Source organism: Haloferax gibbonsii ATCC 33959 (genome assembly GCF_000336775.1).
Taxonomy (GTDB): Archaea; Halobacteriota; Halobacteria; order Halobacteriales; family Haloferacaceae; genus Haloferax; species Haloferax gibbonsii.
This window is the reverse complement of sequence record NZ_AOLJ01000027.1, coordinates 57,672-115,342: the sequence shown is the minus strand read 5'-3', so window position 1 is coordinate 115,342 and position 57,671 is coordinate 57,672. Positions and strand designations below refer to the sequence as shown.

Genomic DNA, 57,671 nt, shown 5'->3' with positions numbered 1-57,671 from the left:
CCGATGAAACTCCGGCCGATGCCGCCGGTCCCATCGTTCTTCGCCTGGGCTTCTGAGACGCCCGAGGGGATGGGCATCACGCCGAGGTCCGTCCCGTAGTTTTCCTCCGAGCCCGACGTTTGCCACGCCTGCGGCCACGCGCGAAGTGCGACGCTATTGCCGTTGGCGAATACCGTTCGAGACTCGGGTTCGGTGAACTGGAGCACCTGTCTCGGCGAGATGCCGCCCGTGTAGCCGTCCAGCGACTGTTCGTCGTCCTGTCCGTGGATGAACGTTCGAATCATCCTGAGACTATCCAGAACCGGACTCTCGTCGACCGTGATCGGCCGCTTACCGACGGGGCCAAAGAGGTTCTCACGGCCACCGAAGAACGCGCCGCCGAAACTGGTCAGCCACTCGTTGAAGTTACACGCAGAGAGACCCTCGTAGGCTTTCGCCTGAAACACGAACCCGTGTTCGGTCCCAGTCCGTTGTTGCGTGTCGGCGACGATTTCGGAAAAGCGCTTCCACGTCATCGAGTTCTGTGCCCAGTTCTCCCCCTCGGGGTCGTATCCGGCCTCGGTCACCAGGTCTTTTCGGTAGAGCAGCCCGGGAACGTCGGTGGAGAACGGAATCCCATAGAAGTCACCGTCTGACGACCGAACAGTCGGGAAGAGCTGTGAGGCGTAGTTTTCCGTGACGACGTCGAGTTTCTCCGAGGGAAGGTTCTCGCTCAGGTTCAGGAACTGCTCCTGTGCGACGAATGGAATCGTGAACGCCGTGTCCGCCGCGAGAATGTCCGGTTCGGTTCTCCCCGAGGATAACCACTGCTGATACTGAGAGCGGATATCGCCGGGGGCGGTCCCCGGCAGATCTTGATGTTCGAGGTAGATATCTTCGGAGAGACCAGCGTCCCACAGCGCCTGCCGGAGTTCTGGCATCTTGTCCGCGATCCACGGATAGACTGCCCACTTGATGACCGTCTTTCCGGACGCGTCAGTCGATGATTTCGTCGTTCCAGTCGTCGTTTCTGATTCGCCCGCACCGCCAGTACAACCGGCTAGCGCTGACGTAACCCCCGCGGTACCGACCGTGGCGAGAAACGAACGGCGCGGAATCGCGGTGTGAGTGTTCACGCTACTAGCGTTGCTGCTGTCTTCGAGCATATCCACTATGTCAATTTACAACATACATCATAAATGTTGTGGATACTGGTCACGAATGTCGATATCCGAACCGTCGAATCAATGTGAAGGCGAGAGTGTGAGCCCCGCACTCACTAATGCCTGTACTTAGTAGTGCAGCGAAAAGTAAGTCTCCACCCGTGTATGTTCTCACGACTCCAAAGAACGGCCGCTTGGGTGGGTGTGTGGTGGTCTGACTATGGCTCGACAGACGCAGGGTCGGCGGCGTTATCGGGGGATGCGTTCCTCTCGGTCGGGGAACTCGGGGAAGCTGTTGTGCGGTTCTTTCTGGTACCAGTACGAGACAGCAGACACGTCGTCGGACCGCTCGAAGTACGTGTGAGTCTGGGGATGATCTCCGATCTGCTGGACCTCAACGCGGAGGTCCTCCGTGAAACGAATCGGGTCGGGGATGTGCCATCGATACATGCCGTGACTTGGGGGTCGACCGTGGCCGTCGGGTCCGTTACCCGTGTCGTGGAAGGGGTATCCCATGAACGCCGTCGAGTAAGTCTTCGGTCCGCCGTAGTCGGAATCGTCATAGCCCCACGCGCCGCCGACGTAGTCTTCGGTTCCGGTTCCGCAAATTGTGGGGAACTCGTCGTCACCGTCGATGTAGAACTTGACCTCGCCCTCGCCGTACCAGTACCCCGAAAGCGCGGTCCACGCAAGATACGTCCCGACGTACTGCCCCGCGCCCTCGATATCGTCGACGATCGTGAAGTCAACTCCCTTGGTTGTCGGGTTCTCACGCCGCCACTGCGCGTGGAAGTAGCCCGTGTCTTTCGGGAGTTCCGGAACCAACGAATAGTCGATCTGGTAGAAGAACGGCGCGATGTCGGTCGGGTGTTCTGATTCGATGGTAATCTTCGCGTGGTCGCGAAACGGCATCGGGAAATAACAGTTGAACCCGATGTCCGGGACGCATACGACGGGCATCGATTCGATCTCACACCGTTCGGCCAGGCCGTTACAGAAGAAGTCGCCAAAGGGGACCTCAACTGACGGCTCGTCTTCGTCGTCCCAGTACATCCGCAGGACGAGGTCGCGGAACACGTACTCGCTGACGTCCGACTCGTCGAAGACGGTGAACCAGAGGTGGCGAATAACGCCCGGGCCGTCGATCTCGGCGAGCGTAACCGTCTCTCCGGGAGCGATGTTGTCGATACAGGGGCTCCCTTTTCGACCGGGGCCGAGGTTGCTCGACGCTTGTCCACCGGCACCGACCGCACCGCTCGGGTTCTCAGCGGTGATCGACCGACTCTGTTCTTCTTCTATAACCTGTGCAATGCTGTCTAGTCCGAAGCCTGTTTGCATACGGTATCCCGCTTCTCTCGTTTTAGCCAACTACATATAAACATTTCTCTCAATTCGGCTGATTGGAGGGGATCCGATAGTCGATAATTGTAGTGAGAGGCGTTTAGTAGACTGATTTCAGCACTGTAGCTGTCGAGGTCGTTGACTCCTGGTCATCTACCAACGATTGTTATATTTTAAGTCCTTACTTGGTGTGATGTTCACACATGCCGTGTTCCTTGTATTGTACGCCCGTGCAGCACCACACATAGAAGCGGGACAATGGCACGTATCAGTCCGACATGACAGAGCTAACTCTGTAATGAGGTGCTAAAATACCGCTCGTTCCACAACCTACACAGCAGGTGTGAAACCCAGATTAACCGTCTTGAGAACGATTCTGCGGGGCACAACGTTTAATACTCACTCGAAACCAGAGGGTGGTATGTCAGCACGTCCTGTAGTACTAGATGAGTCCATTGCATTTGTGACGAACGGGAGGCTCTCATCTGAACAGACACACGCACTCGATTGGCTCCGACAGACGTGTACCGCCACCTCGATTCGGCTCTCTTCGCTGGCCGAGGCCAACCTCTCGGAGTACTCGGCGCTGTGGTGGCACGCCGATACGCTCCTCGACGGAGCGCCACAATTCGAATCTGAAGCGGTTCGCTCAGCACTCGTCTCGTTCCTCGATAATGGCGGTGGGCTGTTACTCTCACTCGGGGCTGTGGAAGCCGTTTCGTGGCTCGGCATCGAACCGACGAAGCCAGATGTACTCGCTTCGACCTCACCCGATTCGGATGGGTATCTCCGTTCAGCAGTCTTCACTGACCACCCACTTTTCGATGGGTTCGATGAATCACTTCGGGTGTCTGTCAATTCCACTCCAGCGAGTGCATCAGTGAGATACGATCGATGGACACCACAGCACGCCGATGTACTTGCGGCCAGGTTCGACCCCGACACCGACACCGACCACCCGGATCAAAAGACGATATTCGAGTGGACTCGTAGCGACGATTCGGGCTCCGTCATTGGGATCGGTCAGTCATTCTCGTTTTCCACAGGTGACGACGTGACAACGCGGCTCGCGGAGAACGCACTCCGGTACGTCACTGAAGTGGATCCTCACAGTGCGGTCGGCAGACCAAAGGGCCGAACCGAGTTCACCGCGATGCGTTCCGCAGTTCCAGACGAACGACACCGCCCCGCTTACCACTTCACCCCACCTGCGAACTGGCTCAACGACCCGAACGGGCTCGTCTACTGGGAGGGTCGCTATCATCTCTTCTATCAATACAACCCCGCAGGGCCGTACCACGGCACAATTCACTGGGGACACGCTGTCAGCGATGACCTACTCTACTGGGAAGACTACCCAGTTGCACTCACCCCACAGCCCGGTCAGTCGGACGAAGACGGCTGTTGGTCCGGCTGTTTCGTCGATGACGGCGGTGTCCCACGTGTGCTGTACACTGGAGGGAGCGGGCAGGACCAGCTCCCGTGTCTCGCAACGAGTGAGGACGATGACCTTAGGAGGTGGGAACCCGACCCGAAGAACCCCGTCATCACAGGCGTACCGGCCGAAGCAGACGTCCTTTCGACGGTCGATTGGAACGCCGAGTTTCGGGACCACTGCGTCTGGCGCGAAGACGGATCGTGGCTGCAGCTGATCGGGTCTGGAATCGCTGGCATCGGGGGTGCCGCACTCCTTTTTCGGTCGGACTCCTTGCGAGAGTGGGAATACGTTGGTCCACTTGATATCGGTGACTGGAGAGTAACCGGACCAGTGTGGGAATGTCCCGAGTTCGTTCCACTCGGCGACGACTACCTGCTTCACGTCTCCGACTACTCTACGGTGGTGTACTTCGTCGGCACGTACGACGACCAGCAGTTCGACTCGCACACGCACGGGGTGCTCGATAACGGGAATTTCTACGCGCCACAGTCGTTTACCGACGACGATGGTCGACGGGTTATGTTCGGTTGGCTCCCGGAAGACCGGAATCGTGGTGCGCAGTGGGACGCCGGGTGGTCCGGTGCGATGTCGCTCCCGCGACGAATCAAGCCGGGGCCGACAGCACACCCAATCATCGAACCCGCCTCAGAGGTAACCCTGCTCCGTGGACGCCACGACGGATACGCCGATATTCGTGTGACGCCCGACGGGTCGGACTACATTGAAACAAGTGGTGACACACTGGAACTACAGGTGACTATCGACCCGTGTGACTCACACGAGTTTGGGCTTATCCTCCGGCAGTCACCCGATGGTTCCGAAGCAACGCAGATTCAGTACGACCGTCTCCACCGGACGCTGACCGTCGATCGGTCGACAGCAAGTCTCGATACTCGTGCCAATGATAGTCCACAATCGATGCCGGTGGACTTGACCGAACAAGGTATGGTCGAACTACAAGTGTTCTTAGACCGATCTGTCATCGAGATTTTCGCCAACGGGACGCAGTGTCTCACCTCACGGGTTTACCCCACGCGCGACGACAGCGTTGGTGTCGATCTCTTCGCGGACGACGGACATGTTCGCGCGTCGCTCGAAATCTGGGAGATGGCGTCGGTATGGGAGCCCAACAAACGGACAGAACGACCTTGAACCTCGGGTTAACCGACCAGATATGGCGTAGAATTTGCGGCACTGGCTAGTTAAGGCAGTTTGGCGAACGAGCAGGTCGGTGGGTTAATTGGTTAGAATGCTCGCAGACCTTGCTCAGCAGTGTTTTTCGACGGTCATAAAGAAACGTGGAAGCGTGAGCGGGCGGCGACCTCCCAAACTCGCAGAGCGAGTCTGTGGGCTCGAAAGACCCAGGTGCGTCTTTCGAACGTGACGAGACGCAGAGCGTCTCGTTCGCACTTCGTAGAATCAGAGATTCTGCGGATTCATCGGAAATCACTGGTTTCCGAGACACCAGAACGCTCTGCGTTCTAGGGACACCCGTCAGAGTGTTCGCCGTCCAGCTCCACGCGACCAGCTGTTCACTCAGAGAAACAATACTGGTTCTTCGCTATATCGGCGTTAAGAGCCGTCATCAAAAATATCGGGATTGACATTTCCCATCGCTGATGGTAGTCGCAACCGACCTGAAGCAACGCCGAAACGGGTTGCGGCCAACGAGATCGCTGTCAACATCAGTTGACAGTGGTCTTGATTGAACGATACAATTGACATCAAGACTGAGTTGATTTTCGATATCGGATTAGTTGCCAGTATGGGTCTGACTCGACTGCTGGGTTCACCCCCTGTCGTCCGAAGAAACACGATCTCTCAGAGATTCTGTTTCTCGTTGATTGCTCCGTGTATCTGGCTGCTGTCCCTCAATTAGGATTGAACGGCCGGCTCGACTATATCGAGCAAAACCCCATCGAAAATGGTTTCACACCCTCAAAAGAGAGTCAATCGCGTGGATAATTCGTAGGTGGTAAGCCATAGACGCATATGCGAATCTCATACAATTTGTACAATACTATGGCGCCCAGCGATTACATCAAGCACTCATTGGACGAATACCGATTAATGTAGTCAATAAATAGATATTGGCGTGTAGATTGACACGTGAAATATTTCGTTGGCATTGCCTGACGGGTCTGCCTGATTGCGAACCCAGACGTTGTGCTACAGCCCGATTCCCTCCAATTCCCAGACTTGCATCGCTTCGACAGTCACGCCCCCGTCTGCCCAGAGGGCCAGCCCGGTCGCGTCCGGTCGGGTGGGATATACTCGGGTAGTAACACTTTTTCGTGATTGGACGTAGCATTCGACCATCGACTTATCGAGGAACAGGCGTAGTCTCAGGGTCTCACCATCCAGTTCGAACTCCCCACTATGAACTAGCGAGCTTCGCTTCGCCAAGCCAGACCGAACGTCGACGTTACTGCTGTTCTCCTCGCGGTGGACGTAGATGTGCTCACGCTCCTCGTCGTAGTAGATGAGCGTCCGTTCTTCTCCGTCGGGACTCTTCCGAAGCTCGATTCCATACCTCGATGCACCGTCTGAGTCGATTTCGAGCAATATCTCCAGGGTATCTCCTGCAACCCCGATTAGTTCCTCGTTGGCCGACCGCAAGGTTTGATCGGAAACGTCGAGGAGTTCCGTTTGGCGCAATGAGGTGAGTTCCTCGATCGGGTCGATTCCAAGTTGGTCGTCGTCGGTTAGGTACAACTCTAGCGGGAGTCCTCCGTTGTGCGCCCACCCCGCGTCGAAGTGGTCCTGCGGTCGTCGCTGATCCTGAGCGATGGTGAACAGGATGCAACGGCCCGTCTCCGGGTCCCGCATTGCACTCGGCCCCGTGAATCCAAAGTCGCCGTAGTCAATTCGCTGGGGTTCTTCATTGTCAGGAACGAACCGGTAGTCGTCCGCATCCCATTCGCCGAGCCAGTAGTACACCTCAACGTCGGCGCCCGCTCCAACCGGACTGATGATGAAGACGTGCTTCTCGTCGCCGTCGCTATCTTCCCCGAGTGATAAGAGGATTGGGAGTTCCCAGACGGTCCCTAGCTCGGGGTACTTGTCATGGCCAATCTGGAAGAGATGACCTTTGAATTGCCACTCCTCCAGAGTCTTCGATTCGTACACAAGAGCAGTTCCGCCACCGCCTCGTACCCCTGCACCGACGAGACAGAGCCACCGTCCGTCTTCACGCCAGACGTACGGGTCGCGGAAATCATTCTCCCGAAGCCCGACTCTGCGTGGTTTCTCAATGGTGACCTCGTTTGTCTTCTCCCACTCGACGAGTTCGGAATCGGTAGGGTCTGCCGGTGTCGCAGTCGCCACGACTTGGTCCGGCGTGTTCGCCATGTTTCCTGCAGTGTAGAACAGAACCGGGTCTCCATCCTCGTTGTACGTCGCGTTCCCTGACCAGATACCATCAGGATCGAGGTCAGTCGGTCCCGGTGAGAGCGCGACGGGGAGATGACGCCAGTGAACGAGATCGTCACTGACCCAATGTCCCCAGTGGATGTTCCCCCAGTACGGTCCCTTGGGGTTGTGCTGGTAGAACAGATGATACTGCCCATCGTAGTACAGCGGTGCGTGAGGTTCGTTCATCCAGTGCCCGGGAGCGATAAGATGGTACTCGGGACGGTGGTGATCATCGCTGTACAGAGACGGGTCCAAACCAATCTCTTTGACTCCCGCTTTGGGCAGATCTCCATCGTGTTGTGAGCGAATTTCCTCGTAGTGTGAGGCTATCTGGTCCTTTGTCAACGCGTCCTCGTAGAGTGCCAGCTCGTCGATCAACCCGTTGAACATACCGACGTCGAAGACGCCACCGGCCGTGTTAGTCTGATGTGCCTTTTCGGTTGGTTTGTTGCTCTTGCCAATCAAGAGGGATACGTCCGCATAGGATATTGGTTCCGACTCACTGAGGTCGTTCGATGCAACTTTGGTACCATTTACGAACACCGAGACAGAGGAGTCGTCGCCATCGAAAACGCCGACGATGTGCGACCACTCGTATGTTGGGACACACCCAGAAGCGGTCGACGCCTCGGCGGTATTACTACCCAACCCGACACGGAACGAACACGACCCGTGTGGCCCGAGTCCGAATTCAAACCCTTGGTCGTTCCAGAGTGCGTGTTGGCTGACGACGGCCTCTAACCGGTCAGTTCCGTGACTGCCGTGTGATCGAGGTGCGACCCATGCCTCGACCGACAGTTGGTCATTGGTATCTCCAACGCTGTCGAGAGTTGTCTCGATACTGGTTGAGTATCCATCAAAGAGAAGACAGGAATTCTGAACACCGTCACGCCACTGTAGTGAACTATTGGGCTTGTCCTTCGTCTCAATGGCCACGGACGTAATCGCAGCAGTCGTTCCGGAGTTAGTTTCTGAGACTTCTGCCCCGGCTCCCTCGTTGAATGACCACCGGGCGACTGGTGTTGTCCCCGTGTGGGTGTTACTATTGCCTGGCATGTCTAGGGCTTCGCGGAGGCTCCCCTAATAGATAAGCATTAACACAGGATCGAAACTCCTAGCGATATTCGGATTCACCGGTGTGATGAAGTTGAAGATTCAAAACCGAGCCACAACCGACGTCCTCGCCTAACGTTACCTTATACTGTGAAAATCAACATTGGCATAATCCCTGTTTTGGGCGTCTCTATTGCACAGAGACAGTGTGAATTCACTCAGTAATCAATCGTTTCGTTCAATAGAAGTGGTTGATAATTTACCCAGGATGATTGTACACCAATCACCGGAAATGATGATCCAACGGACAAATACAACTGCGACTGGGGATCAGACCAATAGTTCCCCGACCTGAGCACGACGCAAACGCACTGAAGGTAAAACGTGCGAATCGGTCGTTGGGGTAGAGTTACAAAAGTAAGACTGTAATGGAAGTTGCTGTTGGTGACCGCAGTAGATATCAGATATTCAACAAATAATCACGTTGTGCGGATGCGAGTGTCCGATTTCATTGTGGGGTCTTCTCCGAGGAGCGCAGACGACTTCCTCTACTGAGTGAAATGTATTGACAGAGGTGATACACCACTCTGGTTAATCAGTTAGTGAGTGAACGTAGGGGCTCGAAGGCGTAGAACACCATTTTTGAACAGTGCTTCATAATTTTCACAGTAGCAATTAACTACCTTAGCAATCATGAAGAATACGCTTTCACAGGCGGTGTGAAAAATCTGCAAATCATTCTATAGCGCACTAATCACGTCTTAGAGACCCTCCAGGTTCTCTGATTGTTCGCGCTTTCGGCATCGGTACAGAATGTAGCTAATTGGAATCAACACCGCGGTGAAGATCATGAGATCGATTTTAATCAGGATACCTGCCGCCGAGTTCGGATCGACGAAAGGAAACGTGGCAATAGAGACGAACAACAGGAGTACTGCGATTACTAGCATCAAGAAGAATTGTGGTCTGAGGTCACACAACGACTCCCAGACGTTGTCCGGTATTATTTGAGGCATACTTTCTGTGTGCTTGCCCGCCCTGCATAAATGTGACCCGAGAGCGAGATACAACGTCCAAACCCGGACTGTGTCCACGTTATTCTCCCGAGAAACGTCATCATCATAAATTATAAGTAATAAGCCTCGAGATCTCGCTGGTATGGTGAAGCATGACGGCAGTGAAGAGACTAGTGGCGGGTTTGCGCACCGTCGACAGATTCTCAAAGGACTTGCAACAGCCGGTCTCGCTGGATTGGCAGGGTGTAGTACAGATGGCGGCAGAATCACCACTAGCGATGGAGGTAGCGGAGGTGGCGACGACGGTGGTTCCGGGACAGCCACTCAAACGGGTGGGGAACCACGGGACAACTACCTGAGTGTACAGATGAACACCCGGCCCGATCAAGTCAACTACAACCCGTTCGGAAAGCAGGCAATGGGTCCGCTCGCCAAGATCGTCTTCGAGATTGGCGCCAAGTGGTACCCCGACGAGGAGAAGTGGGTGCCGTTGCTCATCGAAGACTGGGAGTACCCCTCGACCATCGCACAAGGAGAGACCGTCCAGTTCAACCTGCACCCGGACACAACGTGGGTCAACGGTGATCCGTACACCGCACAGGACTTCGTTGGCCAGATGCACTGGCGGAAGGAGAACAACGACTCAGTCTGGGAGTTCATCGAAGGTGTCGAACAGACGGGCGATCACACCGTCGAAATGACCTTCGCGCAGAAAATCGACACCCGACTGTTCGAGAACGCACTCATCGGGATGGGTGACGCTCCGACAGTATGGAACTTCAAATACGATGTCTACAGCGACTACCTTGAGCGACTGCAAGACGCCTCTGGAAGCAAGGAGCGTAACGCTATCCTCCAGGAAGTATCGAACCTGAACTTCTCACTTGACGAAGCAATGGAAAAAGGCCTCGCGAACGGTCCGTTCAAGCCAAAACAGGCCTCGGCGACCAAGCTCATTCTCGAGAAAAATGAAGACTACACGAATCCGCACATCACGGCGGACGACTTGAACTTCAATCTCATCGAGGGACTGCCGATCGACTCACCACAGAAGAAGCTCCGGTCGCTCCGGAACAATGAGGCCGATTCGCTCCACAACACGGCCTTCACTTCGGCACAGAGCGATCAGGTCCCCGACCACTACGAGGGCCTCACCTACTTCACCCATAGTGGGGGTGCGTTCTGTTTCAACTGCCGTCGCGAGCCGTTTGACAACCGCAAAGTCCGGTGGGCGCTGTCGAACGTCTGGCGAGCGGGCCACGCAACGCTCATGCAGAACCTCCCGCTCTCGGACAAGAACAAGGACACCGTTCCGTTTTCGGCGGGAATGTCTGGTCCACTCGTCGAGAAGTGGCTTGGCGATCGCAAGGACGACTATATGCACTTCGACGGTGGGACCGAACGTGCTGCCGAACTCCTCCGCGGTGAGGGATTCACTAAGGAGAACGGAAAGTGGTACAAACCCGATGGCGAGCAGTTCACGATCACGTTCAAGGGAGCGTCCTTCCACAGCAACCGAACACAGACCGGCGCTCAGTTGCTCACAGACTTCGGGATCGAGACGAAGGCTCTGGTACAAGAACCCACAACGTGGTTCAGTAAGACGACCGCGAACCGTGACTACGATATCACGAACTGGTGGGTCGGCCAGTCGGTCGCCATCCCGTACCAGGGTCTGTTCGGGACGCTCGTTAACTCTGCGTGGGTGACAGCGTATCCGCTCGGTGTCGAGTCCGTCTCGTCGTGGGAAGGTGAGAGCACGAGCGAGTTCATCGTGAAAGTCCCGCCCATCGGAGAGCCCGAGGGAGAACCCCGTGAGGTCAACATCAAGGAACGATTGTCGAAACTGGCAGCCGCCCAGACTGAAGACGAGAAACGCCCGCACATCCAGGAGATTGCCTGGGTCTGGAACTGGATGGACACCTACTGGGGCCCGTGGTTGCTCTACCTCGCTTCCGAGTACTACGACACCAAGGATTGGCAGTGGAAAGACAAGGAAGACCCAATGATGAAAGCACCAACTGTGCAGGACTGGCCACTCCGACTTGGTTACCCCAAGGCGAAGACGAAATAATTCGAGACGCAAACTCGGACTACACGCACAACACGCCCGGTCGACAGTAGAGACGACACCACAAGAAGCAACACCAATCCCCGCAGCACTACACATTTCGCACGTGAACACAATGGACGACAACAGAACCAGCAGTCACACTGTTGGTTTTCTAACAATCGGTGAGAGAACCGCAGAACAGCAGTACGCACAGACGTTCCTCGACTCATTCACAACCGTCGAACCCGTCGCATTCGGCTCCATCGAGTCGAAGGAAGACATCGCCAAATACGACCTGCTCTGGTGGCATCGGGACGCCCCTATCTCTGAAGAGACCCTACCTGAAGACGCGCTCTCGGCGCTCACGGCCTACGTCGAAGGAGGTGGTGGGCTGTATCTAGGACTCTACGCTCTCAATGCCGTCGACCGACTGGGAATTGACCCACACCCGCCGGACCACGTCGAAGCGACGTACGTCCCTAACCACACCTTTGGGCAACAGCCAGCCGGATTCCTCATCAAAACGCGGTTCGAGGAATCGTCGGTCTTCGCTGAGTTTTCCGGCCGTCGAGTCCACACACAACGCTCACGGAAACAAAGCGCGCCGAGGCTTGTCTATCGCGACCGAGTCCCACGAAATGGAGACGTACTAGCAAGTAGCGTCGTCGGCGAGCAAGACAGGCCCGCCGAGAACTCAATTATCGCTTGGAGTCCAGGTCGCGGTCGAGTTTTCGGTGTCGGTCAACACCTTGTATTCTCGGAGCTTTCCGAGCCGTACGAGGATACCGTCAAAACACTCGTCTCGGGTCTGGTCTCTCATCTCGGTAACTCCGAAGCGGAGAAGTTCAGCGGTCGCCCGAAGACCCCCGACGAGCTCGCCGAGATACGGACTGAATTGGACGGTGATGCCCACCGACCGACATACCACTTCGCGCCACCAGCGAACTGGATGAACGACCCTAATGGTATCGTCGAGTACGATGGAACTTACCACCTGTTCTACCAGTACAATCCCGCGGGACCGTACCATGGGTCGATTCACTGGGGACACGCGACGAGCGACGACCTCGTCTACTGGGAAGACAGGCCGGTGGCGCTAACACCCGACCTCGACGGCCCGGACAAAGACGGGTGCTGGTCAGGGTGTACCGTCTTGGATGATGGTCAGCCCACCTTCGTCTACACCGGTGGAAGTGGCGGCGACCAGACGCCATGCCTCGCGCGTGCGATCGACGACTCGCTCGACGAATGGGAGAAGCATCCCGGTAACCCGGTCATCGAGGACATTCCCGAGGAACTCGGAATACTCTCGAACGACCAGTGGAACGCGGAGTTCCGCGACCACGACGTCTGGCGGGAAGACGGTACTTGGTACCACCTCATCGGAACTGGGCTTGAGGACGGTGGAGGTGCTGCTATCCTTTACACGTCCGACACACTCACCGAATGGGAACTCGTCGGCCCGCTTCTCGTCGGTGACAGACACGAAGACGGTCCGCTCTGGGAGTGTCCCGAACTCCTGGACTTCGGCGAGAGTCAGGTTCTACAGGTGTCGAATTACGACAAGGTGGTCTACTTCGTCGGAACGTTTGATGGCACGTCGTTCGACCGCCGCGCAGATGGCACAGTTGACCATGGAAACTACTACGCCGCCCAGTCCGTGCCTCATGGTGAGGACCAGTACCTGTCGTGGGGATGGATTCGTGAAGACCGTGACGGTGCGGCACAGTGGGACGCCGGGTGGTCTGGTGTGATGTCCCTACCTCGTGTCCTCTCGCTCGACGAAGACGATACACTTCGCGTACGGCCGACGCCTGAAGTCGAGGCACTCCGTGGACATCACCAATCGCTGCCGAAGCAGACACTATCTCCCGAGGACAGTGTATTTCCGGAGACTTCCGGGTCAGCCTTAGAGATACAGGTGACGTTTGAACTCGGCGACGCCGAGGCGTTTGAACTTGTCGTCGGTGAATCACCCGACGGAGCCGAACGGACACCCGTCCGGTACAGCTGTGAAAACGAACTAGTGGTGGACCGGTCTGCATCCAGCGAGTCCAAAGCGCCCTCGTCGAACTCACAGCGTATTCCGTCCATTTCGACTGACGATGGACTGGTCACGCTACACGTCTTCGTTGACGGGTCCGTGGTTGAACTCTTCGCTAACGAGCGTGAGAGCCTGAGTAGCCGTATCTACCCCACACGCGAGGATAGCACTGGTGTCTCGCTGAACGCCGTCGGAGGAGACGTAGCAATCCACAACGTTGACATCTGGGAACTGGACCCGGCGTTCTCACCCGACGATGGAAAGCTAGCGTACCAGCAGGCGTCGCCCACAAACAGCGGGATGGACTGATCATGGACCACTGTCCGACAGCAGTTCGAATGGAGGGCGGTCCGACGGGCCGGGAACTCCCTGTCGTCTCCCGTTGTGTTACCTGGGACACCAGTAATTTTATGATATAGTACATGAACGATTTGGACGTCCGGAGAAAGTCACAGAAAGCGTGAAAAATCTGAGCAAGACAGGAGATCCATGAACTATTACGTAAAGCGGTTAGGACGGTCACTACTCACACTAGTGTTAGTTATTACAATCACCTTCGGGTTGACGCGGCTGATGCCCGGAGGTCCGGTTGAGTACATGCGGGCACAACTTCGAGCCCAGAATCCGAATCTCTCGACCGAAGAGATCAACCAGATGGTTCAGGCGTACGTCGGTGTCAAACCTGACGAACCGCTACCGATGCAGTATCTCAACTACCTCGTGCAGGTATTGCAGGGTGACCTTGGTCGGTCGACGTTCTATGACCAGCCGGTGGCATCGATCTATGCAAACGCCATCCCTTGGACACTGTTCGTCCTCGGGACGGCACTGATAGTGACATTCGTCATTTCGGTCACGCTCGGTGCCCTATTGGCGTATAAAGAAGGAAGCAGGGTCGATACGGTGGTTAGTTCGATCTCGGTTATCATGAATTCGGTGCCGTACTACATCGCTGCCATCGTGCTCATCGCCGTGTTCGTCACGTGGCTCGGGTGGTTTCCCCTGTCGGGCCGGAGCAGTATCGACATCGCACCAGGATTCAACATCCCGTTCATCCTGGACGTGACCAAACATGCTGTCCTCCCGATGCTCTCGGTCATTCTGACAGGTTTCGGAGCACAGACTCTCGGAATGCGTGGAAACAGCGTTCGTGTCCTTGGTGAGGACTACATTCGTGTCGCTCAGCTTCGCATGCTTCCCACTCACCGGATCGCCATGCGGTACGTCGCACGAAACGCGATCCTCCCTATCTACACTGGGTTTATTATCCAGATCGCGTTCATTCTCGGCGGCTCGGTCATCCTCGAAGAGATCTTCCGGTACCCTGGTGTCGGCTTCTACTTCTTCAACGGCATCAGTTCCCGTGACTACCCGCTGATGATGGGTGGCTTCCTGCTAATCTCGGTGGCCGTCGTTCTTGCCGTGCTCATCGCTGACCTGACGTACGGAATACTCGACCCACGTGCGAGCTCTGGAGGTGGCGACAGTGAAGCGTACTGACGACCGCGCTCTCCACGAAAGCTCGGACACGGCTCAAACCGACGGTGGTACACCGGAGATACCACTGACCAGTGTCTCGGCCGAAGAAGTGACGCGGACAGACCGCCTCGAAGACTACCTCGCACAGCGCTACGAGACGTTCCTGCTCGCGTGGTCAGACTGGCGATTCAAGCTTGGACTGCTCGTCGTCGTCACCTTCGTACTGATGGGGACTGCCGGTGTGATGCTCGTTCCTAAACCGGCGTACTCTGACGGCGGCAAATGGGATGCCCCGTTCGCGGGAACCGAGAACCTGTTCGGGACGAATCAGTTCGGGCAGGACATCCTGGCGATGCTCATCCACGCGACACCCGCGATGCTCCTGATGATCATCGGTGGTGCCGTCTTCGCAACAGGTATCGGTGCACTCGTCGGGATCGTGTCCGGCTACAAAGGTGGCCGCCTCGACGAGGTTCTGATGACGATCTCTGATACGGCGATGATGCTCCCAGGCCTCCCGCTTATCATTGTCATCGGTGCTATCTGGGAACCCACAAACCCGTTCATCGTCGGGATTCTGGTGTCGATCAACGCCTGGGCGGGGACAGCACGTGGACTACGTTCTCAGGTTCTCACGATTCGTGAGGAGTCCTACGTCGAAGCTTCACGGGTGATGGGCGTCTCTACACCCTCCATCCTCAGAAAGGACATCACACCTCAACTCCTGCCACTGATCCTAGTGAACTTCGTGATGTCGGGTCGAGGTGTCATCTTCAACTCTGTTGCACTCTACTTCCTGGGTGTCCTGCCGGTCCAAAACGTGAACTGGGGCGTGATGCTTCAGCAAGCGTATGAAGCAGGGGCTGTTACGTCGCCTACCCTGTTCTACACCATCTTGTTCCCGTTGTTGACCATCGTCATCCTCTCGTGGGGCATGATCATGCTCTCACAGGGACTCGACAGGGTCGTCAACGTCCGCGTACGTGCCCGCCACGAAGGGGGGCCACAGGAATGACGGGCGAGACCGTTCACAGGCAGCTAGCGACTTCGGAGGTAAGTCATGAGTAAAACAATCCAGCACGAGAGAGAATCGGACATGAACGAGGAGACGATCCTCGAGATACGGAACGCATCGGTCACGTTCGACATGGACCGGGGGACCTCACGGGTCCTCAACGACGTGTCGGTAGACGTGAAACGAAACGAAATCCTCGGCATCGTCGGCGAATCTGGAAGCGGAAAGTCAATGTTTGCCGACTCGATGCTGAACGCTGTCGTCGAACCCGGAAACCTCTCGGGGGAAATCATCTACCACCCGGAAGACGGTCAGCCAGTTGACCTTGCGAACGCAGACAGGGAGACGATGGAGAAGTACCGCTGGAAAGAGGTCTCGATGGTGTTCCAGGGGGCGATGAGTTCGTTCAACCCCACACAGAAAATCAAGGACCACTTCACTGAGACGATCAAGGCTCACGACCACAGCCTCAGTGAGGGGATGGCGCACGCACGAGAGCTCCTCACAAAGCTCCACCTTGACCCCGAACGAGTGCTGAAGTCGTACCCACACGAACTCTCTGGTGGGATGCAACAGCGAGCACTCATCGCGCTCTCGCTCGTGTTGAAGCCTCGCGTCCTCGTGATGGACGAGCCAACGGCGGCACTCGACCTGCTCATGCAGCGGTCGATCCTCGGACTCCTCGCCGAACTTCAAGAGGAGTACGGGCTAACGGTCGTTTTCATCACGCACGACCTGCCACTCGTTGCTGGACTGGCAGACCGTATCGGTGTTATGTACGCCTTCGAGTTAGCCGAGATCGGCCCCGCGGACCAGATGCTCGAGAACCCCGCTCACCCGTACACACGAGACTTGCTCAATGCGGTGCCGAATCTGAACACGCCGCTCGACGAGATGAAACCGATTGAGGGGTCCAGTCCTGACCCAGTAAACGACCACACTGGCTGCCAGTACGCCTCACGCTGTTCGCTCGCCACCAGCAAGTGTCACTCGACCGACCCGCCGTTCGAGCAGGCGGGCGATGACCACGAGACAGCCTGTTTCCACTGGGAGCGAGCACGTGAAGAAATTCCGATGGCGATACACGACGACGTCCCTACCTCCGACTTCGCGGTTCAAGGGAAGCAGTCGGCAGAACCAGTCGTCACCCTCGACGATGTCGACGTCCACTTCGAAAACAAGGGTGGGTTCCTCTCGCAACTTCGTGGCGAATCCGAGACGGTGTACGCGGTCAACGACATCGACCTTGACATCTACGAGAACGACGTTGTTGCCCTCATCGGTGAGTCTGGCTGTGGGAAGAGTACGCTCGGAAAGACGGCGATTGGTATCCAACGGCCAACCGACGGTTCGCTTGACTATCGGGGACAGGACGTCTGGGAGACCAGAGACGGGGGGAGCGGAGACGTCTCTTTCAATGAGATACGTCAGTCACTCCAGCTTATCCACCAAGACCCCGGGAGTTCGTTGAACCCGAACATGAGTGTTGCAAAGGCACTCGCAGAGCCGCTCAAGCAGGCACAGTCTGACCTCTCGTTCAAAGACCGTCGCGAGCGCATCCTGGGGATGCTGGAGTACGTCGGGTTGACGCCGGCGAAGGACTACGCCGAGCGGTACCCTCACCAGCTCTCCGGTGGCGAGAAGCAGCGGGTGGCTCTCATCCGGGCGCTGTTCATGAACCCCGACCTCATCTTCGCTGACGAAGCTGTGTCGGCGCTAGACGTCTCGCTGCGTGTGGAGATGATGGACCTGATGCTCGAACTGCAGGACCGGTTCAACACCTCGTACCTGTTCATCTCGCACAACCTGGAGAACGCTCGCTACCTCGCAGGAAAGACCGACGGACGTATCGGTGTCATGTACCTCGGGAATATCGTCGAAATCGGTCCAGCGGAGGAGATGATTGACAACCCGAAACACCCCTACACGAAGGTCCTACGGTGGTCGACGACCGATGTCGACCCAGACGAAGACGTCGAGGAGCCGCCGATCCGGGGCATCGACATCCCCGACCCGGTCGACCCACCGAGCGGGTGCCCGTTCCAGACGCGCTGTCCGAAGGCTCGTGAGCAGTGTACGAAGGAAGCGCCGTCGCTCGAGGCGAGCAATGTAGACGGCCACTCAGTCGCGTGTTTCCGTGAGCAGGATGGTGACCATCCGTACTGGGACAGCGAGCCAGTCGAGGAAGTCGACCTCGAGACCGACATCTTCGGTCCCGACCTCCCGCCGGCAGCACGTCCCGAGACCGATACGGGGTCCGGTAGCCAAACAGCAGACGACTAACGACACCGTCCGGTTCCGTTTCGGGTCATCCAAAACCTAGCGAAACAGATGCGCTGCGCTCTTTCTCAGGGCGGAGTGTGTTTGTGCTCACCCGATTTTAATTTCACGCGGTAGTTCGGGGGTATCGGTGGTCCGGCACGAGACACCGATTGAGCCAACGTGGTCGTCATTGCTGACGTACCATGATTGGACCGACTTCGTCGCAACTAACTGCGTAAACGTTACCGGTCTCGCTGGAGTGCTGCGACGGCATCTCTGTCAGGGAGTGCTTCCATTGCCCCATGAGCGGTCGTTGCCCTCGCTGCGACGGCGTTTGCGAAACTAAGCGCTTCTTCGAGCCCCTGTCCTTCGACGAGTGCGGCAATACAGCCTGCAGTGAAGGCGTCACCTGCACCCGTCGTGTCCACCTGGTCGACCTCGAACCCACCGTGGCTCACCGACGTACCGCTGTCAGTCCATCGTGCCAAGTCAGTCGTCGATGCAAACGAACCCTCGCTACCGAGTGTAATCAAAGCAGTATGAGGCCCGTGTTCGAGAATGTGCTCCGCGAGTTCGTCTGCGTCACCGTCGACATCCATCTCTGCCATATCCTCGGGCGTTGCCTTCACTACGTCGGCGTACTCGAACGCTTGATACATGGAGTCTGCATAATCGAACTCAGTCCACCGCTCTGGACGCGCATTCGGGTCAAACGAGACCGTAGAGCCGGACTCTGAAGCTCTCCGTGCGAGGTCAAAAATCGCGTCACGGCTGGGTTCTGCATCGAGTGAGAGCCCATCGAAGTGAACCCACGATATCGAGTCTAGTGTCTCGTCCTCTACTGTCCCAGGTTGAAACCGCGTCTCAGCGGAATTACTGTGGTAGAACGTAAACTCGCGTTCTGCGTCTTCGCCAAGATTGACGAACGCTAGACCGGTCTTGGCGTTTTCATCTCGTTCGACGAAGTCCATCGGAAGTCCCACTGACTCGAGCGTCTCAGCGAGGAAGTCGCCGAACGGACCACTACCAAGCCGAGTCCAGAACAGTGGTGTCTCCTCTAAGTGTGATAGTGCAACAGCAACGTTTGCAGGAGCACCGCCCGCACAACGAGTGAATTCTTCGACATGCGCCAATTCTCCGGTCTCTGTAGGGAGAAAGTCAATTATCGTCTCCCCAGCCACGAGTACATCGGTCATGATTCACCCAACAGTGCGGGGGGAGTTGAAACCATAGGAGTTGGCGTGATTTTCCATCAGACCATTTAGTACGGGGACTGCTAATCAGTGGGCAATTTAATGTAGTATGAGGCCACACAGTTATTCACATACATGGCAACTACCGAGTCACTCGACAGCAACACAGATTCCAGAGCGTTGTCCGCTCTCTCAGAGTATACCCCAGTTCTGTATTTTATTGGGTCCGTTCTCGGCATCCTGTTTTTAGGATATGCCGTCGATATACTGGCCGGACCGCTGAACGAATCCACGGTACTTGCACATCAGATATCTGGCTTGCTAGCAGCTGTAGCACTTGTCCTCGCTATCTGCGGCGTCTTGGTGGCTGTGCTGTGGGCAGGCCTGTTCATCTCGAATCGATAACGTGTGAACTCCACGTACTCCTGGAAAGATAGAGGAAAACAACCGTTCAAATCGTAATTGATTCTTAGAGTGTGGTGAGGTCGTCGTGCGCAGACAGATACGAGCGGAGTTCTTCCACATCTGGAACCGATTGATGTTGTTTGTAGTACCCACTCAAGGCGGTTGCGAGTGCTAACGAACTCTTCTCGGTGAGTTCTTCGGTCAATCCGATAGCGAACCCTGCGGTAAAGTGGTCCTCAACAGTCCCCTCTTCTGCAGGTTGCGCAGTACGCGGTAAGAGAATCTTGTGCGGGTCGCCCCCAGCAGCGAGGACAGACTCGCGGGTCGTTGTGATAGCAACGCGTGAGACGTCGAGTGTGCGACGGAGCTCAGCAGCCATAGGTGGGAGTGCTCGCTGACGACGAGTGTCAGTCTCGTCGAGGAATACCGCACCGAGATGCTCTGCATCGTCTCGAGTCGCTACGACAGTCACATCTGCAACGTCGTTGAGAGCGCTCAGTGAATCGATATCCGAACGAAGTGTCGTCTCTCGGAGATGGTCGACACTGGAAATTGGAATGAGGAAATCCGTCGGCGGATTCGAGAGCTGTGGATACACTTGCTCACGGAAGCCCTCCCAAATCGTCGATATCTGTGGGAACAACGCCCATCCACCAATGCTTACAACGTCCGTCCCTTCGAGGTACTCGACCATATCATCGAGCGGGACGTACTCACAGAGAGTTTCCCAATTGAGTGCTCTGTGGGTTCGAGAATCTGTGAACAGAACCTTTCCATCACCAAACTGGAGGTATTCAGTAGAGGTTGGTTGCCCGAGGCTCAGTAGGTTGGCGTCAGTAAACGTCTCAGAGAACTCATCTCTGACCGGTTGGCCAAAGTAGCCGATGAGTTGGACGTCGTACCCAATAGACTCCATGGTGCGACCTGCATGCGCTGTGTGGCCGCCGGGGACTCTCTCACTCTCCACCCACTCGAACTGGAGCGTTCGGTCAGAGAGCGCCGCGCGGGTGAACATCTCACGAACGGTGTCGAATTCACCGATCTCATCGTACATCCGTTGGCTTTTACGCTCACCCACGAGCGTACGTATGTGGTCAGTGTATCCATCGAAGCCAACGACGACATTAGCCGGAGAGAGTTGCTCGGGGAGTTCTTCTAAACACGCCTGAAAAGATGCTGCTGTCTCCTCCCGGAGAGCTTTGATAGTCCGATCGTCTCTCTCTTCGAGAGAGATCTGATGCGCTTTGAAGTCCTCACTTTCGGATTTCCAGTCACCCACAGTCACGCGCTTGGTATCACCGTCATCACCGACCTCGACGTCTAGTTCTACGTAGGCGACGTCATCATACTCGGAATACGTGAATCCAGCGAGAACGCCAGTCTTAGTGACTTGGTCTCCGGAGAGATTATCGTAGCCATCGAATGTGACCGCGAGTGATTCGAGTGGAACGTCTTTTGCGAGCATCTGCAGGTCAGCGAGACAGTCTCTGAGTCGAAAGTACTGCGTCGGAAGTGACGGTGTACTTTCGTCAGCTTCAGACGTAATCGGTGTAGCCAATGGCCAGATGGAATCAGAGAGGAACCGATCGAAAAGAAACGCGAGTTCAGAGTCGGTTACGTAGAATCCTTCTTGCTCACCGCTCCCAGATACAGGTGGCTTTGGCCAAAAAAATCCGCTATTCCGGTCGATGGTGAGGACGAACGGCTCGCTCCGTGAGGTTCCACGGATGTGATTCGTCACCTGTTCAATCTGGCCACTCCTGAAGATTGAACCGGTATCAAGCGTCTCTGGATTAACATCCGAGACGACTACTCGGACCTGGACATCGTCCATAGCCAATAAATCATCTTCGAACTGGCGCAATCGATCCGGTGATGCCAGTAAAAAAACCGTGTTCTCAGCTGTTGCAAACAGCTCTGACACGTATTTTTCGATCGTGGAAATGTTCTTGAACTGTGCCACGCCGCTCTCGATGTCAGAGACTGTTTTGTGGAGTTCGTCAAGCCGGTCTTGCACACGTCTGATCTGCGTTTGGATTGGTCCGAGTGTCTTGTTGGGTTCGACTGCGTACGCCTTCTTCGGATAACTGTCGTCGAGTTCGATGAATCCCTCACTGCGGAGTGTGTCGACAATGTCATACACTCTCTGTTTCGGAACACCACTCGTCTCTGCTATTTCTTTCATTGACTGCTTGCCATTTCTAACAAGTGAAAGGTAGACGAATGATTCGTACTCCGACATGTCTACGTTCCGCTGCAGAGACTCCCTGATGGCAGGCTCATCCATCTTTCCCGGATCGCTCATATCAACACTTCTTACCCCCACGGCATAGTCTTTTGTGGCAAACCGCATGATGAATTCACCAGACGCGGGAAAATTCTCACACCACTAGGGTGAGATACTACTCATCTCGTGTAACCATATCGTCGTGGGTGTTGCAACGGTTGCTGTGAATCGTCGATTGAAGGGCCATATCACTATCTTTCGGGCGAATAAACGCTTATCATGGTTGTGAATCGACTAGGTGTATGGAAAATGCGCTCGTTGTCGTAGAGGATACTATCGACAGCAAAGAACTCGTCCGTGAAGCCGCTTCATTCGTAGTAGCCGAAGAAGCCACGCTATATCTCTTCGTGATGGTTTCGAGAGATGAACTCGAACGCACAGTCTCGACGCTCGAACGAATTGGAGAAGTGGAAAACACTTCTTATGGTGCAGATACCGCCCTTGAAGGTGCGACCGTGTTCCTGGAAGAAGTTGCAAACGAGGCACTCGATGATATCGACGTTGAGTACGAGCGTGTCTGCTCGGTGGTCGACGACACAGACCGTTCGTCTGCAGCTATCCAAGCTGCGAACGAGAACGACTGTGACCATGTCTTTACTACCGGAAGTAAGCGCTCACCGACAGGCAAGGCACTCTTCGGTGATTTCGTCCAATCGCTCATCCTTTCGTTTGATGGACGCGTCACGGTTGACCTGCAGTAGTGTTTTTATCGCATTTCAAAGCACTAACACCATCGGGAGATACCACATCAGGTGCCGGTAACTACGAATTCTCGGGCATGGGTTGTTGGACTCCGTCTACAACAGTCGCCAACTGATTGAGTGCGTATACCGTTCGGAGGACTGCACCACTGTCACCGGGACCATACAGAAGTTCGTCAATATCCCGAACATAATCAACGACTGCTTCAGACGCGTGAGTAGGGGCAGCGCTAATACCTGCGTCGTGTGCTTCGGCCCACTTCATCACACGTAAGTCGGTCTTACTGTCTCCCATAACCAACGCAAATGGGTCGTGGACACCAAGAACCTCAAGTGCGGCCTTCACGCCCGCCACCTTGTTTAATTCGAGAGATCCTACCTCGGCAGCGTCTGCGTGGTAGTAGGCAACGTCGATCTGATTCAGTTGATTTCCGATATCGTCGGGAATATCTTCCACTTCGCACGATGGGAATGCATCTTGGTCTTTCAGCACTCTCTCGATTTCTGGATCGAGTGCGGCGTAGTGGGCCTTTGCCCATTCCGCACTATCTGGGTCGGCTGAGACTGCTTCTCCTAACAACGCTAAGAGGTGAACGAGACTTTGGTCGATGACCGCTTCGGCACTATCAGTACCTGTTTCGAAGTTGGGCTTGAGCGTGACGTTGAACTCGTTGCCTTGTAGGTGGCATCCCCGACGAATTTCTTCGGGGGCATCCTTGAGAACTCGTGTCCGAATCTCGTCGAAAATACCTAGGGTCTCGGCACCGAGATTATGATACAGCAGACGTTTAGTCTGGGCCCCATGGCCAGGCGTGAAGACAGCGGTCCCCGCTTCGTAAACGATGCTCACATCTCCCGAATGGACGATTTCGTTCCCCAAGCTTTGGATGAGGAATCCTTTGACGTTCTCGAGCGTTTGACCGGTACAGATGACGATCGGAATACCCTCCTCGTAGAACGTCCGAAGAAGTCGGAGGGTATCTCGGGGAATCTCGTTGTCTGTCTTGCCTGCCGATCGCAACGTTTCGTCGACGTCCAGAATCAGCACGTTCACTGACCGTCCATACTTCTTGTACAGGTCTAGAGCGACGAAGGCCTGGTCCCGGGTGGCGATTGTGGCCACTTCAGCGAGGTTCTGATTGTGTGAGTGCGTCGCAATCGCTCGGTCAAGCTTTGAATCAAACGTGTCTTTCGCCTCCTGCCAGTGGTCAAGAGCGACCTTCGAGTCGACAGGCGGGAACACTTCGAGATAATCACGGTGTTCCCGGAGCGAGGCGGTATCGATGTCTCTATACAACTGATGGAGCTGGTCGTACTGGTCCATGCGTTATCGTATCGATTCATCGATTGATAATAAGCGTATTCACACCTACAACGACAGTCAACTCATACAGCGCCGTTCAACTACACCTTCGCGTTGAAATTGGCTGTTTTCAGAGAATGTGGAAACAATCGAGAAGAATTGCAAACACAGACAGGCATACATTCGGTGACCGTACCTACGCACAACCTCGGAGGATGGAAGTGTTGCGTGCCTTCTATTCAAGCACAACAACGGTGAAATAGGAGCAGTCTGCCGGTTCTGATTTTATGTTACTCAGAAAATCTTTTCAAGTTCTCTCACCGTGCTAAATTCGAAAACTGCAAGGTGAGAGCCTAATCAAATTCAGTTGGCGTGAAAATAAGGCACGCAACAGAACCCAAACTCCGAAACTGTGCCCTACGGCGCGGATGACATTTTATATAGCGATATAAGATATATAATCTGATGGCGCTCTTTGAGCACTATTTTACTAATCCTCGTTGTCTCTGCGGGACAATGAGGTAATTGAGAGTATAAGAAATACGGGCTCTGTTGAAATCCTATTCTTCAGATATATTCTCGCCTGAAACAGCCAGTCGATGAAAACTGTGTAGTTAGCGTTCAGTCGTCCCNGCAATTGGGGGGCGTTCGCGTGACCGACTCGCGCCCTGTATGCAGCACGACTTCAAGGAACTATCAATAACTGAGGATTTCAACAGAGCCGAAATACGCTATTATTACGCTACCTCCGAACTCCTCGGTCCTTAGAATGAGATATCAGGGAGGCGACGCTCGTTCTCTTGGTCAACAAACCACCCAGCGGATTCCAAGTTTCGAACCGTGACCGACTGCAGCTGTCGATTTTCGCGCCCATACTGCTGTAAGCGCCGTTTCTTGGCTAGTCGAACGTCATCCCGTAGCCCCACTCTTCGAGGCACTCTTCTGTTTCATCGAGGTGCTGCAGGCCGACCTTCATGAGCGCTTCACGGAGGTCGGTGAGTGAGACGTTTTCTTCGAACCGGTCTTCGAACTCCCGGAGGGCGTCTCGCTCTGCGACTTTTGTCTCCTTCTGTAAGAACAGTGGGACGCGGTCACGACCGTCTTGGACGCCATCGCGGCGGAATTTGTATGGAATCTGGATCTGCTGGCGAGGTTGTTGGGTGTCTTCGCCCTCGGCTTGGTTCGAATCCGTTTCTTCGGCTGGTTCGGGCTCTGAGTCCTTCGTCTGGGTCTCTGTAGTGGTCGCTGACTCAGTCGACGAGTCATCCGCAAACGGATCTTCACCAGCTCCTTTCTTCATGCCAGTCATACCGTCACCACCTCGTGGTCGACGTCACCCGGTTCCGGGGGGTTTGGCGCGTCGATACCAACCTGTTCTTCCAGATGCCTCGCGATGCGGTCGAACTGGGCAAGCGTCTCGATTTCGTAGTCACGGCGGCGATTACGATGTTCACGAACGTATTTGAACGCCGAACATTGCTCCATCCAGCACCCCTCCATCAGGGAGGCACGCTCGCTGATGATCTCTGGGATCGGATAGTCGATTTCAGCTAGTACCTGCCGTTGGTCACGTGTGTTTTTGAATCCGGTTGGCACGGCGGCGAGCACACCAACGTCAATCTCGAGTTGGTCTTCAAACCCGGCGACGAGGGCTTCAAGCCCCTCAACTGCTGCACGGCCCTTTGCGCTTGGTTCGACGGGGATGACAAGCGACCGCGTCGCGTGAATCGCGTTGTAGAGGTGTGGCCCTTCAGTTGCTGGCGGGTCACAGATCAGTACATCGTACTCCTCCGGGACGCCGGCCTCGCGGAGCACACGGAGTAACTGTGCGTGCATCCCGAATGCTTCGCCCATGGCTTCCGCCTGGTCTTTCTCTCGCTGGAGAAAATCGGCTAAATCTGAGAGCATATTGTGCTCCGGAACGATGTCGACACCCTCAACGGTCCGAATGAGATCGTCAAAGTCGCCGTTGGGGCGTCGAATCATATGCCGGACGATGTTATCGACTGAATCCGTCCGCTGGTCGTCAACCCCGAAGAGACGTGAAAGATCGCCGTCTTGTGGGTCAAGCGGAACGACGAGCGGTTTCAACCCTGCCCGAGCGTGCGCAACCGCTAGGTTTGCTGCGGTGGTCGTCTTCCCGACCCCGCCTGCCTCGCTGTAGGTCGAATATGTGAGCATACTGTGTTCATGATGAACCATCACCTTGAATCTTCTGTGCATGCACTCATTGTGTTCAACAGGCACGTTCATTCGTTGAGTTCAGCAATGAATGTACTCAATGAACAAATATACTGAATACATACGATGAACAAACACAACGAACGCCATGGCTGGGTGAGGCTATGCTCATCCCTTATTGCAGGCGGTCTGTGGTGTACTCCGAGTATTTACTGAACAAAGTTCATGAACACAATTCATGAATATATTGGATGAACAAATATTGTGGCCAAACATCTTTGCTGTGGCACCGTGTGGACACTACTGGAGACAGATCGTGTCACATGAGTCTCCACAATTCCCCATGACGAGTGATTCGACAGCGCTTGGTCGATGTCCTGATTGCAGCGAAGTGATTGAAGCATACCAGTCACTCATTGAGTTTGAGGATGGCGATGGGACAACTGGCGTGTTCGCTGAGTGCTATTCCTGCGACGAAGTTGTCCGTCCAGAATAGCGGAATGTACTTTTTGGACTCAAGCGGGACGCCATCGTTCACAGACTGCAAGGCTAAGTTCTCGATGTACCCGGGCCGAGACTGAGTCTTTTGAAGGCGGATCAGCGCTGTCCGTCCAAGGCATCAACGACGTCGTCGACGGTGAACAACCGCACATTATCACGCTCTGCAGCCACTTCTTCGACCGATTGCTTGAACCCACTCCGTGAAAAGAGTGCGTAGGTTTCCTCACGGGGTCCACCGTTGTCCGGTGTCCAGCGGAGTTCCTCGGTGTGCTGCTGCAGTTTGGCGAATGCGTCGTACCCGAGCGGTGACTGCTGGAATTTACACTCACCAACAATGAGCGTACTGTCGTTCGTGAATCCGACAACGTCGATTTCGTGCTCACCATACCACCACTGCCCAGTGTCTATGATTGTGTGTTCAGGATAGAATTCACGGAGAGCGGTACCGCACAGCGCCTCGAATGAACTCGAAGCGAAGTCTGGGAGTGCAGGTTCAATAAGGGTCTCGAACGCGTCTTCGCCAAGTGCATCGTACTGCCCACTCGAACCGTACACGAAGTTAAACCAGAAGCGGAAGAACGGGTCGCGAATGCGGTACCGGCTGCGTTTACTCCGGGCTTTGTCTTCGGTGATTGGAACGTGCTGGTCGACGAGACGAAGCCGTGATAACCGATTGAGGTACTTCGACAGTTGATTGTAGTCGATGCCGGTAGTACCTGCAATCTCGTTTCGACTCGTGTTCCCACCCGCAATCGCTTCGAGAATGGAGAAGTATCGCGTTGGTTCGGTGAGCTCCATGCGGAGTACGTAGTCTGGTTCGTTGTGGAGCGTGCCGTGTCTGGACAGAATCGTGCGATGGATGTTCTCTCCGAATGTGGCGTCTGGTGAGACTTCTTCGAGGTAGTACGGAACACCACCAAACACACTCCACGTCAACACTTGCTCTGCCGGTGTGTACGCATCGTCGAAAAACTCCATCGCAGCATCGAACGGAAGTTGTCTGATGTCGAGTTTGAGCGATGAGCGGCCATACAGCGGGCTGTTCCCGAGTAGTGCGGCTTCTTCCATCATGCTAATCGACGACCCGACGAGCACGAACGTCGCTTCAGAGTCGTCGAGTTCGTAATCGAAGAGCGCTTGCAGGACTGATGGAAGGCTTTCGTCTTGCTCGACAAGGTACGGAAACTCGTCGAGGACAACAATCGCATCTTGGTCAGCAAGGTACCCGAGGACGTACTCCCAGTCTTCACGAATCCGCGTGACGCCTGGATACACATCTGCAACTACTTCGATGAACTGTTCGAGTTGTAGCGCACGCGTTTTCTGCTTCCCCTGGTAGACGATAACGTCGTCGTAGCTCGTGAGAGACTCTTTGACGAGTTCTGTTTTGCCAAGTCGCCGTCGTCCAAACACCACGGCGAGCTCTGCGCTATCAGACTCGTACAGCGAGTGTAAACGCGAGAGTTCCTCGATCCGATTGACGAACTCGTCCATATTTGTCTTTCGGCACGCCGTAGAATAATTCTTTCTATAATCATACTTCAGAGTATGATACTTTAGAGTATTATATTTTTGATTTGGCAAGGGACTGTATGTCTCACGCCCAGAGTAGCAAGCGTCACTTCATCTCGCGTCCGAATGTTGGTCTCGTTGGGATGGTGTCACCTTGTAGTCAGCTGCCAGTTCTCGAAACTCAGACCACTCGGGAGGCGGCCAACGTCGACGTTGCCATGCGTCTCGAGGTATCGAAGCAAGGTGTCTATCGTCTCTTCTAACCGTATCTCTTCGCTTGGTCTCGGAGTTCTCTCTCGTCGACGTCGACATGACTGAGCAGGAGGTGATAGTACGACCGGTGGCGAGACCCGTCGTCGACCAACAGCGTGTGACAGCAGAGCTCCGCCGGCGACACTGCATCGAGTTCCGTCGAGTAGCGGTAGTAGCGGTGAGAAGTCAGCAGGAACTGGAGGTCGAATGCTGCGAATTGCGCCAGTCCGGTTTCGTGGTAGTGCTCGGCGTTGATCTTCGTTTACGTTTTTGCGAGAAATTCGTCGTAGTCCTCCCAGAGAATTGTCCCGCCGGGAACAACCGATTGGAGGCGTTGTCGGTGGAGATGGTGATTGAGTTCACGGGCGAAGTTGTGTAGTCGGTCGAAGTCGTCGTTATAGTGGTAGAGGCCGTCATCGGTACCGAAGAGCCCCCTATTCCGCAATCGTTTGAGAATCCGGTTGACGGTATTTCGGTAGTTACCGCTCTGCTTGGCGATGTCGGCAACGGATTGTGGCTGGTCGAGATGATAGAGGATTTCAAGGGCTTTCCCCGTCAACAATCTCTTATGGATTAGTTCCGGTCTCGCACGTGGAAACGCCGCCTACTCTTATCTGGTTGGTGACGTGTTTGTGGACACTCTTGGCAAGTTGCTGCATCGCTTCTGCTTGTCGCTGCGTTGGGCGACGTCCACCGTAGTAACTATCAGTTCGATTAGTATCGTACAAGTGCCGAAGGTCGCGTGTTGTGTCCCGAGAAAGAAGCCCTAGATCAAATGCACGATCGTAACAGGTGGTATGGTCGTGGAAGTCATTGAGCTCGCTCGTTCCTTCGGCTAATGCAAACGCTTCGATAGACCGTTCGGTTGCACCGAAACACAACTCAATCGTTGCGGTGTAGAACCCTTGATCAGCGATTTGATCAACAGCTGCAAGCAATTGGCAGGCCTTCGTGAGCTGTGTTTTCCAATCGTCGTCCGGATCGATCCCGTCTTCGCGTGCTGGGACACCAAACCCCTCCTCGTTGAACGCGTCAGTTGCCGCGTTGAGTGCGTCGGTTATGGCTCGTGGATCGGATCTTTTACTCATCGAGCTCACCGTGGAAGACCATCTTTCGGACTGTTTCAAACTTCTCGGAGTCGTAGACAACAAGCCCACCACGAAGTACCTCTCGCAGTTCCTCAGTATAGTTCGGAATCGCAGGCAAGGACTCAACGTCGATATCGTATGCGTACCGGCCTGTTTCGAATTTCCGCTCTTCGAGATCCTGTCGTACACGGTTTGCCGTTCGCTGGTTCGCCATTCGATCTTCCTCAACGAGTACCCATAGGTCAATATCACTTAGCCGGTCTGCGTTTCCTCGTGCGACACTCCCGTAGAGGAGGATGCCAATGACGCCGTCGAGATTCTCGACTAATTCGTTGGTTGCAGTGCGGACAGGTGGCTGGAATTCTGATTGGGGGATCTGAAGAAACAAGTCGTCCGGTCGTGACAACCGGGCTCGGTTGACGTGTACAAGCCGCGTGTTCCCTTCACGGCGGTCGATTACAAGGTTGTTTGCAGTCAATACGTCCACCGCCTTCGAAATACTTGGTTGGGAGTAATCTACAGCGTCAGCTAATTCAGTGATAGAAAACGAGTCAGCGTGATAACGAGATAAAAATAGAAGCACTTCGTGGACTGCTTGGCTTTTGAATAAATTCGCGTCTTGTGCTGGAATGTCGAGTGATATGCTTGTCCCCTCTCTATGGGGAGTATTCGTGCTACTTTGCATACTAAAGAGTAAGCTCGTCCACTTACTTATACTTTATATAAAAATAGGGTATCTGTTCAAGTAGTACGCTTGGTTGAACTTTTCCGGATAACCTCGCTTAGGTGGAAAAGTGATTGCACGAATCTCGATCGACCTTGAACAGCCTGGTTCGAGCCTCCCTAGTAAGTGTTCTATGAGTGCCGAGTCTTTCTTTTCAGTACTATGTCCATAAGAATAAGTGCACATGTTTACTTGGGGGGTTGATCTTTAAATGACTGGTTGGAAATCGTCCAGTGGAATCAGTGCTGACACTGCGTTGGTGAAGCTGTACCCGCCTGAAACCCGCAAAGAAGCGTGGAGGGTTGAGGCGGAGGAGCGCGGGGCCTTGATGAGCCAGTACCTTCAGGACTTGGCTCAGGAGGCGCGGTATCTTCGGGAGCAAGGTCAGGTAAAACTCGGTGACAAACGGAAAGCTGAACAGTACGGCAGAGGTTTGAGGAGCTTGAGCAGCAATTGGATAGCCAGGAAGTTAACAGGTTTATTTATAATTAGCGCTCATGTGTAGCACATTGTTGATTTCAGAGAGTCGATTTGACAGCGTGTTTGAGTGCTTCTCGACCAGGTTTTCTGAAGAGTTCGCTGCGTAGCTGAAAAGCTCGGAGATACTGTGTCAACTTGTCCTTCGAGACACCTCGATGCGGCGAGAGCCACCGTCGTGCTAGCGACGCGTGGCTCTCGCAGGTGTTGACGTGAACGTCTCCATCCGCGTACTCGCCGTCACCGTGGACGACGTATTTGCGGGTGAATTCGTCGTCATCCTCAAGTGGATCGTATGCCCGAAATCCGTCGGTGTAGACGGTTAGCGTCTCCTCCTCGTGGTCGGCGAGGAGGAGTCGCACGGTCGATTCGTCAGCGGATTTCGCTGGGACGACGTACCGCTGTCTCGTTCCACGGTCAACGATGGTGAAGACGGGTGGTTTGTCTCCCTCGCACCTTCGTCTAACACCGTCCTCGAATCTGTTGACAAACTCCTTGCCACCGGAGTTAGCACCAGGAGCTACTCGATATCGATGTCGTCCTCGAAGTAAATCTGAGAGATATCCCCCTCGTTCAGCAACACGTACTCCCCGATGAATAGCCCGTCATCGTCGCCGATTTCCTCGTGCTCTTCATTGAGTCGCCTAGGGTACCTCAGCAAGATATCTTTCCCGTGACCGACACTGTCCCACGATTGCACGTACCCGTGAATCTCGTCGCCACCAGCCGTCACCACTCGCGCTTCAATCGGTTGGTCAGACCCATTGAATGCTAACGCCCAAACGCGCTTTCGCCTGTCTCGATGGTCGCGGCGCAAACCTCGGTCCACTACCAAGCCAGCGACCACGCCCTGAACGCATGACACCCCGACAACTCCGAGGTAAAACCACGCCGACTGGAACACACTCAATTCGACCTGCACAAGCGCCGAGAACGGGATACCGAACAGTAGTGTCGCTGTAATCCACGTGATCGATATCGCTACACCGCTCGCAATCAACGCGTACGCAGTCTTGTTGAAGGAATCTGTTTGAACCGTGATTTTCCCGACGTGTCGTGCGAGACGGTACGTGAGAAACCCGGGGACAAGGAATAGGAACGCGAATAACAAATCGAGTACAGGGAGCTTGAAGACCATAGAAAGGCGTCCTCAACGGAGCTACTCGTCGGTATCGTTCTCGGTCGCTTCAGCCTCCGCTGCTTGTGCGGTATGTCCTCGCGGGTCTTCGTCTGGTGTGTCCGCAACTCTCGCTTTCTCCAGTTCCCTACGGTCTCCCGAGTCCTCGCCGCTATCGTCGCTCATTCTAATCGTCGCCTCCATCCCCAGAACTCGACCCTCCGTCACTACCACCGTCGCCTCCGCTACTCCCACCTCTCGGGTCAGAATCAGGGGTATCGGCGACTTGCGCTTTCCTGTTTGCGCTTTGGTTGCTCCCGTCACCGCTCGAACTCGAATCGCTGTTATCGTCGGACATGGTTACTCGTCTCCGGAGGATTCACTGCCGTTCGATGATCCGCGTGGGTCTTCGTCTGGCGTGTCTGCAACTCTTGCTTTCCGGTCAACACTCGTTACCGTGTCTGTTGAGCTCGAATCCGATTCAGAATTGCCGTTGTCATCAGTCATATACTGAACATAGTTGCCACGTTGGTAAAAACCGTCGCCGCGGACCGGAAGTAAATCCTGTAGATTCAGGCCATGTATTCGTTACTCGTCGCCCTCGCTGGACGATTCCTCGCTTTCATCACTGCTGTCTCCGCCCTCGTCTGCAGTGTTCGTGCCAGTTGTCTCGAATCGCGGGTCTTCGTCTGGGGTGTCGGCGATGAATGACCGCCCAAGTGCCTCCTCTTCAGCTTCCTCTCCTGGATTCTGACCTTCCTCCGACTCGTCATCTTTGTCGTCGCTCATATATTCACGTCCGGCTACTGGGGTGAAAAGTGTACGCAGAACACACATTACCGCTAACAGTCCGTGATACTCTTCGGTGTGAATCGGCTCACGCGGCTTCGAACCCAGTAGTTCGTCGGATAAGGGTGGGTTCTCGGACACCCGTTACTCGGCGAATTGCAACGCGAATACTACTACCTTTCCGAGTAAGATTAGGAACGCGATGACGCCAGCGGACCGCAGTAGCCCCATCGTGTTATGTGCCAGGCTAAGACCGATTGTCTCGACGAGTTCGATGTCGTGGGTCACCGATAGCACCGCTCCGACGAAAACCAGCATCACGGTTAGCATCAACAGGAACATGAAAATTCGCAGCGTCGTGGGTCCCTCGAAGGCCTCCAATGCGTCCAAATCCATACTCCTACCGGTCAGTATGTATTAACGTATGATAATTATACAGGTTGACACCGTCAACCTCACTCACCGTTCGTCACCGTCCTCGATTCTGAGTTGACAAACTACTCGCGGTCGAACTCTCCCAGTTGCGTCTGCGGTCCGATGCCCTCGCCGACTCACGCGCCGGCGTCCTGGTCGAACGCACGGCGCACCTCGTCGTACCCTGACGGCGGCCGACCGAACGCTGCTTCGAACTCGCGGCGGTGTTCCCGCGTGTTATGCGACCGATCTGTCGGCCGCACATGGTGCACTCCACCTTACTTGTCACCATGATTCTCCGGTGTTGGGTCCTGGTGCGACCCAGTCAACCCTTCACGCTCGAATCGAACGTAGTTCTCAATTGCTTCACGGGCACATGAGCAGAAGTACAAGTCTCCGTCCCGTTCGGGTTTGAATCCGATGAACGTCCCGTAATGTGGCGGGTACTCAACCACGGGGAAGGGAGGGTATCGCCCCGAGCGGTCGTGTTGTCGTTAACTGTGACTGGTCTGTCAGACATTATGAGCCGATTGGGAAACGCTCGCGGGAATTCGCTTAATCTCTTGTTGTGGTTCGGCTTTTAACCATACTGCAAAGACTGATTAATCTGGTCGCCCTAAACTTGTCTCCTACCGGTCGAATGCCGCCTCCAATTTCTCATACATCCTCCTTCGCCGAGCCTTCCGCTCTTGCTCTCTCGACAGATAGCTCCGAAGCACAACCTCCGTCGACGAACTCCCCTGGTCTTCAGCAACCCCCTCGAGCCCTTCCAGAACCTCTCCAACAGCTTCCTGATACGCAGAGTACCAGAACCGCCTCCCCATCTTCGGCGTGGGCGTGTCCCCATCGACAACCACGCCAGCAGTGTCAGCAAGCTGTTTGAATCGACGGCGTATCGTACTAACTGACACGTGTCCCGTCGACGACGACCGAGAGGGGAACAGATACCCGTTCCACGTCTCACGGTCAGAGAGCGCGTCAATCCGATCAGCGACGACGTCGACGCCATACAACAGCGTTACCTCACCAGGCCCGTTCTTCCGCTCTCCATCACCGAACGACAGGTGTGGATCTTCAGCATCCAAGACCACCTGATCGACGTGCAACGCGGCAACCTCTGAAGGTCGTAACCCCCACCCGGCGAGCGAAACGACGAGCAACTCCGCTTCGGGCGAATCCACCTCACTGTAAATTCGACGCACCTGCGACGCCGACAACGACTGTGGGTCTGGTTCACTGGCTTCCCAGCCGAACTCTTCGCCAGCCTCCGAGAGTGGGTTGTACTTCGCGTACTTCCGGCGCTTTACGAACCCGTACCACGCTCTGGCGACGTGCAGATACTCGAGCTTCGACCGATCTGTCGACAGTTCCTCGTCGAAGACGTCGAGGACGGCGAGACAGCGCTCTATTTCTCCCGGTTGCTGGTCTAACTCAGATAGCGGTTCGAGCAACGCATCAGTCCCGTGCAGTTCTCGATAGGTCCGAACCCACTTCGCCAACCGTGTCCGGTGGGTCTCGACGGTACTCTCTGCCCGTCCACCACGAGTTCCTATCGAGTTGAGATACACTTCTAGAGCGTTAACAGTATCCTTGTGGTCGACGTTCCATTCCCACTCATTTGAGTCCTCGTCTTCAAGGCCGACGACGTCGACGAAGAACTGCGTGGGCGTCAGGTCGTGGTGCTCTCGCAGCGCGTACGCGATTCCACTGTATCCGTGTTCGGTGAGCCAATTGTAGGTCGGAACATCGCGGTCCTCGTCGAACCCATCGCGATATCGCTTGGGTGCGATGTCTTGCCAGTAGACGTCGACGAGTTCGTCAAGGCTCATCTGAGACCACTTGTAGCGCTTTTCTCTCGGTCTCTCGTCTGAAGCCCTATCTTCCGCGTCCAAACCCTGGGAGTCAGACCGCTGATTCACGCCTTCTCACCGGGGAGTAACCCGCTCGCTCCGGTTTGGGGTAATTCTGAATATGGGATTTTCATTACTCACCGACTTTCTTCCATTGAGTTAATACTTTGGCTTGTGCAAGAGTGGGTCATACACAACCGTGATAAGTAATATTGGACCTCTTGGTGCCGGCCATTTCGTATATTATATTTCGCTATACTAAATTTGAGAACTCGCGGCCCAATGGTACTGAGTTTGGGTCACCAATCAATTCATTCGTGCATTGACAGCCTGACACCACAAACGCTATGTGAAGAAGTATTCAAACAACATCCAGTGAGTAAGACAGAATCACGTCTTCGTCGCCTCATCACCGATGAACTTGGTGACTGCTGTGATGCAGATGTCGACAGGCGACTTGACGAACTTCAAGGGCTTGCGGAGACCGCTTTTGCCGAGGATTCAACGCTTTCAGAGGTATTTCGCGTTCTCGGGAACAACACACGGTATCGTCTTGCCCGTATACTCTCTGTCGCAGATGGCGAACTCTGTGTGTGTGAACTCGAACCCCTGTTCGACGTTACTGGTAGTGCTGTCAGCCACGCACTCTCGGATCTCGTCGACGCTGGCCTCGCTGAGCGGCGAAAAGAGGGAAATTGGCGGTACTACACCAGTACAGCTCTGGCCGATACACTGTTCGAAACGGCAGAGCGTGAGGTAAACCGCACATGAGTGATCAGGAACGCACCGAAAGCAAGGAATGACAGTCAGAAGTGATCCACTTCGGATTGCATTCGTCTGCGTCGAGAATGCGGGCCGCAGTCAGATTGCCGCTGCTGTCGCGAAGACACAACTCCGAGCACGAGGACGAACAGACGTCGAAGTAATCAGTGGGGGGACAGACCCTGCCGACGAAGTTTTCCCCACGGTTGTCGACGTGATGGCCGAGAAGGGGTACGACCTCTCCTCACAGACGCCCCAGAGGGTCACTACCGAAGAGCTAGCACACTGTGACGTGGTTGCCCTGATGGGGTGTTCGATCTCTATTGACGACCTCCCACTTGGCGTGGTCACCCGTGATTGGGGGTTCATCGAGCCTGCCACGAGCGACCCGGAGACAGTGTCGGCACTCAGCACAGAAATCGAACAACAGGTTATCGAACTTATCGACGACCTTCCATCACCAATCAACTCACCCGAACACATCACAGAATCTATGTCCGAATCCAACAACTCCGAACCGACCGTCGTTGCACTTATTTGCGTCCAAAATGCCGGCCGTTCACAGATGGCCTATGCGTTTGCAGAACAAGAACTGGAGAACCGCGGACTCCATGACGAAATCAAGCTCGTCACTGGCGGTACACAACCAGCAGACTACGTCCACGACGAGGTCGTCGAATCGATGAGCGAGATTGGCATCGACCTCAGCGACCGAACGCCTCGTGAGGTGACCTTCGAAGAGACCATGCAGAGTGACTACGTGATTACGATGGGTTGTTCTGCTCAAGACGTCTGTCCGGCAGGGTGGGCTGGAGAGAACCGCGACTGGGACCTGACCGACCCGGACGGAAAGTCATCAGCCGAAGTCGCGGCGATCCGGGATGAAATCAAATCTCGTGTAAGCGCACTCTTCGACGAACTCGAATCGGGTCACTGAGGGGGACTTCTCGCCGACGTTTCTCGAATCTCGGATGAGCTCCTACTTCAGCGATCAACAACCACAGCCACAGTCCTGTCCAGATTCGTCTCCACCGCTAAAGAACTGTTTGAGGTTCTCCGAAACGTGGTAAGGCTGTTCGCTACTGGTGGGAGCAGCACGTTCGCCCCCGGACACGATCGCTCGAACGAGAGACTCTGTGAGTAAGTCGACAGGTGCAGTAGTGTGTTCTTTGCCTCGGTACTTCCAGAGTCGACAATCGACATCCCCGTTGCATTCGCAGAGTTCACCACACGACTCGCACGTGTTTTCTACGTAGTCTGGCTGAACGTCTCTTCCATCAATCCGAATCGTCGGCGACACCGCGAGTCCGGTCGCTTCGGCAGCGTCGATGTCTGTGACGTGGATGTCGCGAACTCTCAGAGTAGTATCGAATGAGTCCAGGATTGGTGCGACAGATTCGAGCGCGTTTTTGAGTGCATCTTCAGTTCCCATACATCGCTCGCACGTCTGGTTGTCCAGATACAACAGATCGACTGTGACGACTCGCCGAGAATATTCGTCCACAGATGGCTGCTCTATTTCGACGTTTTCGTTTTGAACTGATGTTTCCATTCCATCTGGTACCTCGTTCCCGTGGAAGATAAACAAGTCAGCAATAGCACACTTACGAGGTAAGCGTACGCAAACTCCCCTGTTCGGTGCGCCTCGCGTACTACACCTACTTTTGTCCTCGTAGCGTGAACGCCACAGCAATGGAAGGCACTGACCAGTGGCAGCGAACGTGGCACGGTATACAGGATATTCTCGGTCCGAAGTGGGCCTTCCACGTGCTTCGTCTGCTCTCTGAGGATTCGCGTGGGTTCAACGCGATGCGGGACGAGCTTGATGGCCTCACTGGGCCGATGCTCTCCCAGCGGTTGAAAGAACTCGCCTGCCACGGGCTCGTTGAACGAACAGTCGAGCCAACGACGCCACCGACGACGACGTATTCGCTGACTGAGCAGGGTTCGGAGATTACGGCTCATCTCCGTGAATTGGAGTCCCTCGTCGAGTTACGAGACGATGCTACTCAACAGCAGTGCGTGGACGAGTTCGAGAACTGTCGTAACGAAGCGCTAGATGACGGGTGTCTAACGGTTTCTGATTGCTGATTTCAGCCGGTCTAGGGGGTGAAGCGTTTGGGACAGCAACTGTCGACCAATCAAACTGTGTCGTCCGACGGAATATTGTCAAAGATCTATCTGAATTACTATTCAAATCGACGGAACTATTTGCACATCCATTCAGATACAACCATGTCGGGCCGAATGACGCGACTTCTGCGGCTGCCTTCGGTGAGCTCCATAGGGTGTGAAGCATGAGTACGAAACTGCTCTGTAAAACGCTGGAAACACGAATCGTACAAGAGCAGGGAAATTCGAGTTACACTGTTGACGTTCCTCGCACGTGGCTATCCCAACACGATCTCGAGCCGGGTGACAAAGTTCGGGTACGACTTTGCTCTGAACCCACATTCGTACTTGAGCCTCTGACTGAACGTGGTGACTACCCGAACACCGACACGCGGACACTGTATCGCGTCGGCGAAGCCTCAACGCACATCGCGATTCCAATCGACTGGGCGAGGGAGTACGGCATTCGTCCGGGAGTCGACGTTACAACGCTCACGCAGCAAGACGGGTCGCTTGTCGTTCAACGAGACCCAACCAGTGAGTCGAGTACGACTGAAGTCGAACTTACGACGAGCGACCCAGATTCGATTCGCCGCGAGATTGCGACGGCGTACCGTGATGGCGCAACACGAATCGAACTCACGACAACTGGCGTCGAGCATCAATCTGTCCGCAGCCAGGTTACTAGATTACTCCCTGAATTCCTCTGTCTAGAGGTCACCGAAGAACACGACCAGACCATCGTACTGACGACTCTCCTGGACCAGTGGAAACCAAGCCCTCGCGAAGCCATTTCCCGGCTTCAGGATGCGCTTCTCGATATAGTCTCAGAAATTAGCTCATCAGAAGGCCCAGATCCAGAGTTAGTTGAATTCACACGACAAAATTCGGAGCAATACAGTCACCTCCTCGAACGACAGTGTCGAATGGCGGTGCAGAGCCACAAGTTGCTGTGCCGATTCAATATCGACTCTGAATCGCTACTCACGCTATCCCAAGTGGGTGAGGAACTGCATCGCCTCACACAAGACGCTGTCAGTCTCGCAACGGAATCTACCAATAGAGATGGAACGTCTGAACTGACACCGTGGGAAGAAACGACAGTCGACATGATGTCCGCTGAAATCCAGAATGTGACTGAAGAGTTCGTCACAGATGGGCCGGTGGACGGTGGTAATCTGAATAGTTCTCACAGTGAATTGAAACAGCGAGTCGAGGATGCCGAATATGACTACCCCCACATCAACCGACCACAAATCGTCCAATTAGCATGGAAAACTGTCGACAGTATCGACGTGATAAATCTGTACACCAATAGTATGGACTCTGACTTGGCATCAGAATAGTCGCGTCTAGTTAAATCTCTGATCCAATGCAACGCTTTGTATTCGTATCTGGAAAGTTGCATCTAACTTTTGGTTCACACTACTATCAGAGACTGGTACGACAGAACATCGTGAAGCCGAGGTGCTCGAAACCGCTTCGAGATTGGCTATCTTTCCAATCCCTACGTCGACAATACACTATATATTTCTAATAGCAGAGTATTTAGTTAAAACTCGGGTCGTCAACACTGATGACGCGCAAGACGGACGACGTCGTTACACGCCGCAAGTTCTTGATTGCCTCGGGTGCGGTCGGCATTGCTGGCCTCGCCGGATGTACGGAAAGTAACAGTGGATCTGAATCCGAAGCTACAGAGGCATCGGGAGAGTCCGGTGGGAGCTCGGGTGGCTCCGACGAGGCGAGCGAACAGTCTGGTGGTGAGGAGAGTCAGACGCTATCAGGTGCTATCGACATCGCTGGTTCTTCGACGGTCTTCCCGCTCGCCACTGCGATGGCAGAGCGCTTCCGTCAGAACAATTCTGAAGTCAACATCAACATCCAGTCGACCGGTTCCGGTGGTGGCTTCGCGAACTACTTCTGTCCCGGCCAGACGGACTTCAACAACGCATCGCGCCCCATCAAGGGCGAGGAAGAAGACCAGTGTGCATCGAACGACGTCAACCCCGTCGAACTCAAGGTCGCAACCGACGCCCTGACCGTCATCGTCAACAACGACAACGACTTTATTGGCGAGGGGCTCACCGTCGACCGACTCAAGACTATCTTCTCTGCTGAAGCTCAGCCGACGACGTGGTCGGACGTTGACTCCGAGTGGCCCGACGAAGAGATCGAAATCTTCGGTCCGACCGACGCCTCCGGTACGTACGATTACTTTATCGAGGCCATCATCGGCGAAGAAGGCCCGGGTCACCGTCAGGACTACTCCGCAACCGAACAGGACCGTACCATCGTTCAGGGTGTCGAAGGCTCCGAGTTCGCCATCGGCTACATGGGCTTCGCGTACTACAGCGAGAACACCGACGCCGTACAGGCAGTCGCTATCGAGAACGACGCCGGCGAGTTCGTCGAACCGTCGCTCGACACCGCACTCTCCGGCGAGTACAACCCGCTGTCCCGCCCGCTGTTCACGTACCCGGCAACGGAGTCGCTCGCCGAAGAACACGTCGCCGAGTTCGCCCGTTACTGGATGGAAAACTCCACGAGCAAGGAAATCGTCGCCGACGAAGTCGGGTACGTCCCGCTCGGTGACGACGAACAGCAAGAGATGCTCGACAAGCTCAATTCGGCCATCGAAGAAGCAAACTAGAGCCCCGTTCCACGTTCATTCCCGTCTTTTTAACAGTTACCTATCCGGTCTCGGAACACGCGCACCCGATTGGATAGAGGACAGTTTGCCCGACTGCTCGGCTGGTTTCTCACGGAGAGTTCCAATCTGTACTGCGGCGGATTGTCTCTCATTCTGTATTTGGACTGATTAGATTGTATACCACCGATTTGGATTGTTATCCAGTGACTCCTCTGAGATCCAGAACGTCTCTTTTCGATATTTCGGCTTAAAGGATAGATACACCACTGGTCGGATAATGCGCCAATTCTCCCTAACATACTGTGAGAGATATGAGCGAAGATACTCAAATAGTCTGTCGAGAACAAATCGGATTTTATCGAAACGTATTAGTGTCAAATCGGAGAATTTCGATGTGAATGGCAGCTCACAGCCCCGACGAGACTACGACCGCCACAGACCGGACGAGTGCAGTCGTCCGTGTCAGTGTTGAAAGTCGTTCCATCGGTGATGGAGCCGCCAGAGGTACCCAATGAAAATCACGATCTACGGACCAGACGGTTGTAGCAACTGTTCGAACCTGAAAGACAAGACACAGAACGTCGTCGACGAGCATGGCTTCGACGCCGACGTCGAGAAGGTAGGCGACACGATGAAACTCGCCGAGAAAGGCATCATGTCGACGCCCGGGTTCGAAATCGACGACGAGATGGTGTTCACCGGGTCGAACCCGCCTGAAGCCGACCTCAAGGAGTACATCGAGGAGCGCCTGTAAGCGAGATGGTCTTCGAACAGTTCGCGACCTGGGTCGTCGACGCCTTGGGCCTCACCGGTGCCCCCAGAGAAGCCGTGCACTTCTGGGTCTACGACACCCTGAAAATCGTCACGCTCCTCGTGGCGGTCATCTTCGGTGTGGGCTACCTGCGGACGTACTTCCCACCCGAGAAGATTCGAGACTACCTCTCGGGCAAGCGAGCGATCACCGGCTATCTGCTCGCCGCACTGCTTGGCATCGTCTCGCCGTTCTGTTCGTGCTCGACGATTCCGATATTCCTCGGCATGGTCGGCGCGGGCATCCCCTTCGGCGTCACGATGACCTTCCTCGCCGTCTCCCCGATGATCAACGAGGCCGCCCTCGTCGTCCTCCCCGGTGTCGTCGGCTTCGAACTGACGGCACTGTACGCCGCAAGCGGCATCACTATCGGGATGACGAGCGGGTTCGTCCTGAACAAGGCCGGTCTCGACAGGTACATCAGGGAGTTCGACTTCGGCAACTCGAACGTCGACGTCGACGAACTGACCCACCGAGAACGTGCCCGACAGGCGTACGCAGAAGCGAAAGACATCATCACGGACATTCTCCCGTACGTCGTGGTCGGCGTCGGACTCGGGGCACTCATCCACGGATTCGTGCCGCAGACAATCGTGACCGAGTATCTCTCCGGCCCCCTCGGTGTCTTCGGCGCCGTCGCCGTCGGTGTGCCCATCTACACGAACATCCTCGGCGTTATCCCGGTCGTCGAATCACTCATCGGAAAGGGCCTCCCTGTCGGCACCGGGCTCGCGTTCATGATGTCCGTCGCCGCGCTCTCGCTCCCGCAGTTCATGATTCTCAAGAAGGTCATGAAGAAAGAGCTCATCGCGTCGTTCGCGGCGACTGTCGCAGTGGGAATCGTACTCATCGGGCTACTGTTCAACCTCCTCCTCTAGCACAGTACAGTGCCCGACAGTTCGTCCTGCGAGTCGGGTCACGCCTTCGAAAGTCACAATCCACTACTGTCGAACCGAGCAATATCGATTTGTACGGTGAGCACGTCCACCGGTACGTTGGAACCACGCTGGGGGAATAGGGGCGACCGTAAACAGGAATCAGCGTTCGACGAGAGAGACAATCAAACGACAATATGACCGACTCAGTACCAGAATCAACACGACAGACCCTCGACCGATTGTACGAAGACCCCGAAAACCGACTGACCTCGCTGTTCGAACTCACTCCTGACGACGAACGGGTAGACTCACAGCAGACCGTATTCAAGGCCCTCGCGAACGAACACCGGATTCGAATCCTCGAAGCACTGAGAGACGGCGAACTGTGCGCGTGTGAACTGCAAGTCGTCTTGGACGCGCCCCAGTCGACGGTCGCCAGCCACCTCCGAGAACTCAAAGACGCAGGGCTCGTCAAGACGCGACGGCAGGGAAAGTGGACGTACTACAGAATCGGCGACACCGCCGTATTTCAGTTGCTCGATGTGGCTCACGCGCTGGCGGAGAGTAGGTGAACCCTTACAAATGAGTCGATGATTGGTTGACTGCTTCTGCTCGAAATCCCGCTGACAGAACTGCCAAAGGCATTTGTTGTACTACTAGTTTCCCGGATATGCCGCTGATACCCGAACTACACACCCCACTGTTTCCGGAGAAACGAAGTCAGGATGCAAGTGACTTGCCATCAGGTTTGATTTAAGCTCGATATCGCCGTTGAGAAGGCACGTAACACTTCCATTCTCCGAGGTTGAGGTGAGGATTGGGTCAGTGAAATAACTGGCTCTACACATAAGCAAGGCGAGTGCCTCGGGGCTTGACCCCGAGGGTGAAGCCGACAACCCCCAACCTATCAATTTGAATGTATATCTTTACAACACCTGAGTGCATCAAATAGCGTATGGAGAAGTCGCTTACGAAGACACTTGTCTTCCAACTCCAACCCGACGATGAGCGACTTCTTTCCGAAGCGTACCACGAAGCAAGATGGGTGTACAATCAGACCACCAATTAGCGACAACCGGGATGGACTGGGACGACATCTCGCCACGTCTCGAAGACGGAGCCGACCTCGTGAAGAACACCACGCAACGAGTCGTCGCAAAGTCGTTAGATGCACTTCAGCAATCCTACGACCGAGACGGATACAACACACCCAGTCACGAGAAAACTGGCCCGTACCCGTTGCGAATGAACTTCACCGAAGGCTACAACCTCACGCTCGAAGACGACGGGATACACTATCGTATCAGTGCCAAACCGTACAATCCAGTCAAAGGCACGCTTCGTGGTTCACCTGACAACCCCGAACTCCTCGAACAGGCCCTCGAAAGCGATGAGTGGCGTGTCGGAACCGCCGAAGCAATGGTTCGCAACGGCAACCACGAACTGCACGTCAACATCACCCATCTCGAAGCCACCGTCAACGACAAACACGACGCCAAAACCGTTGTGGGCGTGGATATTAACGAGGACTGCGTGGCGCTTTCCGCCCTTCGTGAAGACGACGTTGTGGATTCAGTGGTCATCGACTACCCTGAAATCAAACAAGAGCGTCATCGGTACTTCACGATGCGGAAGCGGATGCAGAACGTAGGACAGACAGCGTTTGACCAAGTGTTCGAGAACAAAGAGGAGCGATACGTCCACGACCAACTCCACCAAGTCTCCCGGCGAATCGTGGAGTGGGTTCAGCAATTCGAGTCACCACTCGTTGTGTTTGAAGACCTCAAGCATATGCGAGATTCGATAGACTATGGCACTCGGATGAATCGTCGGTTGCACACGTTGCCGTTTCATAAACTTCGTTCGTTCGTCTCGTACAAAGCGGCGTTCGAGGGGATTCCGAGCGAGGAAATTGACCCTGTGTACACCAGTCAGACGTGTTCTTTTACTGGGTGTGAACATACGGCTCGGTCAAATCGGCGGAAGAAGCGATTCAAGTGCAAAGCGTGTGGTCGGCAAGACCACGCTGACCGGAACGCGGCAGTGAATATTGCGAAGAAGGGGTTGGAGTCGTTGAATCGAAATGTGCCTGCTCTCAAGACGTTACCGACTGTTCGGAAACTGCGACGGCAGGCATCGGGCTGTGTGAATCAGCCGACTGTGACCCACCCGACCGTTTGAGGCTATCAGGCCGATGGTCAAGTGGGAGTGTCCGACTAAACCACGGGAAGCCTCGGGGTCGTACGGAAGATCTTCGATCTTCCGTGATGACGAGAGACCTACGGTCTTTCGAACCACTTGACCCCGAGGCAGTTCACGATTTGATGTCGTTTTATGCCCAGATGGCGTGACCAAACACAACCTGGCAGCAGTATGTGACGCTCGAGAAAAGTTTCGACGACTACAGTCACACAATCGGTCGTCTCTACCTCCGCAGCGGCGGTCGAACGAACGATGGCTTAAATAGGGAACATGACCACCTCGGTTCGCTCACGGGCAGTTCGAGTGTGGCGAGACAGTAGAAACCTACCGAAATTATCAACCAATGAATGACTCGGGTGCATTCTCGTAGAGTTCCCACATGGTAACTGCCGCGTCTCGAACCTCGTTGGCTCGCGGATGGGATTTGGCAACGAGGTTGTCCCAAGTGAGCAATCCCGGAAACACGAGTGGCAGCGTATACGTTTTGATGCGGCTCCAATCAGGAGTGTCGCCAGTGAACTCCGTGGCAACGAGTTCGGTCGTGCCGGCCGTATATTGGTCGCCAGCGTAGTCGGGTTCGACACCAAGCCCAAGCTTGTAGGGATACCCGACCCAGTGCCAGCGTTGGCCGGCACCGTGGTGGATGGCTGGCGTCCACGTGTAGACCCCACTAGGCTCTAGTTGGGTTGTATCCAACGGGTGGGCCGTCTGCAGGTCGCGCCACATCTCGACCACCCATTCACCATCATCCCACACGCCGGTTGCCTTCCAGTCCGCCGCGCTCCCCTCGGGGTCGCAGAGCGGTCGGCGTGGAATCATCGCCCCTTCCCACTCCGCAACATCGGGGTCAAACGGGACCGCATCCTCAAGATCCAGCGCATACGTGCCATCCTGCTGGTCGGGAAAGTCCCCGTCGCGTATCTCGTGGTAGTCGAGCGCTCCGCCGTCAACCACCGTCGGATCCCACATGAGATCAGGTCCGTCTTCGGGGTCCCACTCTTGGGTAGTATACGTGTTTTGACCCTGATCGCTATGGCGGAAATCGAGAACGTGATGATCCGTACCGTACCCTTTCGGGTTACTCCGATGGGCCCGCCACATCGGAAGATCGAGGAACACTCCATCCCGCTTGAGCTTGTCAAGTTCCTGCTGTGGCTTGATTTTCCGCCAGTCGTTCTCCCACCACTCATCCTCACAGGCCTGAGGGATGTACTTCCGAATATCAGTCTTGTCGAGACCCGTGGCACCGAAGTGCTCGTGGGCCTGTACCTCGGCTTCCGGAACCTCGCTGGGCAGTGAACGCATTCCCCCATGGACGGTCAACCAGCCGCCGAACTCTTCGAATCCCTTGACTGAGCCGTCGTCGAGCAGAAAACTCACACGGTCCTCATAGAACCCGGTATGCTCCGGATTGTCGTCCGCTGTGACCCACGGTGAGGGATTGGCGAACTGTCGCCATTCTCCGTCGCGATACACGAGCATATCGTGTATCCATCCACCGGCATGAGGCTGATCCCAGCGGAATCGGAAGTGGATCCGGTCGGCGTTGAATGCGATTTGTGTATCGAGCTGCTTCAGTTTCTCCTTGGGGAGCCACGTGTCAGTCATCACGGACTGAGTATCGAGAACACACGCCAGCAGGCCCCGTTCTCTAATTGGTCGTTAGTCCTCAGGCACATACCGAAGGTGCACTCTCCTCAGGTAAATTAGTATGTATTATCCATGCATAAGAACCCATATACCCAGCGCTTGAACTGTGCGCACAATGAGCGGTGAATCCACTTCTAACACGATCAGAATCTCCCTCAAACTATGGTTATGGTGTAACGGTTCAGGTGGGGCAACGAGGGACGCCCACAACAACGATCAATGAGTCAAGAACAGATTTCCGCCGACGGCGAGGAAACGGGACCACTAGATACTTTCCGAAATTTTTTCGCTCTGGAACGAGACGTACTAGTCCTGTCGTTGGCGATGTTCGCGTTCAGCCTCGGCTTCCAGATGACCAACCGGTTCCTCCCCGAGTATATCGTCGCGCTCGGAGCGTCGGGGTTCGTGGTCGGGTTGTTCGGAACTGTCGGTAACATCATTTCAGCGGTGTTCCCGTATCCCGGTGGCGCTATCTCGGACCGCATCGGATCGCGGTATTCGCTGACGCTGTTCGGGTTAATTTCAACGCTCGGATTTGGGGTCTGGCTGGTCACACCGAATCTCGGTCTGATCACCGTTGCTGGTATTGCGATCCAGCCCTGGTTCTGGATCTTCGTCGGCCTGCTCCTCGCACAGGGGTGGAAATCGTTCGGTCTCGGCGCGACGTTCGCGGTCGTCAAGCAAGCAACAGACCCCTCACGATTAGCTGCCGGCTTCGCTAGCACCGAAACGTTCCGCCGGACAGCCTTCCTCATCGGCCCAGTACTCGCCGCTGTTTTAATCGGCCTTCATCCGGATTTCACCGTGAGCTTCCAGTATGTCCTCGCCGTAGCGGTGGTCTTCGGGGTTGTCGGGACGGTCGCCCAACATGTCCTGTATGATGCTAGTGAGGATTCTATCGGCGGCTCGTTCGAGGGCCTTGATCAAATCAGACGCGACCTACGGGAAATGCCCCGACCTCTTCGTCCACTCCTCGTGGGTGATACGCTCGTCCGATTCGCGAACGGGATGGTGTACGTCTTCTTCGTACTGGTAATCACGCAGTTCTATGAGGTTGGGTTCGAGACGACGGTCTCACTGGCCGGCGTCTCGTATGGCATCGACCTCTCGCCAGAGGCCTTCTTCGGCTACCTGCTCGGTGTTGAGATGTTGATTGCACTCCTTTCTATGGCACCAGCTGCGAAAGCCGCTGAGCGCGTCGGCCTCAAGCCAGTTGTCGCACTCGGATTTGCGGTCTACGCTCTCTTTCCTGTCGTGCTAATTAGTGGGCCGGAATTCCTCGCTTCCCTGATGCCGCTCTCGTGGGCGATGATCTTCATCTTCGCGTTCTCCGGTCTTCGGTTTGCCGGCTTACCCTCACATAAGGCATTGATTGTCGGCCCCGCTGAACACGGGGCCGGCGGGCGCGTTACTGGCACGTACTACCTTCTGCGGAACACGATCGTTATTCCGAGTGCCGTTCTTGGCGGCTATCTCTGGGAATTTGTCAGTCCGGAGATGGCGTTCACAATCGCAGCAGTGATTGGCGTCGTCGGGACTGGCTATTTCCTCGTCTTCGGCGAAGAATTCGAGGCCTACGTATGAACGAAACACAACCCATCCGTAATCGGAGCGACTTGTTCTCAAGAAGCAAGTTAGCTAGAGACCGTCAGATGTAGTCTCGAATGTCCAAATTCGTATCGTTTGCGATTGTCGTCGTCGCGTGTTCCTTCAACGCGGCAGGGTCTATCGTCTGCCACTGACCGTCATAGGTGGCGATTACGCCGGGTTTTTGATATTCATCTGGCACGACGCCAAGTGGGATATCGTGCGAAGCGTCGATGTAAAAATACTCTTGACCGCCAACGGTTAGGAATTGTTCCGTAGGCATGTGTATATTTGAGGGATCTAAGCCGATTCCGACGTGACCTGAGAAGAATATCAACACTGGTTCGTAATCGAAAGGTGGTGAACACAGAATCCCTGCCAGAACTGATGACAGATCCTCACAATCACCTCCGTTTTCCATGAGGGTCTCTGTGACGAACTTCGGATACTCCACCTCACCGGTCGCCGATTCGTCGGTGGCATACTCCATGTTTCGCACGAAACTCGTTGCGACCCGCAGACGTTCGATAGGCAATTCGATGTCGGCCGAGTCGAGGCGGTTGGATAGCTCGGAAGCCACTCGACGCGTCATCTTGCTCTCTAGGGCATCAACGTAACAACGAGGAATGCTCCGAGACCTACGGACGGCCGAGCGGTACTTCTGTTTCGCCAGCGAGAGATCGATTCGCCATCGACAACCGTCGTGAGACCATCGGTACGTCAACTGATACGCTCTTGGGCGCTCGATTCGCCTGAAGTTCCGTCCGTCTAATGTTGGCGGTCTGGGGCTACTGTGCTCAGACTGAGACCGGGTTCCGGTACCAGCCGTACAACCGGAGCTGAGTGCAATGCCGATCGAACCCAGTGTCGAAAGCACGCTGCGACGCGTGGGTTCGGGTATACTATTCTCCTGTTCTTTGCGGTCAGTTGGCGTCGATGTCACGTTGAGTATCTCAGTGCCGGGAGAGGCCGTATTCACAACTCGACGGTCGTTCAATATGCGGCAGGTCAACCCGCTACTGGCTGATTATCTTGGTCTGAGAAGATTCGTGCCGTGACAAAACGGCTGCTAATAGGTTCGTATAGGTCTGATATGTGCCACTGGCCGATATAGAGGAGTCAGTATGGCACTAGAACAGACGGTCATTGAATATGTGGCGACGAAAGCGATCATCGGGAGTGTAACAGACAACGAAGTCAGAACCGGTGTCACACCCGTCATCGTCATCAAGTTGAGCGAGTGGTATCCTCGCCCTGCAGGGCGAGCTTTCTCCTTGATTTCCGCAACAACGTGGTAGTGCCTTGTGTGCACACAACAATTTTGATTTTCCCGAACCTACGGATAGCCGATGCCCCCCAAGTTTGCACCGGTGCGTAGCACGGTCTCGCCTCCGACAGAGTGGTGTGTACGTTTCGATGGAGCAATTCGATGAGTTTTGACTGCATCCTCGTCCCAACGGATGGTGGAGACACGAATGAACCGGCAGAGACACGAGCGATCCAACTGGCAGCGGAACAGGGTGCATCCCTCGAAGTACTCCACGTCGTAGAGGCACTCTCGCTCCCGGTTGGTGACCACAGGGACGCGTTACTAGAAACGCTGGATTCCGAAGCCAATGCCATCGTCGACCGAGTAGTCGGACGTGCAGCGGATGCAGGTGTGGTGGATGCGACTGGGACCGTCACCCACGGAAGGGCCCCGTCTCGAATCGTCGAGATTGCAGCCAAGCGCGGCTGCGATGTCATCGTCATGGGTACCCACGGCCGAGCAGAAAACCAACCCTACATCCTGGGGAGTGTCACTGCCCGAGTGTTGCAACACTCACCGGTGGAAGTACTAGTGGTCCCGACACACACAGACCGCAAGTAATCAACACCGACGAGGGTTCCGTCCCACAGCTACAACCGTTAATACGGAGCCGCACGCCTGGACTCACTCTATTTTGAGCTCAGTCGACCCGCGGGTATCTTCTTCCCACTCGAGTTGAAGTTCCATCTCGATTTCTGTGTTGTGCTCCGATTTCGACGTCTCCTGCTCGACTTCGATCTCAAATTCGATCTGTTCAGGGGGTGTCAACGTCACCGACTGCTCACCGCTCGTAAGCGAGAACGACTCTCCAGATTCGAGTCGGTCTGCAATGGTCCGAAGATACTGGGCGACCGCAACACGCTCGATATCACTTTCGAACTCGAACACCGTTTCTTCTGACATACGTTTGATAAGCCGCACAGTCACTTCAGTTCATCGTACAGTACCAGAAGTTGATGGTGTCCCTACGGCAAACCGTCGTTCACAAAATTTGTCAATAGAGTAGTATTATGCTGGCAGACGCCTTTCTACACAGTATATGTCCTCGTTGTATCTCATCAAGTGTCAAGAATGTGGGTTTGAGAAAACCATGATTGGCGATGAGTTCGCCCAGTGGGCCGCAGACAGACATCAAGATGAGACAAATCATTTAGTGACGATCCGGAATGAATCGACGAACAGGACGATTTATTCATCTCCAAAGTAGCCAATGGGAAGATTAGTGATGTTCGCTAAAAGGTATACTCTTTTGGTCCAGTGAAGGTTCGCTCGCATGATTCGCAAATGTAGACACCATCCGTCTGCCGATTGCGTTTGAACGTCGTTTGGGAAGAACCACAGTATGGACAATTCACTAGCAACTGAACACTGCCTCTGTCAAGTGTAACGTTGTATGATAAATAAGGCTTCAGATGATGTGGGACACTCCCGTCACGAGGTCGTCATCATGGGGCCTGTTCTATTGACCTCTATCGCGAACTCACTCACTTCGAGAGGGTCAACCGGCGTGTTATGGGCATCTTCCATATGTTCCATTAACAGAACACCGACTTCTTCGGGAGATTCTCCTTCGATTGTCGCGCCACATCCGGAGAGGCAACTCGTTTTGAAGGGCATGAGTTAAAATACAGGGTCTACGTTGGCATATATTTTGATATATACTTCAGGGCCTTACTGACAGTCCTGCCCCCATCAACTCAGTTCAGCACTCGCATACGCCGTGTCGGATCAACAGGTGGGTTTGGTTCCCCAGCCAGTGCGATGGCGTCTATACTGGAAAATCCACCCGGTGAACGCGTTGAGTGGAATGAGTACCACGCCGACGAGCGGACTCCAACTAACGGCCACAGTTCGTGTGACACGAACAGACTCCGGTACATACGCTGAAATGAGGTGTAGGATGTAACCCCACTCGTCACCTGCGACGATACCGAGCAGTAGGGGAAAGAGGAGTACGTACACGCCGGCCAGTATTGGCACGAGCACGATTGTTCCGAGTGCCGTCACGATACCCGCTATTGCCCCCTGTTTCGGAGTTGAAGCAGGTGACATAATCCATCTCCATACAACCACTCCGACCACCAGCCCGGCGAGTAGCGCGAACTGTGGAGCGTACCCGAACCAGTACCGTGCGTCAAAGGACAGCCCAAGCGAGTTTGTTTTCAGAGTGGGGAGGTAGATGAGCGACGCAATCAGTGCTGTGACCGCGGCGACAACCCCCGCCCCGATTTCGCGGTGCGATACACCATCGATATTCTGACGCCACGAGCTCATACAGTTATACTCGACACACGACTACATAACAGAGCGCCACAGGCACGTGATTAATTACCGTCTATCTGTTGCACGGCGCTTCTGGCAGTGGTTAGGGAGATTTTTGCAGTCGTACTATCTACAGCACGCGAGTCGGTCACACAGAGAGATGAATGTGACCACAGTCTTTCGTTTGGCATGGACTATTTTCGTCACCGTAACACACATACAAAGGTCTAATTTTCAGAAAACCTGTTTCAAGCTATGGTAGACAGTGTGAAAATAGGATTTGTATGCGTTCAGAACGCAGGGCGGAGCCAGATGTCTGCGGCGTTCGCTGAACGCGAACGAGAAGAACGAGGAGTAGAAGACGAAGTCGAAATTCTGACCGGTGGAACATACCCCGCTGACGAAGTCCATCCCGAAGTCGTTGAGGCGATGCAAGAGGTTGGCATCGATATCGCAACCCGAGAACCACGAGAGGTTTCGACGCCTGAACTCAACGAGTCTGATGTTGTCGCGACAATGGGCTGTTCGACGCTAGAGTTAGATGCTGACGTCGAGGTTCGCGATTGGGCATTAGATGACCCGCACGGACAGGACATGGAGACTGTGAGAGCGATCCGTGACGAAATCGAAGGGCGAGTCTCAGACCTCTTTGACCAATATATTAGCGAAGAGTAAGCAATCTGGAATTCCGCGGACTGGGCCGAGGTGTTTTCATCTCCTTCCCTCGAAGTTGGAGACGATGGTCAACGGTTGGCGGCTCACCCGAAACCCGTCTATGCGGCGCGTCTACGACGTGCTGAAGGCGCGTGGGATTACGGCGACCCGGCTGTGCGAGTACCGAGCCGACTTGGGGCAGACGGACGCGACCAAGTCACCCTCGACTCCGTCCGGAACGTCTCTCGAGGTCCTCTCTGCGTCGGAGGCTACGTCACGCAGGCTTGATATCGACTTCTCCATCCCTGTCGACCTGCGCGATGGAGAGTGGCTTGTCATCGCGTGCGATGACGACCGGCCTGTCAGCCGCACGCTCGTCACCGATGCACCGAGGCCGTACGAAGGTGCGCTCGAACGGGAGGTCCCGGTCCCGGGCGCGTATCTCCGCAAGGTGTTCGTCGTTCCGGAACGACGTGGACAAGGTCTCGCCTCGGCGACCCTCCGAAGGGCGCTCGCACTCGCTCGTGACGAACTCGACGTCACCACGGGAACAGCACTCATCGCCGCCGATAACAAACCGTCACAGTGGCTGTTCGAACAGCGAGGCTTCGAGCGGGTGGCCGTCCACGAGTACGCCCGGTTGGGACCTTGAGGCGCTCAGAACCGAGTTCGACGAGCGCTTTGATCAAATCCAACAGCAACTGGAAGCCCTCTCGGAAGGGACACAAGAAACGAACGAATCGGTATCGGATGAGACCGAGGCAACGAAAGTAGCCGAGACCGCGGAAAAAACCGAGGAGGAACCTGAAGGAAGCCTCAACAGTATCAAAGGACTCGGCACGACCTACCAGCAACGGCTCAGTGACGCCGGAATCGAGAACGTGGGAGATCTCGCAGAATCATCACCCGAGGAGGTTGCCGATGCTGCAGACGCCCCTAAAAAACGGGCTACCGAGTGGATCGAACGGGCAAAGGAACTCCGTGAAGAACAGGAAGCGCAGGCCTGAGTCGAACTGACGCGGTCGACTCGATCTGGCGAATTTTTCGAAGCGGTGCCACGCACGGGGAGCACTGTCTGCGAGATGGCAAAATTAACTGAATTACTGTCGTGAGCGGTCAGTGAAGAATCGTCGTTGGACAGTTCCCCGCCAGGAGCGGGACGCGACACTCAAGTTCATCCATTCGTGCGATACAAACAGGTAATGTCTCGTGCTGGAAATCGGTAGTTGTTCGGCTCAGCTCGGGTCATAGGCACCAGCACCGTAGGTTCTGTCGTTCGAGAGCGAATCTCCCTGAATGTCTCTCGTATCCGAATTCATGCTTTTGCTCAGTTCGAACGAATAGCAAATCATGAACACGCTTCAAATACTCGTGATGGGCGACAACCACGGTGACGTGGAGTCACTCCAGAGAGTCGTGGAAGCGACAGAGGGGGACGAGTTCGATTTTATCATTCATACAGGCGATATCACCAACACGTCCAAATCAGGTTTCCAGACTGGCATCACGCAACTGCGGTCGCTGGAACCGCACTTTGAGGTACTGGCGGAGCGTGCCGAACTCATCTACATATACGGAAACCGCGATCGAGAGAGCCGAAGGGCAGCGGACCAGCGCCACATAACCGAAGCGTTCGAACTCGGTCCGGGGCACCGTCTCCGACACGGTGAGGCCATCGAGGTAGCGGGACAGCAGTTTACGGCTGACCCAGACACGGCAGGGCAGGATGACATTCTTGTGACACACATAGATTCCCAGCGCGATTTCTATCGGGGAGCTGCGAAAGCGTACTTCTGTGGACATTCTCACAGGGCTCGACAGTTCGGCCGCTCGCTGAACACGGGGTATCTGTGGAAAGAAGAGTACACTCATGGTTCGTATTTCGTGGTCGAAATAGGGGATTCTGGCCTCTCTGTCGACGTTCGCGGTCTCACCGAACCTTGGGAGGAGAAGGTGTGCCCTGATCACGGCTGGTATGGCACTCAGTTCGTCGCAACCGGATCTGGTTGTCGAATCTGCGAGGAGGGGCCAGAGAGACAGTTTCGGAAGATGGTAACGGAAGCCNATGGCACTCAGTTCGTCGCAACCGGATCTGGTTGTCGAATCTGCGAGGAGGGGCCAGAGAGACAGTTTCGGAAGATGGTAACGGAAGCCTTCGTCAAGGCTGTCGGGTCCCCGACGGAGAACCAAACGAGCACGGTCGAAGAGATCGTCGTGGAGGCGAGAACCTTGTTCGTGGACACCGAGCAGTACGAGAGTCAGGTCACTGACTACCTCGAAACGCTGCACGAAAAGGACACTCTCGCTCCGAAGGATCCGCTCCGTCCGACTGGAGACGGACGGTTGACGCTTCGGACCTCTACAGACAGGTCATGCTGATCTCCTCGACCCGGTCGAAGTGATGAACAGACTTGGTCGTTCGATAGAATTTGCAGCCCGTCGGTACACGTTCTCTCAGTATCAGGGTTCAGTCTCGAACGCACCGTTTGCTATCGGCTTTTGATTTCATCTCAAGGACGTTGTAACCGGCGCCGACAGTCGCGGCCACTGATTCGTATGACGGCAATGGATCGTGATAATCTATGACCCCGTCGTTATCGTGGAGATGAGCGACGACGATACGATGATCGAGCACTTCGACGAACGACTCCAGAGTAAATAGATAATTACCAAGCGTGAGAGCACGTGTCTCGCGTCAGCTTGCGTCGTTTCGGCTCGTCCATCCGCTCGACCGAACGCGGACAGGTGGTAACGAATTCACACATCGAGGAAGTACCCATTCAATTCCGAATAACCGCTGATATTCGAACTACACACGCCATCGCTTCCGGAGAAACGAAGTCAGAATGCAGATAACTCGCCATCAGATTTTATCTAAGCTCGAGATCGTCTTTGAGAAGGCCCGCACACATCCACTCTCCGAGGATGTGTCGACACACAGTTTCAGAGGATGGACTAGTTCCGTACCAATCATCTTGTAGCAGTAGAGTCAGAAGGAGAGTTTGAGAAGAGATGCCTTACTTTGAGGTACCTTCGAGGAGCTGTCGAGCGTACCGGTAGATCGGCGCACCGAGCCAATCACGTCCTTCTGCCATTGCCTCGAAGGTGACTCTTGCTTCCTCCTCGCTGAGGGCATCGCGCTTGACCAGCGCCCGGAGAACGATCGGAGATAGCGCAACTTCTGCACTCACTAGTTTTCGAAGTTCAGGAAGAGCTCTGTAGTCGTCGGTAATCAAGAACGCTGCATCCACCTCACGGACTGCAGCTACGCAGCTGGCTTCACCATCGTCGATTCGGCTCGTCACAAACTCACCACCAGCGACAGCAACAACGGTGAACTCGTCGGCCGTATCGAGGACGGCATTGGCGGCTTTGCCATGGCGGTCATCGTACTCAGCAGTTCTTTGGAGTTCCTCAAGAACTGCCTCTGTGGTTGCGACGTCAAACTCGGTGACGAAGACGTTGAGAACTTCGCCGACTGAAAGAGAGATGAATGCGCTCGTGTCTACAACGAGCATTTAGAGGTCTGCGAGTTTGTCTGCGAGTTCTTCACCACGATCAAGTACCTCTTTCGAAGCGCGGACGGCTTCGGCATCCTGTCGCCCGATAATCTCGGCCAGTTTCTCGAACTCGATGTGGTTATTCAGATACAGTTCGACAACAGCCTCACGGAAACTCTCATCAGACTCTTTCTCTTCGAGATACTGTCGGAGTGCTTCGATGAGAATCTCCGTTCGGTTTTTGTGAGTGACTTCGGCAGCGATGTCCGCGTGTGCTACTAACTCTTCGGGCAGTCGGAAGTTAACCCGTTTCGTGCTCATGTACATACAATGTATGTACGTATTCAAAACTTTGTCGGCCTGCTCGTCGCTTGGTTACCCTCGCAAAGCCCCCTCAGATATCGTCAGAAGATTTGGAGTCCAGTTCTATAAGGAGCGAAACAGAGTTGACAGTTCTCACCATGCCCGCTGCTATCCGAATAAGCGCTGGTGCTGCTGTCCAATACATTCAATACATCTTAGTACATCTAATATGCTATGCCCATCAGCGCGGATCGCTTCGAGACCATTGACGACGGCAATGAAAACCCAAAACCGGGGACGAACGCCTACAAGCTCCTCTCGTTCTTAGCTCAGAATGCTGACCAAGCGTTCACCCAAAGCGAGATCGCCGAGCGGACGTCCGTCAAGCCCGGCTCGGTTGGTCCGACTCTCGTCAGGCTCAGAGAACGAGGTCGTGTCGAGCACCGGGGGACATACTGGCGCGTGAGTGACCACGTCTTGAGCCTTGACGCTGCAGCTAACCATGCTGCTGCTACAGCAGCGAGCCGTGAAGAAGAACCATTCGACTACGACGAGTGGCAAGAACACGCCGTTGACCCACGACAACAGCGTGACTGACACCAACCGCTTCCAGAAGGGCGACGTATTCTGGGCACCGGATCCATTTCGACGCGGGTCAAATCCACGCCTCTGGGTCGTTCTTGCTGCAGACTCGCTCCCGTATCCTGGCGAGGAGTATCTGTGTGCAGCTCTCACAACCAGTAATCTCCCGCGAAACTTCGTAGTTGGAGATGATTGGGTAAGTGGCAAAGACCCGACCAAGACCTCGTATTGCTCTCCATGGGTCGTCACTACAATCAAACATGACGCCGTTGTCAATCCACAGGGACAAGTGACCGAGTCATTCGTCGACGAAATGATTGCAGAGTGCAAGCAGTATCTCGGCCCCCAGTAGTCTGCACACTCGAGTGCTTGTCTCACCACTACGATTCAAGTCCGCACACATTGTGCTTAGCGTCTGCTGGTTCGCTGCTCATGACCGACCACTAGCACCTTTAGTGAAAATTCTAGTGTGTCGTCACATACAGAGAAACAATCGAGTTGGTGCTCAACACACCCCATCGTTTCCGGAGAAAACACGGATATTCAACCGAGGAGTCCAAACGACTCGAACTTCTCGCTCAGATACGCGTGATCTTTGCTCTCAGCGTTGAGGTTCACCCATCTGCATCACACAACGTCTGGTAATGCGTTCGAACCGTTTTGACTGAGGTGTCACTCACGGCCGCAACACGCGACTGTGTGAGCGGCCAGTCCCGCTCAGCTGCAGCCGTATACACACACGCCGCAGCGACTGCATGCGGATTCGCGCCCCGATGAGCCCACTCGTCGCTTGACGCCTCGGCTAACGGCCGTGCTCGTCGCCGAATCAGGTCCGTCACATCAAGCGCATCCGCCACTCGCGGAACGAACTCAACCGATGTAACTGGCTTCGCAGACAGCCCGAGTTCTGTATTGAGTGCATTGTACGCCGACCGGACGCGCGATTCAGCCACCCGTGCGAGTGGGACAAGTTCAGCGAGCGTTCGCGAGAGTCCTGCACATCGACAGGCGGCGTGGACGCTCGCAGCTGCGACTGCTTCGATCGACCGCCCCGGCAACAGATCCGCCTGCTGAGCAGACCGGAAGCACCGACAGGCTTGGTCACGCAGGCTGTCGGGAAGGTCGAGTGCGCCGGCAAGCCGCCGGACTTCGTCCAAGCCGTGAGCCAACCGGCGCTCGCGACTCGACTGATACCGACTCCGACTGTGCTGAGTGCGGAGTCGGGAGAGTTGCTGTCGTCGCTCACCCGGGATCGGAGTCCCATTCGCATCGACGTGTCGGCCGATTTCAGTAGCGAGGCCGTGATCGTGTCGCGTCGGCGTTCGCGGCGCCCCGACCCGCTTGCGCTCGTCACG

At 55.0% G+C, this 57,671-nt stretch carries 53 protein-coding genes and 4 pseudogenes (2 of these 57 cut by a window edge); 28 read left to right on the top strand and 29 right to left on the bottom strand.

Going from position 1 to position 57,671, the window contains the following annotated elements:
• Together C454_RS18065 and C454_RS18060 are read right to left on the bottom strand one after the other, a co-directional pair.
• Positions 1-920, bottom strand: partial view of an extracellular solute-binding protein gene (locus C454_RS18065; RefSeq protein WP_004977802.1) — the 5' portion only. 367 nt of this gene lie to the left of the window's left edge; the window shows 920 of its 1,287 coding nt (coding positions 1-920); the start codon lies at positions 918-920; its stop codon lies beyond the left edge, outside the window.
• 471 nt (positions 921-1,391) lie between these two features.
• Positions 1,392-2,480, bottom strand: a complete 1,089-nt coding sequence (locus C454_RS18060; RefSeq protein WP_004977801.1) for a glycoside hydrolase family 172 protein — start codon at positions 2,478-2,480, stop codon at positions 1,392-1,394.
• Between the two features lie 424 nt (positions 2,481-2,904).
• On the opposite strand from C454_RS18060, the gene C454_RS18055 reads away from it, so the two are divergent.
• Positions 2,905-5,073: a glycoside hydrolase family 32 protein gene (locus C454_RS18055; protein ID WP_152421560.1), complete on the top strand. Its 2,169-nt coding sequence runs from the start codon at positions 2,905-2,907 to the stop codon at positions 5,071-5,073.
• 1,017 nt (positions 5,074-6,090) lie between these two features.
• Here the strand turns inward: C454_RS18055 and C454_RS18050 are convergent.
• Positions 6,091-8,391 (bottom strand): GH32 C-terminal domain-containing protein, encoded by a 2,301-nt coding sequence (locus C454_RS18050; protein ID WP_081605258.1) that lies wholly within the window; start codon positions 8,389-8,391, stop codon positions 6,091-6,093.
• A gap of 1,155 nt (positions 8,392-9,546) precedes the next feature.
• On the opposite strand from C454_RS18050, the gene C454_RS18040 reads away from it, so the two are divergent.
• The 5 genes from C454_RS18040 to C454_RS18020 all read left to right on the top strand — a co-directional run bounded on the left by C454_RS18040 (position 9,547) and on the right by C454_RS18020 (position 18,278).
• Complete coding sequence (locus C454_RS18040; RefSeq protein WP_204365856.1) at positions 9,547-11,478, top strand: ABC transporter substrate-binding protein; 1,932 nt, start codon at positions 9,547-9,549, stop codon at positions 11,476-11,478.
• Positions 11,479-11,590: 112 nt separating this feature from the next.
• Positions 11,591-13,810, top strand: a complete 2,220-nt coding sequence (locus C454_RS18035) for a glycoside hydrolase family 32 protein (RefSeq protein ID WP_004977796.1) — start codon at positions 11,591-11,593, stop codon at positions 13,808-13,810.
• A gap of 180 nt (positions 13,811-13,990) precedes the next feature.
• Entirely contained in the window at positions 13,991-15,001 is a 1,011-nt protein-coding gene (locus tag C454_RS18030; RefSeq protein ID WP_049905276.1) for an ABC transporter permease, read from the top strand.
• Positions 14,988-15,995: an ABC transporter permease gene (locus tag C454_RS18025; protein WP_152421559.1), complete on the top strand. Its 1,008-nt coding sequence runs from the start codon at positions 14,988-14,990 to the stop codon at positions 15,993-15,995. Before C454_RS18030 ends, C454_RS18025 begins: the two co-directional genes overlap by 14 nt.
• A gap of 45 nt (positions 15,996-16,040) precedes the next feature.
• Entirely contained in the window at positions 16,041-18,278 is a 2,238-nt protein-coding gene (locus tag C454_RS18020; RefSeq protein ID WP_004977793.1) for an ABC transporter ATP-binding protein, read from the top strand.
• Between the two features lie 221 nt (positions 18,279-18,499).
• Here the strand turns inward: C454_RS18020 and C454_RS18015 are convergent, their stop codons facing one another.
• Positions 18,500-19,453: a carbohydrate kinase family protein gene (locus C454_RS18015; RefSeq protein ID WP_049905275.1), complete on the bottom strand. Its 954-nt coding sequence runs from the start codon at positions 19,451-19,453 to the stop codon at positions 18,500-18,502.
• Between the two features lie 132 nt (positions 19,454-19,585).
• Between C454_RS18015 and C454_RS20465 the strand changes: the two genes are divergently transcribed.
• A complete protein-coding gene (locus C454_RS20465; RefSeq protein WP_152421558.1) occupies positions 19,586-19,855 on the top strand; it encodes a hypothetical protein in 270 nt (89 codons plus the stop codon).
• A 64-nt stretch (positions 19,856-19,919) separates the two neighbouring features.
• Here C454_RS20465 and C454_RS18010 read toward each other — a convergent pair whose 3' ends face one another.
• Positions 19,920-22,160, bottom strand: coding sequence for a TrmB family transcriptional regulator (locus tag C454_RS18010; protein WP_004977791.1), 2,241 nt, complete (start codon positions 22,158-22,160; stop codon positions 19,920-19,922).
• Positions 22,161-22,384: 224 nt separating this feature from the next.
• On the opposite strand from C454_RS18010, the gene C454_RS18005 reads away from it, so the two are divergent.
• Positions 22,385-22,843: a universal stress protein gene (locus C454_RS18005; RefSeq protein ID WP_004977790.1), complete on the top strand. Its 459-nt coding sequence runs from the start codon at positions 22,385-22,387 to the stop codon at positions 22,841-22,843.
• A 61-nt stretch (positions 22,844-22,904) separates the two neighbouring features.
• Here C454_RS18005 and C454_RS18000 read toward each other — a convergent pair whose 3' ends face one another.
• The 3 genes from C454_RS18000 to C454_RS17990 form a co-directional block, all read right to left on the bottom strand.
• On the bottom strand, positions 22,905-24,167 hold the full coding sequence (locus tag C454_RS18000; RefSeq protein WP_004977789.1) for an HAD family hydrolase: 1,263 nt from the start codon (positions 24,165-24,167) through the stop codon (positions 22,905-22,907).
• Between the two features lie 877 nt (positions 24,168-25,044).
• A complete protein-coding gene (locus C454_RS17995; protein ID WP_004040813.1) occupies positions 25,045-25,455 on the bottom strand; it encodes a hypothetical protein in 411 nt (136 codons plus the stop codon).
• A complete protein-coding gene (locus tag C454_RS17990) occupies positions 25,452-26,327 on the bottom strand; it encodes a ParA family protein (RefSeq protein WP_004040812.1) in 876 nt (291 codons plus the stop codon). Before C454_RS17990 ends, C454_RS17995 begins: the two co-directional genes overlap by 4 nt.
• Before the next feature lie 238 nt (positions 26,328-26,565).
• Between C454_RS17990 and C454_RS21380 the strand changes: the two genes are divergently transcribed.
• On the top strand, positions 26,566-26,823 hold the full coding sequence (locus tag C454_RS21380; protein WP_081603752.1) for a DUF7837 family putative zinc-binding protein: 258 nt from the start codon (positions 26,566-26,568) through the stop codon (positions 26,821-26,823).
• A 101-nt stretch (positions 26,824-26,924) separates the two neighbouring features.
• On the opposite strand, the gene C454_RS17985 is transcribed toward C454_RS21380, so the two are convergent.
• The 4 genes and pseudogenes from C454_RS17985 to C454_RS17975 all read right to left on the bottom strand — a co-directional run bounded on the left by C454_RS17985 (position 26,925) and on the right by C454_RS17975 (position 30,365).
• Complete coding sequence (locus tag C454_RS17985; protein ID WP_004977788.1) at positions 26,925-28,322, bottom strand: ATP-binding protein; 1,398 nt, start codon at positions 28,320-28,322, stop codon at positions 26,925-26,927.
• A 129-nt stretch (positions 28,323-28,451) separates the two neighbouring features.
• Positions 28,452-29,154 (bottom strand): annotated as a pseudogene (locus C454_RS20085) (transcriptional regulator TrmB); the annotation flags it as partial.
• Between the two features lie 4 nt (positions 29,155-29,158).
• Positions 29,159-29,680, bottom strand: coding sequence for a DNA-binding protein (locus tag C454_RS20080; RefSeq protein ID WP_081605257.1), 522 nt, complete (start codon positions 29,678-29,680; stop codon positions 29,159-29,161).
• On the bottom strand, positions 29,673-30,365 hold the full coding sequence (locus tag C454_RS17975; RefSeq protein WP_049905274.1) for a nucleotidyltransferase domain-containing protein: 693 nt from the start codon (positions 30,363-30,365) through the stop codon (positions 29,673-29,675). The genes C454_RS20080 and C454_RS17975 overlap by 8 nt, the downstream gene beginning before the upstream one ends.
• 250 nt (positions 30,366-30,615) lie before the next feature.
• Between C454_RS17975 and C454_RS17970 the strand changes: the two genes are divergently transcribed.
• Entirely contained in the window at positions 30,616-30,909 is a 294-nt protein-coding gene (locus C454_RS17970) for a hypothetical protein (RefSeq protein WP_239639953.1), read from the top strand.
• 13 nt (positions 30,910-30,922) lie between these two features.
• On the opposite strand, the gene C454_RS20075 is transcribed toward C454_RS17970, so the two are convergent.
• From C454_RS20075 to C454_RS17950, 7 genes are all read right to left on the bottom strand, one after another.
• Positions 30,923-31,480, bottom strand: coding sequence for an IS1595 family transposase (locus tag C454_RS20075; protein WP_455428731.1), 558 nt, complete (start codon positions 31,478-31,480; stop codon positions 30,923-30,925).
• Positions 31,402-32,019, bottom strand: a complete 618-nt coding sequence (locus C454_RS17965; RefSeq protein ID WP_004977784.1) for a DUF6338 family protein — start codon at positions 32,017-32,019, stop codon at positions 31,402-31,404. The genes C454_RS20075 and C454_RS17965 overlap by 79 nt, the downstream gene beginning before the upstream one ends.
• A gap of 21 nt (positions 32,020-32,040) precedes the next feature.
• On the bottom strand, positions 32,041-32,322 hold the full coding sequence (locus C454_RS20460) for a hypothetical protein (RefSeq protein WP_152421557.1): 282 nt from the start codon (positions 32,320-32,322) through the stop codon (positions 32,041-32,043).
• Positions 32,323-32,358: 36 nt separating this feature from the next.
• A complete protein-coding gene (locus C454_RS20580; RefSeq protein WP_160163091.1) occupies positions 32,359-32,505 on the bottom strand; it encodes a hypothetical protein in 147 nt (48 codons plus the stop codon).
• Between the two features lie 81 nt (positions 32,506-32,586).
• Positions 32,587-32,787: a hypothetical protein gene (locus C454_RS17960; protein ID WP_004977783.1), complete on the bottom strand. Its 201-nt coding sequence runs from the start codon at positions 32,785-32,787 to the stop codon at positions 32,587-32,589.
• A 144-nt stretch (positions 32,788-32,931) separates the two neighbouring features.
• Positions 32,932-33,183 carry a hypothetical protein gene (locus C454_RS17955; RefSeq protein WP_004977782.1) on the bottom strand — a complete coding sequence of 84 codons (252 nt, stop codon included), beginning with the start codon at positions 33,181-33,183 and terminating at the stop codon, positions 32,932-32,934.
• 647 nt (positions 33,184-33,830) lie between these two features.
• Complete coding sequence (locus tag C454_RS17950; RefSeq protein ID WP_004977781.1) at positions 33,831-35,030, bottom strand: site-specific integrase; 1,200 nt, start codon at positions 35,028-35,030, stop codon at positions 33,831-33,833.
• A gap of 396 nt (positions 35,031-35,426) precedes the next feature.
• Here C454_RS17950 and C454_RS20070 point away from each other — a divergent pair, with 396 nt between their 5' ends.
• The 3 genes and pseudogenes from C454_RS20070 (at position 35,427) to C454_RS17945 (ending at position 36,750) form a co-directional block, all read left to right on the top strand.
• On the top strand, positions 35,427-35,822 hold the full coding sequence (locus C454_RS20070) for an ArsR/SmtB family transcription factor (RefSeq protein ID WP_004977780.1): 396 nt from the start codon (positions 35,427-35,429) through the stop codon (positions 35,820-35,822).
• 28 nt (positions 35,823-35,850) lie between these two features.
• Positions 35,851-36,126, top strand: a pseudogene (locus tag C454_RS20065) (arsenate-mycothiol transferase ArsC); the annotation flags it as partial.
• Between the two features lie 180 nt (positions 36,127-36,306).
• Positions 36,307-36,750 carry an arsenate-mycothiol transferase ArsC gene (locus C454_RS17945; protein WP_049905284.1) on the top strand — a complete coding sequence of 148 codons (444 nt, stop codon included), beginning with the start codon at positions 36,307-36,309 and terminating at the stop codon, positions 36,748-36,750.
• Between the two features lie 54 nt (positions 36,751-36,804).
• On the opposite strand, the gene C454_RS20060 is transcribed toward C454_RS17945, so the two are convergent.
• Positions 36,805-37,365 (bottom strand): DUF2703 domain-containing protein, encoded by a 561-nt coding sequence (locus C454_RS20060; protein WP_004977778.1) that lies wholly within the window; start codon positions 37,363-37,365, stop codon positions 36,805-36,807.
• Between the two features lie 140 nt (positions 37,366-37,505).
• Between C454_RS20060 and C454_RS17940 the strand changes: the two genes are divergently transcribed.
• The 7 genes and pseudogenes from C454_RS17940 to C454_RS17910 all read left to right on the top strand — a co-directional run bounded on the left by C454_RS17940 (position 37,506) and on the right by C454_RS17910 (position 44,448).
• Entirely contained in the window at positions 37,506-37,904 is a 399-nt protein-coding gene (locus C454_RS17940; RefSeq protein WP_004977777.1) for a winged helix-turn-helix transcriptional regulator, read from the top strand.
• Between the two features lie 206 nt (positions 37,905-38,110).
• Positions 38,111-39,271 (top strand): hypothetical protein, encoded by a 1,161-nt coding sequence (locus C454_RS20455; RefSeq protein ID WP_152421556.1) that lies wholly within the window; start codon positions 38,111-38,113, stop codon positions 39,269-39,271.
• Positions 39,272-39,501: 230 nt separating this feature from the next.
• Positions 39,502-40,578 (top strand): PstS family phosphate ABC transporter substrate-binding protein, encoded by a 1,077-nt coding sequence (locus tag C454_RS17930; protein WP_049905272.1) that lies wholly within the window; start codon positions 39,502-39,504, stop codon positions 40,576-40,578.
• Positions 40,579-41,089: 511 nt separating this feature from the next.
• Positions 41,090-41,332 (top strand): thioredoxin family protein, encoded by a 243-nt coding sequence (locus C454_RS17925; RefSeq protein ID WP_004977773.1) that lies wholly within the window; start codon positions 41,090-41,092, stop codon positions 41,330-41,332.
• Between the two features lie 5 nt (positions 41,333-41,337).
• Positions 41,338-42,267: a permease gene (locus C454_RS17920; protein ID WP_004977772.1), complete on the top strand. Its 930-nt coding sequence runs from the start codon at positions 41,338-41,340 to the stop codon at positions 42,265-42,267.
• Between the two features lie 194 nt (positions 42,268-42,461).
• A complete protein-coding gene (locus C454_RS17915) occupies positions 42,462-42,839 on the top strand; it encodes an ArsR/SmtB family transcription factor (protein WP_049905271.1) in 378 nt (125 codons plus the stop codon).
• A 383-nt stretch (positions 42,840-43,222) separates the two neighbouring features.
• Positions 43,223-44,448 (top strand): annotated as a pseudogene (locus C454_RS17910) (RNA-guided endonuclease TnpB family protein).
• Between the two features lie 357 nt (positions 44,449-44,805).
• Here C454_RS17910 and C454_RS17905 read toward each other — a convergent pair.
• Entirely contained in the window at positions 44,806-46,077 is a 1,272-nt protein-coding gene (locus tag C454_RS17905) for an ethylbenzene dehydrogenase-related protein (RefSeq protein WP_004977767.1), read from the bottom strand.
• A 261-nt stretch (positions 46,078-46,338) separates the two neighbouring features.
• Here C454_RS17905 and C454_RS17900 point away from each other — a divergent pair, with 261 nt between their 5' ends.
• A complete protein-coding gene (locus tag C454_RS17900; RefSeq protein WP_004977766.1) occupies positions 46,339-47,703 on the top strand; it encodes an MFS transporter in 1,365 nt (454 codons plus the stop codon).
• 64 nt (positions 47,704-47,767) lie between these two features.
• Here the strand turns inward: C454_RS17900 and C454_RS17895 are convergent, their stop codons facing one another.
• A complete protein-coding gene (locus tag C454_RS17895; protein ID WP_152421555.1) occupies positions 47,768-48,196 on the bottom strand; it encodes a hypothetical protein in 429 nt (142 codons plus the stop codon).
• A gap of 939 nt (positions 48,197-49,135) precedes the next feature.
• Here C454_RS17895 and C454_RS20055 point away from each other — a divergent pair.
• Positions 49,136-49,576, top strand: coding sequence for a universal stress protein (locus C454_RS20055; protein WP_004977764.1), 441 nt, complete (start codon positions 49,136-49,138; stop codon positions 49,574-49,576).
• A gap of 63 nt (positions 49,577-49,639) precedes the next feature.
• Here the strand turns inward: C454_RS20055 and C454_RS17890 are convergent, their stop codons facing one another.
• The 3 genes from C454_RS17890 to C454_RS17885 form a co-directional block, all read right to left on the bottom strand.
• Positions 49,640-49,918: an amphi-Trp domain-containing protein gene (locus C454_RS17890; RefSeq protein ID WP_004977760.1), complete on the bottom strand. Its 279-nt coding sequence runs from the start codon at positions 49,916-49,918 to the stop codon at positions 49,640-49,642.
• Positions 49,919-50,446: 528 nt separating this feature from the next.
• A complete protein-coding gene (locus C454_RS20050) occupies positions 50,447-50,632 on the bottom strand; it encodes a DUF1059 domain-containing protein (RefSeq protein WP_081605255.1) in 186 nt (61 codons plus the stop codon).
• A gap of 111 nt (positions 50,633-50,743) precedes the next feature.
• Entirely contained in the window at positions 50,744-51,289 is a 546-nt protein-coding gene (locus C454_RS17885) for a hypothetical protein (RefSeq protein ID WP_049905269.1), read from the bottom strand.
• A 243-nt stretch (positions 51,290-51,532) separates the two neighbouring features.
• Here C454_RS17885 and C454_RS17880 point away from each other — a divergent pair, with 243 nt between their 5' ends.
• The 4 genes from C454_RS17880 (at position 51,533) to C454_RS17870 (ending at position 54,310) form a co-directional block, all read left to right on the top strand.
• Positions 51,533-51,952: an arsenate-mycothiol transferase ArsC gene (locus C454_RS17880; RefSeq protein ID WP_049905268.1), complete on the top strand. Its 420-nt coding sequence runs from the start codon at positions 51,533-51,535 to the stop codon at positions 51,950-51,952.
• A gap of 64 nt (positions 51,953-52,016) precedes the next feature.
• Entirely contained in the window at positions 52,017-52,583 is a 567-nt protein-coding gene (locus tag C454_RS21075; protein ID WP_049905267.1) for a GNAT family N-acetyltransferase, read from the top strand.
• Positions 52,501-52,938 (top strand): helix-hairpin-helix domain-containing protein, encoded by a 438-nt coding sequence (locus tag C454_RS21290; protein WP_394324758.1) that lies wholly within the window; start codon positions 52,501-52,503, stop codon positions 52,936-52,938. The genes C454_RS21075 and C454_RS21290 overlap by 83 nt, the downstream gene beginning before the upstream one ends.
• Positions 52,939-53,281: 343 nt before the next feature.
• Positions 53,282-54,310 carry a metallophosphoesterase family protein gene (locus tag C454_RS17870; protein ID WP_004977753.1) on the top strand — a complete coding sequence of 343 codons (1,029 nt, stop codon included), beginning with the start codon at positions 53,282-53,284 and terminating at the stop codon, positions 54,308-54,310.
• A gap of 88 nt (positions 54,311-54,398) precedes the next feature.
• Here the strand turns inward: C454_RS17870 and C454_RS21285 are convergent.
• From C454_RS21285 to C454_RS17860, 3 genes and pseudogenes are all read right to left on the bottom strand, one after another.
• Positions 54,399-54,554, bottom strand: a pseudogene (locus tag C454_RS21285) (sugar phosphate isomerase/epimerase family protein); the annotation flags it as partial.
• Between the two features lie 394 nt (positions 54,555-54,948).
• Positions 54,949-55,449: a PIN domain-containing protein gene (locus C454_RS17865; RefSeq protein WP_004968173.1), complete on the bottom strand. Its 501-nt coding sequence runs from the start codon at positions 55,447-55,449 to the stop codon at positions 54,949-54,951.
• On the bottom strand, positions 55,450-55,758 hold the full coding sequence (locus C454_RS17860; protein WP_004062141.1) for a ribbon-helix-helix protein, CopG family: 309 nt from the start codon (positions 55,756-55,758) through the stop codon (positions 55,450-55,452). It abuts the gene before it with no gap.
• Between the two features lie 210 nt (positions 55,759-55,968).
• Here C454_RS17860 and C454_RS17855 point away from each other — a divergent pair, with 210 nt between their 5' ends.
• Together C454_RS17855 and C454_RS21280 are read left to right on the top strand one after the other, a co-directional pair.
• A complete protein-coding gene (locus tag C454_RS17855; protein WP_004968172.1) occupies positions 55,969-56,331 on the top strand; it encodes a helix-turn-helix domain-containing protein in 363 nt (120 codons plus the stop codon).
• A complete protein-coding gene (locus tag C454_RS21280; protein ID WP_004977746.1) occupies positions 56,324-56,668 on the top strand; it encodes a hypothetical protein in 345 nt (114 codons plus the stop codon). The genes C454_RS17855 and C454_RS21280 overlap by 8 nt, the downstream gene beginning before the upstream one ends.
• Positions 56,669-56,930: 262 nt before the next feature.
• Here the strand turns inward: C454_RS21280 and C454_RS20035 are convergent, their stop codons facing one another.
• On the bottom strand, positions 56,931-57,671 hold the 3' portion of the coding sequence (locus C454_RS20035) for a transcription initiation factor IIB (RefSeq protein WP_004977744.1). The gene runs 186 nt beyond the window's last position; 741 of the gene's 927 nt are visible here — the last part of the coding sequence; its start codon lies beyond the right edge, outside the window; the stop codon is at positions 56,931-56,933.

What these genes read in the sequence shown, in the direction of transcription:
- C454_RS17895 (WP_152421555.1), bottom strand. Translation starts at nt 48,196, where the DNA reads ATGGAGTATGCCACCGACGAATCGGCGACCGGTGAGGTGGAGTATCCG.
- C454_RS21380 (WP_081603752.1), top strand. Translation starts at nt 26,566, where the DNA reads ATGAATATATTGGATGAACAAATATTGTGGCCAAACATCTTTGCTGTG.
- C454_RS17885 (WP_049905269.1), bottom strand. Translation starts at nt 51,289, where the DNA reads ATGAGCTCGTGGCGTCAGAATATCGATGGTGTATCGCACCGCGAAATC.
- C454_RS17900 (WP_004977766.1), top strand. Translation starts at nt 46,339, where the DNA reads ATGAGTCAAGAACAGATTTCCGCCGACGGCGAGGAAACGGGACCACTA.
- C454_RS18055 (WP_152421560.1), top strand. Translation starts at nt 2,905, where the DNA reads ATGTCAGCACGTCCTGTAGTACTAGATGAGTCCATTGCATTTGTGACG.
- C454_RS18050 (WP_081605258.1), bottom strand. Translation starts at nt 8,391, where the DNA reads ATGCCAGGCAATAGTAACACCCACACGGGGACAACACCAGTCGCCCGG.
- C454_RS18040 (WP_204365856.1), top strand. Translation starts at nt 9,547, where the DNA reads ATGGTGAAGCATGACGGCAGTGAAGAGACTAGTGGCGGGTTTGCGCAC.
- C454_RS17990 (WP_004040812.1), bottom strand. Translation starts at nt 26,327, where the DNA reads ATGCTCACATATTCGACCTACAGCGAGGCAGGCGGGGTCGGGAAGACG.
- C454_RS17975 (WP_049905274.1), bottom strand. Translation starts at nt 30,365, where the DNA reads ATGCAAAGTAGCACGAATACTCCCCATAGAGAGGGGACAAGCATATCA.
- C454_RS17930 (WP_049905272.1), top strand. Translation starts at nt 39,502, where the DNA reads ATGACGCGCAAGACGGACGACGTCGTTACACGCCGCAAGTTCTTGATT.
- C454_RS21075 (WP_049905267.1), top strand. Translation starts at nt 52,017, where the DNA reads ATGGTCAACGGTTGGCGGCTCACCCGAAACCCGTCTATGCGGCGCGTC.
- C454_RS17905 (WP_004977767.1), bottom strand. Translation starts at nt 46,077, where the DNA reads ATGACTGACACGTGGCTCCCCAAGGAGAAACTGAAGCAGCTCGATACA.
- C454_RS17965 (WP_004977784.1), bottom strand. Translation starts at nt 32,019, where the DNA reads ATGGTCTTCAAGCTCCCTGTACTCGATTTGTTATTCGCGTTCCTATTC.
- C454_RS18020 (WP_004977793.1), top strand. Translation starts at nt 16,041, where the DNA reads ATGAGTAAAACAATCCAGCACGAGAGAGAATCGGACATGAACGAGGAG.
- C454_RS18015 (WP_049905275.1), bottom strand. Translation starts at nt 19,453, where the DNA reads ATGACCGATGTACTCGTGGCTGGGGAGACGATAATTGACTTTCTCCCT.
- C454_RS17955 (WP_004977782.1), bottom strand. Translation starts at nt 33,183, where the DNA reads ATGGATTTGGACGCATTGGAGGCCTTCGAGGGACCCACGACGCTGCGA.
- C454_RS17945 (WP_049905284.1), top strand. Translation starts at nt 36,307, where the DNA reads ATGTCCGAATCCAACAACTCCGAACCGACCGTCGTTGCACTTATTTGC.
- C454_RS17985 (WP_004977788.1), bottom strand. Translation starts at nt 28,322, where the DNA reads ATGGACGAGTTCGTCAATCGGATCGAGGAACTCTCGCGTTTACACTCG.
- C454_RS17890 (WP_004977760.1), bottom strand. Translation starts at nt 49,918, where the DNA reads ATGTCAGAAGAAACGGTGTTCGAGTTCGAAAGTGATATCGAGCGTGTT.
- C454_RS18035 (WP_004977796.1), top strand. Translation starts at nt 11,591, where the DNA reads ATGGACGACAACAGAACCAGCAGTCACACTGTTGGTTTTCTAACAATC.
- C454_RS17920 (WP_004977772.1), top strand. Translation starts at nt 41,338, where the DNA reads ATGGTCTTCGAACAGTTCGCGACCTGGGTCGTCGACGCCTTGGGCCTC.
- C454_RS20050 (WP_081605255.1), bottom strand. Translation starts at nt 50,632, where the DNA reads ATGCCCTTCAAAACGAGTTGCCTCTCCGGATGTGGCGCGACAATCGAA.
- C454_RS17865 (WP_004968173.1), bottom strand. Translation starts at nt 55,449, where the DNA reads ATGCTCGTTGTAGACACGAGCGCATTCATCTCTCTTTCAGTCGGCGAA.
- C454_RS18060 (WP_004977801.1), bottom strand. Translation starts at nt 2,480, where the DNA reads ATGCAAACAGGCTTCGGACTAGACAGCATTGCACAGGTTATAGAAGAA.
- C454_RS17880 (WP_049905268.1), top strand. Translation starts at nt 51,533, where the DNA reads ATGGTAGACAGTGTGAAAATAGGATTTGTATGCGTTCAGAACGCAGGG.
- C454_RS17925 (WP_004977773.1), top strand. Translation starts at nt 41,090, where the DNA reads ATGAAAATCACGATCTACGGACCAGACGGTTGTAGCAACTGTTCGAAC.
- C454_RS17940 (WP_004977777.1), top strand. Translation starts at nt 37,506, where the DNA reads ATGGAAGGCACTGACCAGTGGCAGCGAACGTGGCACGGTATACAGGAT.
- C454_RS17995 (WP_004040813.1), bottom strand. Translation starts at nt 25,455, where the DNA reads ATGACTGGCATGAAGAAAGGAGCTGGTGAAGATCCGTTTGCGGATGAC.
- C454_RS20055 (WP_004977764.1), top strand. Translation starts at nt 49,136, where the DNA reads ATGAGTTTTGACTGCATCCTCGTCCCAACGGATGGTGGAGACACGAAT.
- C454_RS18010 (WP_004977791.1), bottom strand. Translation starts at nt 22,160, where the DNA reads ATGAGCGATCCGGGAAAGATGGATGAGCCTGCCATCAGGGAGTCTCTG.
- C454_RS17970 (WP_239639953.1), top strand. Translation starts at nt 30,616, where the DNA reads ATGACTGGTTGGAAATCGTCCAGTGGAATCAGTGCTGACACTGCGTTG.
- C454_RS17855 (WP_004968172.1), top strand. Translation starts at nt 55,969, where the DNA reads ATGCCCATCAGCGCGGATCGCTTCGAGACCATTGACGACGGCAATGAA.
- C454_RS20080 (WP_081605257.1), bottom strand. Translation starts at nt 29,680, where the DNA reads ATGAGTAAAAGATCCGATCCACGAGCCATAACCGACGCACTCAACGCG.
- C454_RS18030 (WP_049905276.1), top strand. Translation starts at nt 13,991, where the DNA reads ATGAACTATTACGTAAAGCGGTTAGGACGGTCACTACTCACACTAGTG.
- C454_RS18005 (WP_004977790.1), top strand. Translation starts at nt 22,385, where the DNA reads ATGGAAAATGCGCTCGTTGTCGTAGAGGATACTATCGACAGCAAAGAA.
- C454_RS20465 (WP_152421558.1), top strand. Translation starts at nt 19,586, where the DNA reads ATGGCAACTACCGAGTCACTCGACAGCAACACAGATTCCAGAGCGTTG.
- C454_RS20455 (WP_152421556.1), top strand. Translation starts at nt 38,111, where the DNA reads ATGAGTACGAAACTGCTCTGTAAAACGCTGGAAACACGAATCGTACAA.
- C454_RS18000 (WP_004977789.1), bottom strand. Translation starts at nt 24,167, where the DNA reads ATGGACCAGTACGACCAGCTCCATCAGTTGTATAGAGACATCGATACC.
- C454_RS20060 (WP_004977778.1), bottom strand. Translation starts at nt 37,365, where the DNA reads ATGGAAACATCAGTTCAAAACGAAAACGTCGAAATAGAGCAGCCATCT.
- C454_RS17860 (WP_004062141.1), bottom strand. Translation starts at nt 55,758, where the DNA reads ATGTACATGAGCACGAAACGGGTTAACTTCCGACTGCCCGAAGAGTTA.
- C454_RS20580 (WP_160163091.1), bottom strand. Translation starts at nt 32,505, where the DNA reads ATGACTGATGACAACGGCAATTCTGAATCGGATTCGAGCTCAACAGAC.
- C454_RS17950 (WP_004977781.1), bottom strand. Translation starts at nt 35,030, where the DNA reads ATGAGCCTTGACGAACTCGTCGACGTCTACTGGCAAGACATCGCACCC.
- C454_RS17915 (WP_049905271.1), top strand. Translation starts at nt 42,462, where the DNA reads ATGACCGACTCAGTACCAGAATCAACACGACAGACCCTCGACCGATTG.
- C454_RS17960 (WP_004977783.1), bottom strand. Translation starts at nt 32,787, where the DNA reads ATGAGCGACGACAAAGATGACGAGTCGGAGGAAGGTCAGAATCCAGGA.